This is a genomic window from Bacillus sp. MZGC1 (assembly GCF_002998605.1).
Lineage (GTDB): Bacteria > Bacillota > Bacilli > Bacillales > Bacillaceae > Bacillus.
In genome coordinates this window covers 57,672-115,342 of record NZ_PVRE01000004.1, presented here as the reverse complement: position 1 = coordinate 115,342, position 57,671 = coordinate 57,672, and the positions used below count along the sequence as shown (strand labels likewise).

The window sequence follows — 57,671 nt, the reverse complement described above, 5'->3', positions numbered from 1 at the left end:
CAAGACCGATCATCACTTTCGTCAGCCCTGGGTTGGTTTTTGTTAAATCGACACGTTGTCCTTTTGAAAGCTGAATCGCCATATTCGTACCTCTCCTGTCTTTGAAAATATGAAACTAGCCGTTACCCGATATCTAAACCGAAGTCCGTTGCAATGCGGGCAAGTCCGCCTTGATAGCCCGATCCGACAGCTGAGAATTTCCATTCCCCGCCATGACGGTATAATTCACCTACAATAATCGCTGTCTCGATGGAGAAGTCCTCTGCCAAATCGTAGCGAATGAGTTCTTCATTTGATGCCGCATTTAAAATACGCACATATGCGTTCGTTACTTGTCCGAAATTTTGACTGCGCGCTTCCGCATCATGAATCGTAATGACAAATGAAATCTTCTCAATACTCGCTGGTACAGCTGATAAGTCGATATTGACTTGCTCGTCATCTCCGTCTCCTTCACCAGTGCGGTTATCGCCTGTATGTACGACACTGCCGCCACCGCCAGTTGTTTGATTGTAAAAGACAAAATCCGATGGAGAGCTTGCCTTACCTGCTGCATCTAAAAGAAATACACTTGCGTCTAGATCAAAGTCATGTCCGCCGTCATACTTATTGACGTCCCAGCCAAGACCGACGACCACTTTTGTTAAACCTGGATTCGTTTTTGTTAAATCAATTTTTTGACCTTTCGCTAAAGAAATTCCCACTAGGAATCTCTCCCTTCTGATTAAATATAGTTTCTCGTAATATCGGCAAGCTTCGCATCATTTGTACCGTTTCCAACAGCCGCAAACTTCCAATCATTCTCATGACGATAAAGCTCTCCAACGATTAACGATGTTTTCCCTGCATACTCATCTTTTAAATTATATTTCACTAATTCTTGATTGTTTGAACGATCCACGATGCGAATGTACGCATTTTGAATCATACCAAAATGTTGATTTCTTCTTAGTGCATCATAGATGTTCACAACAAACACCAATTTATTCACATTGCCTGGCACCTTGCTCAAGTTGACGAGGACTTGTTCATCATCTCCGTCTCCTTCACCAGTTAGGTTGTCACCTGTATGCTCGACACTGCCGCATTTGCTTTTCAAGTTGCCAAAATAAATCAAATCTTTATTTTCCGTAAACTTATCATTTTTCAGCATGAGAACTGAAGCATCACAATCAACATCAGCGCCGCCTCCGCCGCCAAACAGCTTTCCTAAAAATCCGCCGCCTTGTGATACAGGGTCCCAGCCAAGTCCAACAAGAATATTCGTTAGCCCTGCTTTGCCTTTTGTTAAATCAATACGTTGACCTTTTTCTAATGTAATCGCCAAATCAATCACTCCTCCAGCATAATAAAAATCTATTTATTAAGCGATGGACCCTATTAAAATTATCATACATGAAAATTCGACAAAATTCATGATATGACATTGGAGCCTCTTACTCTTTTTTCTATTTACTAGTATATACGATCTATGTTCAAGATAGGTTTCAAACAGATGATATTTTTTTAACGAAAGATCCATGTTGAAAATGGTTCATGTCGTAAATGAAGTGTTTCATGTGAAACATTGTCGAATGTTCCCGGTAAGCAGCTCTAGCTGAATGAACGAAGTGTAGGCATCATTTCACGTTGGTTTTATATGTTGATATAGAAAATATAAAAGCTTGCGATCGAGAGATAAACCCTTTCGTTTCCTTCTATTCATGGATTTCTTTATACTTGAGATGAAGAACATTGACCGTGTCGATGAAAGGATGTTGATGATGCCATCACTTCACATATTAGATCAAGTCGCTATTCCTAAAGGTCAGACAGCCCAAGAGACATTGATTCACACAACGCAGCTGGCTCAGCTTGCGGAAACTCTTGGGTATGAGCGTTATTGGTTTGCTGAACACCACAGCACAAGAGGGCTCGCTAGTACAGCACCTGAAATATTAATGGCTCATATTGCCGCTCATACATCAACCTTACGTACCGGGTCTGGCGGCATTTTACTTCCGCAGTACAGCCCTTTTAAAGTAGCAGAGGTCACGCGGCAGCTTGAGGCCCTTTATCCTGGACGAATTGAAATCGGTGTCGGCAAATCTCCGGGCGGGATTGAAAGGACGAGACTGGCTTTGACGGACGGCGTGCATAAAGACCTGTCTCAGTTTGACCGCCAGCTGAAGGATCTTCTATTTTACTTATCAGACAGCCTGCCTTCTGGGCACCCGCATGCAGGAGTCAAAGCTTCTCCGCTTGTTGATGCTCATCCGCCGGTTTGGCTGCTTGGGCTAGGAGAAAATAGTGCCATGCAGGCGGCGGAGCTTGGGATCAACTATATTTTTGGTCATTTTATCCACCCTGCACGCGGCAAGCAAGCATTTGAGACGTACCGGTCTCACTTTTCTCCATCTGTCTTTTCCGGGCAGCCGCACGCTATGTTTGCTGTTTTTGTCATCTGTGGTGAAACAGATGAAGAGGCCGACCAGATCGCCAGCAGTACAGATTTATGGCTGCTGCGTGTTGAAAAAGGACTGGACAGCCGCGTACCTTCTATAGAAGAAGCCAGTTCCTATCACTACACCACGCAGGAAAAGAAAAAAGTGTTACAAAACCGCCAGCGGATGATTGTTGGCTCAAAGGCAACGGTGAAAGACCAATTACTTAGCTTGATGGACCGCTATCAAACGGATGACATCATGATTCTAAACAATTCCTTTGATCCGATCGAAAAACAGCGCTCCTTCAAACGAATCGCAGAATTATTTTGAAGCCAATCCCCTTGGCTTCTTTTTATCATTGTCATAGAAAATGGGAAATGTAACATCAAGATGTCAAAATCCTTCCGTCTGTCATCTGATCGCAAATGTGTCTTCTAATCGTTAGCGAACTGTAAACGCATAAGGGGTGTACCTTTTATATAGTAGAGGTACATATTCAAAGAATCGTTTACGACGCTAGAAGGAAGGAGATGACAGGCCATGAAAAAGAGACTCGATTGGGTCGATGCGGCTAAAGGAATCGGCATTCTGCTCGTGGTCATGGCGCATGTGCCCATTCCAGATTCTTTAAAGCAATTCATTTACTCTTTTCATATGCCGCTTTTCTTTTTACTATCAGGCATGATGTTTCGATCATCCTCACACCCTGCTCTGTCATTTATTCAGAAGAAAACCAAGAGCTTACTCTTACCCTATCTCTATTTCTCCATCATTACGTATGTTTTCTGGTTCTCCGTTACTCGTTTTTTTGCCTTTAAGGGACAAACGGATATTGACCCTTTCGTTCCGTTTACAGGTATTTTTATATCCAATGCAGATGAAGCTAGACTCACGCATAACCCAGCCATCTGGTTTTTAACGACGCTCTTTTTAGTGGAAATTATATTTTTCTTTATGCACCGTCTGACAAAAGGGAAACCTGCTGTCCTGATCTTACTGACCGTTTTTTGCGGAGGTGCTGGATATGTCTCTACATTGCTTTTAGACCAAAGTCTTCCTTGGAATGCCAATGTCGCCTTGACGGCTGTTGTGTTTTATTCAATTGGATTTTTGGCAAAGCAATGGTTTGTGGAATTAAAAACAGATCCAACCCTTCTTCTATGTACAGGTCTGCTTGTACTGACGGCTTACATGCAAAGCTTGAATTCACGGATCGATATGCGCGTTAACGACTATGGCGATCTCTTTCTTTTCTATGCATGTGCACTGCTCGGTTCAGCTGCCGTGATTTATTTAAGCTTTAAATTCAAAACGTCCCCAATTTTGACGTATCTCGGACGAAATTCTATTGTTATTCTTGTCTTGCAGTTTGCCGGCATCGATATCATGAAAGCATTTGTTTATTATGGACTTGGTATCAATATTGCGGATACAGCGCAGCTCTCTTGGACACTCTTTTATACAATCGGGACTTTGCTGCTTATGGTGCCGTGTATCTCCTTCCTGAGCAAGTATCCGATGCTGCTCGGCAAACCAGCCAAAACAGCACACCGCTACGAACAAAAAACATCCGCCGGCTGATCGGGCGGATGCTTTTTGTATTAATCATTGATTTGAGAAGGATAAAGCGTCATTCCTCCATCCACAAATAAGGTGGTGCCTGTGATATACGAAGCTTCCTTAGATACGAGGAATGCAGCGGCGGACCCAATCTCCTTCGGTTCGCCAAAGGCTCTCATCGGAATCTTTTCAAGCTGCTTTTGTTTTTTCTGTTCATCCTGCAAATCATCATTCGATTCGGTTCCCATTGTACCTGGTGCAATCGCATTGATCCGAATCCCTGCTTCCGCATAATCAAGAGCCAGCGTCTTCGTCATCATATTCATTCCACCTTTGGAAGTGGAATAGTGAACATTGAACGGGCGCGGTATTTCCTGATGGACACTGGATATATTTAAAATGGACCCTTTGATGTCATGCTCCATCATATAGGCGATCGCAGCCTTTGCTCCTAAAAAGGCGCCTGTGATATTGACATCAATGACTTTTTGCCATTGTTCAAGCGTCATCTCATGCGGCATCGCTTCTTCGCCATTAAAGCCTGAATTATTAACGAACACATCTACTGTACCGAAATGCTCCAGTGCTGTATCCATGATGGCTTGAATTCCTTCCTCTTTGGAGACATCTGCGTGTACTTTCACCGCTTGACCTCCGCGCTGCTGAATAGCTTGTACCGTTTCTTCAGCACCCTCTTCATCGCCTTTATAGTTCACAACCACATTCATTTGCTCTAGTCCAAATCGTAATGCGATGGCTTGTCCGATTCCTTTTGAAGAACCTGTGACAATGGCTGTTTTTCCTTTTAAATCTTGATACATCTTCATTTCCCCCAATCACGTGCTTCATCTTGTTGATACACAATGGTTACCCATTTTGAAAAAAAGAAAAACACAACCCTCTGCAATCGTTGACTAAGAGGATTGTGCTGTTCATCAAGCTAAAAGGTGTTATAGACATTTTCACATGTTTCACCGGTTGGCTGATAAAAGCAATGCGACTTATACCTTGCCACAAACGGCTGATTGTACCAAGTCGGTGGACAATTTCCAGGCGGTTTAAAATACCAAAGGCTGAATTTTGCCGGCCAAAATCGTTCTCCGTTAATATTCCTCCGCGCTAGTGCTTTTTCCGTTTCTCGTGCTCGCTGATAAAAATAACCATGCGTGACCGCTTCAAATGCATGCTCCTGATAAATCATTTGTGGAATCGTACGCAGCCCTTTAAAGTCAGAGCAGTTGGCACGCAACCGGTTGATGCCTACATTTCCTACGAGCAGCATCCCTTGCTTCCCTTCACCTTCTGCCTCCGCTCTCAGCAGTCTGGCCATTAGATCAATATCAGAGCTTGTCGCTCTTACCACTGCCATACATCCACCTCCATTTCGTTTCTCTTTTATTTTATGTGGTCTTTCTGTCTAGATGACTGCCATTTTGACGGGAAAAGACACATTCAGTGTCGAGAGCCTGTCTAAACACCTCAACATTTTGCTGGACATGTGTCTCTCTGCCAACAACACACAAACCAAGTGATCATACACATAACAGGAAAAAATATTCATTACTATAGACTCATTTACAAGTGATAAAAATCCTTCTAATTGCTACACCTTCGTCAAAAACAGTCATTTGAACCTATTCAATAATCCGACTCAAAACCTTAAAATATAAAATGTTGAGTTTTTACAGGAGATATCAAATAATAAATTACAAGTTTCTCCTCTCAACTTAGTGTCATTTTTACTACTTGAAGCTGTGCGACCTTTGAAACGCACTGAAGTATTGACAGTACTTTCGCTTCATTCTACAGTAAAAAACATACAGTATTTTTCTTTTTGTGCAAAAAGAACGATATGAACTAAAGCTTTCCAATGAAATTCATCATAAACCCGAGGAGGAAAACACGTCATGTTTAAAAAGAAATTATCCCTGTTTCTTCTGATCTTGTGTGTCACTGTTGTCGCTGCTGCTTGTAGTGGTGGAAAAGAAAAGTCAGCTGCAAAGGAAAAAGATACAAAATCCCTTGATGCAGCAGAGGTAAAGGTAGAAAGTGCTGAATACACATTACCACCTCAATACGATACATCTGTACAGGATGATCAGTATGTATTAAAAGTGAACGTATCTGTAAAAAATATCAGCAAAGAGCCTCTCAATGTTGATAAAAGCAACTTTACGCTTTACCAAGATGACGCACAGGTGTCTACGATTTCTCCAGATGACTACAACGAAGTATTATCTTCAAGCTCTCTAAATGCAGACAAAGTATCAAAAGGCGGTCTTTTCTTTGTTGTTGATAAAGACAAAGACTATCAGCTTGTATACACAGAGCCAGGCACTGGTTCTAAAAAAGATGACAAAACACTAGAGTTTGATATTAAAGGGAAAGACTTAATGAAAAAAGCAGATACACTTCAAGCATCTGCAAAAGCCCTTTCTTCTTATATTGATGTGATGATTTTTGGTAAGAATAACGACGAGTTCGAAAAACTAACAGGTGATAACAAATCAACCGTTGTCAACGAATTTAATAAATCATTCAAACAAGGCTACATCACGTCATCAGGTATTTCTTCTAGTTCAGCGAAAGATGAAAACCTTGATAAGCTGCTAAAAGCTGTGAAAGAAACATTAGCTGAAAAATCAAAAGTTTCAACAAAAACAAAATCAATCAGCGGTGATAAAGCCGTCGTGACTGTGACTCTCACACCAATTGACGCAAGCCCGCTTGTTGATCGTTTAAAAGAAAAAGCGACTGAGTTCTACAGCAAAAACCGCACAGCCTCTTATGATGAAGCACAAAAATATTTACTCTCAATCTACCCAGAAGAGTTCAAAAAATTAGGACCTTCATCTTCTGAAGAAACAGTAGAAGTCAACATGAAGAAAAATGACATCGACCAATGGAAACTTGATTTGAACGATTACAAAACAAGCTCATTAGTTGAAAAGTTCATCAAGAACTAATGAAAAACCCCCGATGCCGGGGGTTTTTTGTTTGATCCCTATATTTAGTTCCGAATTGCAGCCAAGAAAGTAAGATACGGTCTATTATGAAGGATTTTCTTTTACAGCTTCATACTCTTTTATCACCTCAACCGGATCAACCGCATCCTCCTCTTGTGCGTATTCCTCTACATAAGGGTCCATTAATTTCTCAAACTTTTGCTCATCATCTACTAAAGCAACATACGTTTCATATCCTTCAAAATCAGATGGATATAAATGTGCAACGGAACTACCCGTTTCTAATGCCTCATCTATCGCTTTTCTTAATTCCAATAACCCTTTCCTGTTTCCCAAAATAAACGCTTCAAAATGGTGTGTTTGTTGAGCATATATATTACATAACTCTAGCACATCATCATCATCTGTTTGATAAGACATACACCAATCACCTCTTTAATTAAATTAGGATCATAATGTCATTTCGCCTTCTATTATGCCATTTCTTTTGTCCGATCGTGAACCTCTTTTATATGAATCTCTGGATATAAAAAAACTTGCAGAAAAAATCTACAAGTTTTTAGCTTTTTTATTTCGCAAGCATTCACTTTTCTTTCATAAACAAACTTCTCACGCTGCCAAACATCAATTACTTACATAGTACGTGAATATTAAGAATGGGATAGCAAAGTAATACGTATCTAGCTGCGTAGCTCCTGCTCTCATGGTATTATTATCACTGGCATCCCTATAAAAGAACTCCAAAAGCTCATTCATTCTACGGAGGTCCTGTTAAATAATTAATAGAGGTGAATCATGTATAATTACGAAAAGCTATATAAACAGTATTTATATAAAAAAGATCAATTGATTTTTACTAAAGAACGAGTTGCTGAGATGATAACGTCTAAATTTAAAGCTAGAGAATTTTCAAAAACAAAAATTTTAGATTTAGTAAATGATGATCACTTTGAGTATAATAAGATATATAAATGTTTTGTCATAGATGATCCAAGTATATTGATTCAATTGTTTTCAAATGAGGAAAAAAAGAATCATCGTGAAGAAATACTTGATAATCGTGAACATCCCTTAAACCCCAAGAGAGTCAAAGAATGGGAGTATAATCACTTATTGCTTGATGAACAAGAAGGTAGAAGAATTGATATCATTTTAGAAAGTAAAGATGGATTATATATTTCAGAATCTCAAGTAAGAGCTAGCTGCGAAAAGCTTGATAGGTATTTAAATGCTTTAATTGTAGGTGCAATTATTGAAAATGAGTTAGAAGAATATCCAGTTGATATTCATAACGAGTATTTTCAATTTTATTTAGAGAACTTGGATCAATTCGGTTTCTTAAACTAAAACATACGGTGATCGGCATTCACTTGAAAACGCCCTCTATCATAGAGGGCGTTTCTTTATTTTGCAAGCATCCACTTTTCTTTCATAAACAAGCTTCTCACGATGACAAACAAGATGACGACTGCGAGGGCTGAGGAGCCGAGTGTCAGAGTGATGGACATCGGATCGATGATGCCAAACATCAATTGCTTACACAATGCATGAATATTAAGGAATGGGACAGCAAAGTAGTACGTATCTAGCTGCGTAGCACCTGCTCTCATGGTAAAGAACATTGGGATCACACCTAATGTAATGATCATGGACATGTACGATTGCGCTTCTTTCACTGAGCTTGAAACGACACTGAGCAGCAGTTCAATCATCGATACCATGAATGAGAAGATGATAAGCGCCGCAAACATGACGGCGATAATGCTCCACATTTGATCACCAAAGTTCAGTGCTTGTTTTAGCTTTTCTGTAAAGAGCAGCGTGGATAAAAGCAGCATGCCGATCGCCACAATTCCACTTAAAATCCCGAACATGGAGACAGCAAGCCATTTTCCTATGAGAATATGAAGTCTGCTGGCAGGTGTCAGGAACAACGCTTCAATGGATTTCCGGTCTTTTTCACCCGCTACAATATCAAGCGCAGCTGGCAAAGCTCCTGAGATAACGGAGGTCACCAAAATCATCGGAAGGAGAATCGACAAAAGCATAGCGGTCATTCCATTTTCCCCTTCATCGCCTTCTTCTACATCAACGGCCTGCACCTGAAATGGATGAATAACAGATGTATTGATTTGATCAGCGGCTAAACGCTTTTCTACGATTTGGTTTTGATACTGCTCCAGTAAGGATTGCAGCATTTGAACCGCGATGACCGAATCATCATCTGTTGTGTACCCATGAATTTTAATCGCAAATGATTTTTGATGCTGAAGCATGTCGTCAGCCTCTTTCGGCATTTCCAGGTAAGCATTCGCCTTCCCTTCTTTGACAGCTTGCTGCGGGTCATCAAATGTTTCAAGCGTGAGGTTTTTGACCTCTTTGATCATTTGATTCATTTCAGTTGGAAGCTTTTCATTGATTGCGACCGTATAGGTTTCATCCCCTGGATCTGCAATCATGCTTTCATAAAAGAACACCAGTCCAAGCATCGTCAAAAGAGGAATCAGCACTGTTAAGAGTAAGGTTTTTCTGTCCCTTAGCGCATCTGTCATTTCTTTTAAAAATACGGTTTTCCACATTATGAAATCCCCCTAGCGAGCTTCGACATAAAGATATAGTTCAAGTCATCACTTTGTTCCTGTGTATATAATTCTGGAAGTGTCCCTTTGTACACAAGCTCTCCTTGATGAATCATCATGACACTGTCACAAAGCTGGCTGACTTCTTCCATGATGTGGCTTGAAAAAAGGATGGTTTTATTTTGCTGCTTGAGCTGATGAATAAAGTCTCTGAAAATATTACTTGATGTGATATCCAAGCCTGTTGTCGGCTCATCAAATAAGATAATGTCAGGATCATGAATCAAGGTTCTGGCAATTGCCACCTTTTGTTTCATTCCTCTTGAGAATCCTTTCACCTTGCGATCCATATATTGTCTCATCCCAAAACGCTTTGCCAGATCCTCTATTCTTGCTTTGATTTCATGCTGGTCTAAGCCATATAATTTGCCAAAGTATTCAAGATTTTCTCGTGCCGTCAAACGATCGTAAAGCCCCGTCTCACCGCCAAACAAAACACCAATTCGCTTTTTCACTTCAGTTGCTTCTTTCACCGTATCAAAGCCTGCGACAGTGACTGTTCCGTGCGTAGGCTCTAATAATGTGGCTACGGCGCGCAATAATGTGGTTTTTCCTGCACCATTTTCTCCTAAGATGCCAACGACTTCCCCTTCCTTCACGGAGAACGTCATGTGTTTCATTGCTTTCACGACTTTTTTCTTATCTTTAAACCAGCAGCTGCAATCGCTGAGAGTAATCATTTGGTTCGCCCCTTTCAACTTTCTAAGTCTATGATAGAAAAAATAACGCTTCCCTGACATAAAAATGTCGCGAAACGTCCTTTTTCTGTCTTGAAATGATCTATTTTAAAAAAACAAATGGTAAAATAGACAAATAATAAGAAGAGTCACAGGTGATTTTTATGATAAAAGTAGGTCTCGTTGATGATTACCGAGTAGATTTAGAAAAGCTGCATGCCATTGTGGGCAGAATGGAGGCTGTGGACATTGTCTTTGTCACGCAGTCAGCAGAGGATGCATACGAGAAGGTCAAACAGGGAGACATTGACCTGTTGTTCGCAGACATTGAAATGCCCGGAATGTCCGGTTATGAATTAGCGGATCTCATTCACTCTCACGCACTGAATGTCGATGTTGTATTTGTGACAGGAAACAGCGGATATGCGGTCCATGCGTTTGATTTAAATGTTCATGATTATATTATGAAGCCCTATCAAGCCGATCGAATTGCCAAATCCTTAGATCGCTATCTGTCCACCAAGCAGGAGAAAAGCATTCATGGACGGCTTCTCATTAAGCAGCAGTCAGATATTCATGTGCTGCAAAAGAAGGATGTCATTTTTGTTGAGCGAACAGGACGGTCAACCACCATTGTCACAACAACAGGAGATATCCAGACATATCAGACATTAAACGAGTTAAAAGGCGATCTGGCTGAAAGAGATTTTATCCGCTCCCACCGATCGTTTATCATCAATATTCATTACATTAAGAACTTCTCGGCGTATGCCAAAAATTCGTTTATCGTGTCTTTTGAAGGTACGGATAAAAAAGCCATGATGACCAAGCAGCAATTAGAATACTTTAAGAAATACTATTTTTAAGGAGAACGAACGTGAACGCTTTCTATCTTGGATTCCGCATGTATGCTCTCATATGGCTAGGTCTTGCATTTCATGCAGCTGTTGAAGCTTTTCTGCCGCTATCATCTGGGGTGCTGTGGCTCCTCACCTTTTGTGTGATTTGTCTTTATACATTCTTCATGTACAAAAGGTTTTTGCCTCATGTGAGTGGTTATGTGATGCTGGGCGCTTTTGTGCTCTTCACCTGTGCAGGTCTTTCCCTTTTTCTGACGCAAGGAAATGGGCTGAGCTCTCTTTTGGCTTTTATAATCATCATGACAGCAGATATCCTTTCATTGAAGATGATGCAGACGGAGAGACGGTTAAATGGACGGCTTCAAGAGCTGATCAACGCAGAATCAAGAACCAATGAATTGCTGCTTGAGCTGCGCAGTAAACATCATGAAACAGCTAGACATTTAAATGCCTTTTCCGCGTCTAACGACGAACATGAGATCAAGGATTTGATTCAGCAATACGTGAAACATTTCCCATGGATTAAAGGAGAAAATGCTTATTTGGCCTCAACCCTGCACTCCTTTTTTGAGCGGGCTGAAAAAGAGGACATTGCCCTTTCACTAGACCTTCAAGCACCTTTTTCATCGCTTCCGTTTTCTAAGGCGGATCAGGTTAGTTTTACTGGCAACCTGCTTGATAATGCCCTAGATGCGGCGATTGAAGCGAAGCAAGCCGGGAACGAGGGAAGCATCTCAATCACGACCTCTATTCGGAGCGGGCTCTTTTTAATCCATTGTGAGAACAGCACAAAAGGAATGGAAAAACACGTGTTAGACCATTTGTTCAAAACCTATGGGCGCTCGACAAAAGGCGGCGATCATCAAGGAATGGGGACGTATATCATTCATCAGCTTGTTGAAAAGGCAGACGGTAAACTTGATTTCACTTACCGTTCTCCAAATTTGCGGCTCGTCATCAAAATTCCCCTTACGATGTCATAAAAAAAAGGTGCAGCTGAGCACCTTTTTTATGTTAAGAGAAAATGTGGTCAATTTGATTGATTTCCTCTTTTGTTAATTGAACATCGTTTGTTTTTAGGTTTTGCAGAACTTGCTCAGCTCGTTTTGCACCTGGAATGATGGCGTCGATGCCGTCCTGCGCTAAAAGCCAAGCCAGTGCGACGTGTGCCGTTTCAGCGTTCTTTGATTGTGCAATTTCCTTCAGCTTGTCTACTTTTTCGAGGTTTTGCAGGAACGCCTCGCCTTGGAAAAGCGGGTCTTTTGCTCGAATATCATCAAATGTCGCATCCTTCGTAAATTTCCCAGTCAACAGGCCTGACGCCAACGGGAAATAAGGAATAAAGGAAATACGATGCTCGACACAGTATGGGAGAAGATCCTGCTCTGCCTCACGTTTCAGCAGAGAATACTCCGACTGAAGCACGTCTAAGTAGCCATCTCGATTAAAGGCTTGAAGTTGTTCAAAATCAAGGTTTGATGCACCAATTGCCCTGATTTTTCCTTCATCCTTCAATTCCTTTAATGTGCCTGCTACTTCTTCCAGCGGCGTCCGGCCGTCCGGGAAATGCATATAGTATAAATCAATATAATCTGTTTGCAGTCGTTTCAGGCTATTTTCGACCTGCTCTCTTAAAAAGTCCCGGCTGTTATCCAGTTCAATTTGTCCGTTTACTTCTTTATGAGCCCCCTTTGTCGCAAGGACAAGGTTTTCTCTGCCGCCTCTTTTGGCAATGATCTCACCGATCAATTCCTCTGAACGGCCCAGCCCATAAATAAAAGCAGAATCTAAGAAATTGACACCTTGATCAAGAGCCGTCTCCACAAGCTCTCGTCCGGCATCTTCACTCAGGTTCGGGAACAAATTATGTCCACCTACCGCATTCGTACCAAGCCCTATCGGATTCACCTGTAAATCAGTTCGTCCAAGCGTTACCTTTTTCAAAAGCTCATCTCCCTTATCTGCTTAATCATCCTTATTTTCCCATGAATCCTTTTCAACATTCAAGTATCCTGCTCTCTGAAAATTAACATAGCAGGTAGATGCTGAAAAAATGAAGGGACGTATAGTCATCTCTCTAAAAGCATTAACACCTTCACTTCAAGATTTTTACCTAAAAAACATTTAAAACCCATGATAAATCTATAAATTAATTCTTATTAACTAGTATATTAGACTTACAAAATTCCTTTTATTAAAGATGTTTGTGTAAATTTCTTTCAAAGATAGGGATTAAAACCTATTCCTCATCATGATTGAATTTCGATAGAATGAATAGTGCAAATCGTCATAAGGAGATTTTCCCCTTTAACACCCGAATATACCATTCTATCTGTTTCTTTTTTCATAGTCAGATAGCGGGAATGAAATGACGAAAGAAAAGCAAAGGAGCATCAACTGTGAATCTAAAAAAAATAAGTGCACTCCTCATGATTTCATTCGTGATGATCATCTCTGCAGCCTGCCAGAGCTCAGCCAAATCAAGCAACGCTGATCAAAAATCAACAAAAACAGCAGAGGTAAAAGTCAATAGCTACGAATATACGTTACCAGAAGACTCAACAACTACGCTAAGAGACAATGAATTGGTGCTAAAAGTCAACCTGACGATCACAAACAAAGGTGACAAAGCCCTTTCATTATATAACTCTGACTTCTCCCTTTATCAGGACGATGCCAAAGTATCTGATTTAAAATTCTACGGCAGTAAAGACCGCCTTGACCTCGGTTCATTGAACAAAGGCAAATCACAATCAGGTGCTCTTTATTTCCTAGTAGACAAAGGGAAAAAATATCAGTTCGTGTACCAAGACAGCATCAAGAAAAACAGTGATTCGATCGAAATCAACCTAGATGGAAACAAAATACTGGATACAGCGAAAAAGCTGGATAACCCTGCAAAGGCGCTATCCGCTTATACCGATATGATTGTCTTTGACAAAAAGAACGATCAATTTGCCGATTTAACAGGTGACAACCAATCGGATGTCGTCAATAAATACCACGAAATGTTTGTCAAAGACTTCAAAAGAAGTGCCGGAATGTACGGAAATGAAGTAAGTGACCGTGATATTCTGTCTATGTATAAACGCATTCAAAACACCATGAAGGATAAAGCCAAAGTAGAAACAAGTGTGAAAACCATCTCTGATGACGAGGCGAAGGTTGTCGCTCAAGTAACAGGCATTGATGCTTCTAACTTAAAAGACAAGCTAGACAAGCAAAGAGACGAGTTTTACAACGGCAAGATCCGCTCTAAAGAAGAATTGTATAAGAAAAGCTTAGACATGTACGCGTCTGAATTCGAGAAGCTTCCCCCAGTCTCCAGCCCAGCTGAATACGAAGTGAAAATGAAACGTAATGGGGATGGTCAGTGGAAAATTGACCTCAACGATTATAATACATCGCAGTACATGAGCGGTTTTATTAAAACAAGATAAGCATCAACAAAAAAGACGCTGGCCCATGAAGGTGCCGCGTCTTTTCTATTATGCTATACAGTCGCCTCTTGCTCTTCTTTCACCGCTTTTTCAATATCTTTAAAACGGCTCGATACAGTAGACGCACTAATGCCATACTTTTTCGCTATTTGCGCTTGAGAAAGCGGGGCATCGCTTGCAAGTGAATGAATGTAATATTCGATTCCCGCAGCAAATGATGCTGCTTTACGGATCACAGGTGATTTCTGATCACAATAGGCTTTCCATACAGTTAAAGCGCCATCTGTCAGGCTTTGATCACCGTGTTCCTTCATTCCGTCTTCAATCAGCTTAGCTGTTTCCAGCTGAACGTCACTTGCCCAGTCCATACGATCTGCTGATAGACCAGTATCGCCTTCTGTTTGAGCAGATGTTTCTGATTCTTCTACTTCTTGCTTCGCAAACATGCACTTCAGCACGTCAGGGAATGATTCTCTCATAAATGTACTGCGTGCCCCTCCATTTGCCTCATATGCTTCAACAAGCTGACGAACCTGAAGAAGAAGCGTATCTGTAAACTCTTTCGCAAACATCGTATATTGAATGAAAAACTCTGCTTTTTCTTCAAATTGAACAGGGAATCCAAGCACGAGACTTCCTTTTTCAGGCAAGACTGTTTGATCCGGTTTTACATCTACTTCAACCTTCTCAGCTGTCACCATATTCTCAAAGTAAAGAGACTCGTCCGTTTTTTCATTTAATAAAAGCAAAGATGGTTCCATGTTTGTCCATGATTGAACCACTTGTTTTGTTTTCGGACGGGTAATATCCTCTGCTTTCTTTGTCAGAAATTCTTGGAAGATGGTTTCTTTCTGATCCGTTAATGGACGGAAGAAAATGCCCCATACACTCAAATGGAAAACTGAAATTTGTTGCGTTTCTTTATCCATATCTGCAAGGAAAGAAAACTCATTAATGAATTGATTGATGGCTCTTTGATGCTTAGAGAAAGCATAATTCATTAAATCCATTTGAACTTGTACAGCTTCCTTAAACACAAGCTCAGACGTTTGTTCTCCGCCTGACTTTTGACCACAGCAATGTTTATATTTTTTTCCGCTTCCGCATGGGCAGAGCGCATTTCGTTTAATTTTTCCCAAAATAAAACCTCCGACATTCTAGTCTAACCTCACTATTTTAACAAACGATTGCACAGGAGAGTTTTATTTTCAAGAAAAAAGAAAAATCAGAATGATCAGTTAAATAACAAAGATACATAAAGATCACGACAGATCATAGGAATAGCGGTCTTTTTCTGTTTATTTTCTCCAATCATTCCAACAGATTTTCTTCAGCTCATTCCCTCAAATAACTGCTTTGCTTCAAAATAAAAGATTTGAACAAACTTCTTCGTATTGACTCTGCCCGTCGATCCTGCGGATGAAGAGGTCTTCTGCATCTCTTTCATTCTTTGGCTGACATCGGTAAAGTCAAAAAACTTCGACGCATAGTGCTCAAATTTAGGATTCGAAAAATCTGTTAATCCTAGTGAAGCAAAATGATTCAAGGAATGGTGAATAGCTCGTCTAATCCGCTGCTCTGCCGCTTTCACTTCCCTCATCACTTCTACATCGGTTGCTCCATGATCCAGCTTCCTCTCCGCTGTTTTGATAAAGAGCTGCTTTAGCGGCGGGAAATTGACCTCATGAGAATTGGCTGACTGTGTTTCATGTAAGTAGATCAGGATCTCTAGTAAATCCTTAGAACCGCTCTCTCCGACAATTCCTAGTTCGGATAAGAGAAATTCCCCTGCCTCTTTCATCGTCCTTTTTTTCGCCCCAGCACCCGTCGTATCATAAGAAATTACAGGCTCTAACGGCAGCACATGGCGAAGGGAAGCTTGAATATCATATATCGATTTCTCCAGCTTAATACGCTCCATGACTTTTCGAATCACACTGACGATCTCAATTCGATTGACAGGTTTATGAATATAATATTCGATCCCTAATTCATAGGCTTCTGCCATCATCTCTTTCGCCTCTACTTGGGAAATCATCATGATTTTACCTTTGAATTCAGGGTGAATATGACGAATCGTTTGAATGCCGTCTCTAGCAGGCATTAAAAGGTCAATCAGAAGGATGTCTACTTTTTTTAGGTTCAATGAATGGGCTTCTAATCCAACTCCGTCATCGGCTTCATCTACGACTTCTCCCAAATCTTCATCCTCAATGATTTGACCTAAAATCGAGCGTATTGCACGATCATCATCTGCAATGAAAAATCGCATACACTCACCCTCTCTGTATTAAATTTTGTATAGGAAGGATTAGCTGAAAAGCTGTTCCCTTTGTTTCTCTTTGTTCGATTTTAATTTGACCGCCAAGCTCTTTAACCAGCTCTTTCACATAGGATAAGCCAATCCCAGTTGATGGTGTTCCATATGCATCAAATTTAGAAGTATAGCCTGGATCAAATACTATTTCTCTCATTTTTTCAGGAATCCCCGGGCCATCATCTTCAATCCGAATCTCTATTTTATCATGACTTCCTTTCAATACGAGTGAGATCATTCCAGTATCCTTTATGGCTTCAACCGCATTTGCCATTAAATTATTAATGAGCGATAAAAAAATGAACACATGATAATCATGCAAATGAATGCCCCTTATATCAGATATAAAGGAGATGTTTTTCCCTAGAGAGAGCGCATACTTTTCTTGAATGCGGAGTACAATTTGAACGAGTTCTTCTGCCTTCATATAGTCTTGCATATTTTCCTTAGAAATTAGCTTCGAAAGCCCAGCATATATACGCTGATTATCCTTTTTCACTTCATGGATTTCTCCTGCAAGCTTCAATAGCTCCTGACTCACTTTCTTGCCTGCTTCGTGTTCATGCAAGAGACGATAAAGCCTGTATGATTCTTGCGTAATGTGCTCTGTATGTTTTAACGTTTTCTTTAAATGAACCGTTTCTTCGTATAAATTTGAAATGACCATCATCATATGCTCATTTTGTTTCATGATTTGCTTCTCTCTTGATTGTGCCTCATATAGCTTCATCATATTAAAAAAGCTGATTACGACAAAGCTGTGAGCAAACGCAATGAGAAACATATCACTCAGCTTTGATAGCGTCATCGTCGTATCAAACACTAAAAATTGTACAAAGAGCTCAACAAAATCAGCCACTAATTCAATCATGAGACCAATGATGCCAATAAAAATAGAGCGCTGTTTAAAACGTCCCGTACGGACGGCAAAAAACAGGAAAGCATATGTAAAATAGAAGAAGAAACTTGGGAATTGCTGATAAAATGATGCAGCGAGATCAGCATGATGCTGAATCAGATCTAAGCCTACTCGAAAAAGCACAATGGCTGCGCCTGTTAAAAACCCAGGCAAAAACGGTCTAGATTTCCTTAAGAGTAATAAACAAAAGAAAAACGCAGGTGCGCCAAAGCTGATCCGGAACGTCTCATTCACAGGATAAAACTTCAGTTCTCCTGCAAGCGGCACAATAACCACCATAAAAATTAAAATGAATGCGTCTTTTTTGACAAGCTGGTTTAAACTCAAATGACTGACATCCCTTCCCCTTTTTGCATAGCCACAGTATACAAGGAGACTCTTTTCTTCACAATGTGCAAAAAAATAATTTTCACAGCTCCTTCTTTCCCCAAAATCCTTTTTTATGACTATTCTCCGAGGCGGCATGGTGACCTTTCAGCTATTCAGCATTTTGGAGATTGTCTACAATAATGGGAATTGTTTAGACAATAAGCGACAAACCGATTTTTTATTTGTAAGTTTTTCTGTAGATTTTCGTCAGATTGTGTAGTTTCCAAGATAAATTGAATGAACAATTTTAGTGAAACTATATGTAAGCGTTTTCTGAATTTTCACTAAAAACCCTTTTTGTTTTTTCGCCGCCAAAGCCTTCAATTGAACATATATTTAGGTGTAAAGGAGTGGTACAAGCAGCGCATGACAAGTTCTTTGAAGATGTGTAACATGTTTTCGTGCCTATTTGATCGCATTTTTTGTCATCCGCCAATTCAATAGGGTACTTTTTGATTTTTGATTGGAGGAATCGTATGAAAACAGCAATTTCTAATAATACACAACACGCATGCCAGTCTTCTGTTGATCAATGGGCAGAAGAAATACGTCCGTATTACAAAAACGGGCAGAATGCTGGCTACATTCCAGCACTCGGAAAAGTGAATTCCTCTCAACTTGGTATCAGCGTGATAGGCCCAGATGGATCATCTGTACGATATGGTGATTGGGACGTTCCCTTTACCCTGCAAAGTATCTCAAAAGTCATCAGCTTTATAGCTGCCTGTTTAGGAAGAGGCGTTCCTTACGTCTTGGATCGGGTAGATGTAGAGCCAACTGGTGATGCATTTAATTCCATCTACCGCCTTGAGATGCATAAACCGGGGAAGCCCTTTAATCCAATGATTAATGCTGGAGCTATTACCGTATCCTCCATCCTTCCCGGAAAGACTTCTACAGAAAAGCTAGCATATATTTTCGATTTAATCGAAAACTTAATAGGAAAGCGTCCATCTGTTAATGAAGAGGTTTATCAATCAGAATGGGCAACTGCGCACCGCAACCGTGCTCTTGCTTATTACTTAAAAGAAACCAATTACTTAGAATCAGATGTCGAGGACACATTAGAAGTGTATTTAAAGCAATGTTCCATCGAGGTCACAACTGAGGACATCGCCTTGATTGGACTAATTATTTCAAGTGATGGCTACCATCCCTTTAAACAAGTCCAAGTCATCCCAAAAGATATCGCAAGACTAACAAAGGCATTGATGCTGACATGCGGCATGTATAATGCATCAGGTAATTTTGCTGCTTTCGTAGGCGTACCAGCCAAAAGTGGTGTGTCTGGAGGAATTATGGCTTGCGTTCCGCCAAGCGCAAGAAGAGAATTCCCGTTTCAGACAGGCTGTGGAATCGGTATTTATGGTCCCGCCATTGACGATTGTGGAAATAGTATTACCGGTGTCATGATGCTGAAAAAGCTCGCCAAAGAGTGGGATCTCAGTATTTTTTAAAGAAATAGGATGAATTAGAAGAGGTGATGTTATGAATGGTTTATTAACAACAACAAATGGTTTTCTATGGTCATATATTATTGTTGCACTATTAATTCTTGTCGGCCTTTATTTCACATTCAGGTCTCGTTTCCTTCAAGTGCGTATGCTTAAGGAAATGGTGATCGTTCTGAAAGAAGGAACAAATAAACAAAAATCTGGCGTATCACCATTCCAAGCCTTTGCTATTAGTATGGCGGCTCGGGTTGGAACTGGGAACATTACTGGGATTGCGATCGCAATTGCCATGGGTGGTCCTGGCGCTATTTTTTGGATGTGGATCCTAGCCATTATCGGTTCCGCGTCAAGCTTTGTTGAAAGTACGCTTGCCCAAGTGTATAAAGTAAAAGATGCATCAGGCTTTCGCGGTGGTCCCGCTTACTATATTGAAAGAGGCTTAAAGAAACGCTGGATGGGGATTTTGTTTGCTGTATTAATCACCATTTCTTTCGGTATTGTCTTTAATGCTGTACAGTCGAACACCATTACCATTGCTTTTGAAAATTCATTTGGCACAAATCGTTTGGTCGTAGGCGTCATTATGGCTATTGGATTTAGTATCATCATTTTCGGCGGGGTCAAAACGATTGCCAAGATGGCAGAATACATTGTGGTCTTCTTAGCTGTCGCATATATTGGTATTGCTCTTTTTGTCATGATTACAAACATTACTGAACTGCCTGGTGTTGTCCATACTATTATTTCACATGCATTCGGTATTGAGCAGTTTGCAGGTGGTACGATGGGTGCCGTCATTATGGAAGGAATCAAACGGGGTCTATTCTCAAACGAAGCAGGGATGGGTAGCGCACCAAACGCTGCTGCAGCTGCCGTGACGAGCCACCCTGTGAAGCAAGGACTGATTCAAGCATTTGGTGTCTTAATTGATACCCTGATTATTTGTACAAGTACTGCCTTTATCGTCCTTTTCTCAAGTGCATATAAAACGACAAAATTAACAGGTATTGAGCTCACTCAAGCATCTTTGAGTGAACACATCGGTCCTTGGGCTTCTGGTGTTCTTGCCATTATGGTTTTCTTATTTGCGTTTAGTACGCTGATCGGGAATTATTACTATGGGGAAACGAACATTGAGTTCCTTAAATCAAGCAAAGCATGGTTGATTGGATACCGTATTGCGGTAATTGTCATGGTTTTATTCGGTGCTGTAGCAAGTGTTCCTTTTGTTTGGAATCTTGCCGACCTGTTTATGGGGTTAATGGTCATCGTCAACCTCATTGCCATTACCATGCTGTCTAAAGTCGCCTTTGCAGCATTAAAGGATTATTCACGGCAGAAAAAAGAGGGGAAAGATCCAGTCTTTTATAAAAATGCCGTTCCAAACAATGAGAACATTGAATGCTGGGACGACGAACCTGCTTCGTTGAAAAAGAATCATATCGGATAAATCACAAAAGCTCTGGTCGTCTGACCAGAGCTTTTTTCTTTAGTTCAAAAATTCGAGTATGAGTTTGTTCACCACTTCTGGCTTTTCATGATTGATCCAATGAGATGCATCATCGACAAAAATCAGCTGACCATTTGGGCAAATCTTCATCGATTCCTTCGCCAGCTTTCTGCTTAAAAACTTGTCCTCCATCCCCCAGATCATGCGAACAGGTACTAAAATGCGTTTAGATATCGGCTTTTCAAAGCCGCCTTTTTTGATGGCGCGGTACCAATTCAGCATTGAGGTCATGGCACCTGGCTGCGTCCAAGCCAGCTTATATCTTGATACATCTTCTTTTGTAAATAGGTGTGGTCGTGCAGACAGCCCAATGGCTTCATCCAGCCGTTGGTAGTGATTTTCTTGAAGTGCTGCCTCTGGCACATTCGGAAGCTGAAAGAAAGCGATATAGGAGCTTTTCTTCCACTGCGGGGGATAAAACGGAAGAACCTTCATCATGACCCGCGGATGCGGCATGTTGACAATGATTAATTTCTCTACATATTGAGAACGTGTGGATGCCAAATGCCAAGCAACTGCTCCGCCCCAATCATGACCACCCACAATCGCCTTTTGATTCGGACTAAGCGTCTTAATCAGCCCTACGATATCATCTCTCAGTTGATCTAATACGTAGGATTCGATTCCTTCTGGCTTATCACTTAGATGGTAGCCCCTTTGATCAGGAACGACGACACGATAGCCTGCCTCAGCGAGGGGCATGATTTGGTTCTTCCAGCCGTACCAGAACTCAGGAAACCCGTGCAGCAGTACAAGCAGCGGGCCATTCTCAGGTCCAGCCATTGCTGTGTGAAGTGTTACACCATTTGTTTGGATCGATTGAAATTCAATTTGCTCCATCCCTTTGCCACCCTTCTCCTTGTTCTTTTATTCTTCCAACATAGCATATTTTCCATTTTTCAGAAAATAAAAACACTCCCAAAAAAACCTTCACAATAGTGAAGGTCTTAGAATTTTGACCAAGGATCCTTGAACAGCGAATTGGTGCCTTATTGCGAAAGAAACAGAGAAGATATGTATTTGTGCTAAATGACTAAATAACTAAAAAAGCAGACTCTAATCAGTCTGCTTTTTTTACGATTTTTATTTATCTAGAGAATATTTTTCTATTGCTTCTTTTGGAGATATTTCTTCATCAAATGAAAGATAACGACAATACACTTCACTTAAGTGAAGTGGTTCTTCTTCTAAATTGTCTACAAGTTCAAATATATCTAGGATTGCTACTAATTTTTTTGTTGTTTGTCCGTAATCCCCATTTCCAAATGTTTCTTCTGGAAAACTTTTTTCTATAATTTTTTTAACTTCATCTTGATCTTTTGCTTTGATTAATACGATTCTTTCTTCAAATATCTTATCAGGTCTAACTTTGGGAGACGGTATGGATTCAAACAATAATTTTGCTGAAAAGAGATCATACATAGATTTATCACCTGGATATTCAATAGATTTAAGGTAAATATAAGGGAATAGTTTTTTGAGGTTGCTGTGTCCACAATCATTTTTTATTTTTATATCATTGCATGATCTTTATTTAGCTCTTTGTCTTCATCTATTTCATATAATTCAGCACCCAGATCAACCCATTTTTGCGGTCCTGTACTTGTCCGTGAAGTGCGCCAAAGAACGTATCCTGTAATTCGACCAGTACATCTCCATCAGCTTCTAGCGCTTCATATACTGCCTTTAGTTCTTCTTCATTGTCAAACTGCATAATCAATCTGAGATGTTCGGGCTTTGGTGTGCGGCCAAACGTATCTGAAAAGTGAAGCAATGATTCTCCAAGGTGAAGTTCCGCATGCAGCACACGGTCTTGATGTTCATTTAAAATATGAATATCTCCGCCAAAAATTCCTTGATAATATTGAAGAGATTCCTTCACATCGTCTACCACAATATAAGGACTAACGCTAATCATACCCTTCATCCTCCTCTTGTCCGTCCATCTTCTCTTTTATAGCTTATCCCAAATCGTATGAAAAAAGGCACAAATCGTCAACGGATTTGCACCTTTTTCTCATGAAGCTTTCGCTAATTCACTATGTTTGTTTGAATACGCTGCGTACATGACGACACCGATTAACAGCCAAACACCAAAGTAAAGCCACGTCCGGCCTGGTAAGTTGAGCATAAGGAACAAGCAGCAGCCCATTGAGATAATCGGCAAGACCGGCACAAATGGAACCCGGAATCCCCTCTCAAGCTGCTGATGTGTCTTTCTCAAAATGAGCACAGATAAACTCACCATTGCAAACGTCAATAAAGCACCGATATTCGCTAAATTCGACAAGTCCTTTAAATCAATAAACCCTGAAATAACAGCTGTCATGCCGCCAATCATCCATATGCTTGCAACAGGCGTATCGCTTTTGTTTGTTTTCGAAAACACTTTAGGCAAAAGACCGTCTCGGCCCATCGCATAGGCAATTCGAGTTGCTGCATAATTATTGGCGAAAATCACAGCCATCAATCCAATGACCGCACCGACAGAAATAATACCGGCTACGCTATTTTGATGTACACTTTGCAGCACATAGGACATAGCCTCTGTGACATTCAGTTTTGTATAGTGCACCATACCTGTCATGATCAAACAAACGACAATGTAAATGATCGTGCAAATGAGTAATGAGCCAATAATGCCAATTGGCAGATTCCGCTGCGGATTTTTCACCTCTTCCGCAGAAGCAGAAATCGCATCAAATCCTAAAAAGGCAAAAAATACAGCAGCAGCACCGGCAATGACGCCTTCTGCACCAAATGGCATGAACGGCTGCCAATTGGATGGCTGTACATAAAACCCGCCTACTACAATGAAAAGAACAATAATACCGAGTTTCACAAACACCATGATATTATTGAATTTTTTACTTTCCTTCGTTCCTCTAGATAAGATCCACGCAATCAGTAAGGCAATGATAATGGCTGGCAGATTCATATATCCGCCTTGTTCTGGCCCCGCTAAAAATTGATGGGGAATCGAAATGCCAAACCCCTCAAGCAAGCTGTTGAAATAACTCGACCAGCCACTGGCGACAGCTGAAGCAGTCAGCATATAAACGGACAATAAAGTCCATCCCATTAGATGCCCGACAAGCTCACCCATCGTTGTATATGAATAAATGTATGCACTGCCGAATACAGGCAGCGCTGAAGCCATTTCTGCATAGCAAAGTGCTGCCAAACTGCACACAATCGCTGCAATGGCAAAGGAGAAAATGACAGCCGGTCCTGCATCCTTAGCCGCTGTAATTCCGGTTAACACCATGACCCCCGTGCCGATCACTGCCCCTATACCAAGGAGCGTGAGATCGAGCCCGCCCAGCGTTCTCTTTACCTTTTGCTGCCTGCTCTGTTCTAACAAATCGTGAATGTGTTTCTTACGAAGAATATGTCGCAAACCCTTTCCCTCCAAAACGTTAGAAAAACAAAAAATCATTCAAATTTCATTATAGCAGAATAGGTACTACGCATTCACAACCAATTCACGTAAATCTTTCTTCATGATTTTACCAAGCTTGTTTTTTGGCAGCTCCTGTGTGAAATGAATGGAGGGCACTTTGTAATCTGCCAAACGTTCCTGGCAATAGTTCACCACATCTTCTTCGGAGAAATCGGAGGATTCGTCTTTTACGATATACGCACTTGGCACTTCCCCATATAATTCGTCCGGTACCCCGATGACAGCTGACTCAATCACACCTGGAATTTGTTCAATAATCTCTTCTACTTGGTCAGGATAGATATTATCCCCGCCGTACAGAATCACATCTTTGTATCTGCCTGTGATGAAAAGAAAACCGTCTTTATCTAGATAGCCTGCATCCCCCATATGGAACCAGCCATCTTTCAGCACCTTCTCAGTAGCGTCAGGCTGATGATAGTAGCCTAGGAAATAAAATGGACTTCTCATGACGACTTCGCCAATTTCTCCTGCTGGCAATGTCTCCTCTGTCTCAGGATGCACGATTTTCACATCTACATCCGCATCCACTTTACCGGCAGAGCCCATTTTATCCTCACCCATCGCTGGATGCCACGCACTGACAATCCATGCTTCCGTACTTCCATAGCCATGCATCATCTGAATGCCTGCTTCTTTGTAATCTTTAATTAAGCGTACCGGCACCTTCGTACCGCCAGAAATCGCAATTTCAAAAGATGAGAGATCGTACGAACCGCGTTTCATTTCTTCTAGCATGTACGTGTAAGCTGATGGGAAAGCCATCATGAACGTAATTCTTTCTTTCTCAATCGTTTCTAAAATGCGTTTCGGTGTTGCATCATGTAAGAAGACAAGCGTATACCCTTCAATCGCAGCTGCGATCAGATGATTAATTGAACTCATATGATACAGCGGATGACTCGCCAAGTACCGTTTTCCTTTCAGATCAAATCCTCGATTCCCATGTCTTGTTAAAAATTGATAAATTCGTCCATGCCCGACCATACAGCCCTTTGGATTGCCCGTTGTTCCAGAAGTGAATAAAATCATCGCTAAATCCTCTTCTGATACCTCATCAGCAAGATGACTTCCATCATTTGAAGCCAAAATGTCTTCAAACAGCTGGGTTGTTTTCGCATTGGCACCGGATTCCACCATCAGACAATCTTCTAAAGACACATTCACTGCCGCAATGATGTCACGGAATTCACGGTCAAAAAATAAAGCCTTTGGCTCTGCTTTTTTCAAAATACCTTCCAGCTCAAAAGAAGTAAGCTGCCAGCTAAGCGGAACTGCGACTGCACCTGCTTTGATGGCTGCCAGCATAATCGTTGAAAAGTGATGATGGTTTTGACAAATAAAGCAAACGCGGTCTCCTTTTCGAATCCCCTTTTGATATAAGTAATGAGCGAGCTGGTCAATGCGTTTTGCATATTCTTCAAATGTATAAGACACACCCCCGCCAGTTACCGCTTCAATTTGTGAAGAGCGTTCCATTCTGTCGTTAAGTAATGCCTGTAAAGTATTCAATATCTTCATCTCCAAACGTTTGATTTACAATAGCCAATTTCCAGTGAATGGGGTTGGCAGATTTTATCTCATTCACATTCTAAAATAAAACCAGCTGAAAGTAAAATCATTTCATTTTGGAATTGTTCTTTATATTAATTGATAATATAGGTAATTTTATAGCCGTCTTCCATTTTGGTTTAAATGATGATAACTATTATGATAAGATAGACCTAGTAATTGATCGGAAAATGCGAACGCAATAGGAAAAGAGGTATGGAGAATGCAACATTTCGAGCTAGAGGCAAGTTTATTAGACCATGCGCTGACAAAGTATTTAAAGGCGACGAAGCAAATAGATGAAGAGAACATCCCGAAAAACGTCACGAATGTGAAAGGGTTTATTTTACGCATCATTTATCGCCATCAATCATGTACTGTGAAAAATATTCTGCAGGAAGTTTCATTATCTCCCTCTGCAACAACAACCGCTCTCAATCACTTAGAAGATGAAGGGCTGATTATCCGCTCTCGAAATAATAATGACCGCCGTACTGTATGGATTACACTCTCTGAATCAGGTGAACAAATCGCAAAACAAATGATTGATAACCGCCAGCTGCTTGTCAATCAGCTGTTCAACCATCTTTCAGAAGAAGATAAAAAAACATTTTTTGAATTAATCGAAAAAATGATGGACGAGCACACATTAAAGGCTTAGGAATACTCCTAAGCCTTTAGATTTTTTGACAAAGGGCTAAAATGCCCTTTGTCTTCTTTTCAGCGTGATAGAAAACCTTTGCAGCCCTAGGAAGGACGAGTACCGGAGCGGAGCGAATTTACATTCGTAAGCACCGGCACGCAGGACTGACACCCAATGCGAGGGTTTGTCTACATGCTGAGGGCCTTCTTTTTATGGCTTTAAGATGACCTTTATACAATCATCCTGTTTTTCGTTAAATATGTGATACGCATGAGCGGCATCATCTAATGGCAATTGATGTGTGATGATCGCTCTAGGATCAATTTCACCAGTTGTCACTTTTTGATAGAGCTTTGACATGTAGCCTCTCGCCGGAGCCTGTCCCATTTTCAGGGTGACGTTTCTTGCGAAAAAGGCACCTAATGGGAACATATTGTATAGTCCGCCGTACACACCCGTCATCTGCACCGTTCCACATTTGCGGACGGCTTTTGTGGCAATTTGAATGGGTCCGATCGTTCCGCCTTGCAGCTTGAGTTTCTGCTCAATTTTTTCAAGCGGTGACTTCTTCCCGTCCATTCCCACACAATCGATCACAACATCGGCTCCACCCTTGGTGAGCTCCTTTAACGTTTCTCCCATGTCGGGATCTTCTGTAAAATCAAATACTTCTACGCCGCTCATCCGTTTTGCATGTCGCAGACGGTAATCAATGTAATCGACCGCAATCACACGTTCTGCCCCTTTTTGCCATGCAAATTGCTGCGCCATTAACCCAACAGGTCCACAGCCTAACACAATGACCGTATCACCTTTTTTCACACCTGCGTGCTCCACGCTCCAATAGGCAGTTGGAAGAACATCCGATAAGAACAGCAATTGTTCATCCTCCAGCTCACAATCATCTGGGATCTTAAACGGGGTGTAATTTCCAAAAGGCACGCGTAAATACTCTGCCTGTCCTCCAGGATAATTCCCATATTTCTCACTATATCCAAAAAGCCCACCCGAATCGTAGTGCGGGTTTGAGTTGTCGCATTGACTTTCTAAATGATGATGACAATATTGGCATTGACCACATGCAACGGTAAATGGAATAACGACACGATCTCCCTTTTTTACTACCGTGACATCCGGTCCAACTTCCTCCACAATCCCCATTGGCTCATGCCCAATCACATAGCCGATTGGAAGCGGGAAGTTCCCCTGATACAAATGTAAATCAGATCCACAAATTGCTGTTGATGTAATTCGTATGATCACATCTTCCCGATCTTGAATAGATGGCGCATCTACTTTCTTCACTGCAATACTATTTTTTCCTTGATAAGTAACAGCTCTCACATGCATTTCCTCCTTTAGCGAAAATCATCTGTACATAGCTTCACCTGGAATGGATGGTTCATGCATCAGATCAGGAATATTTGAAAAACAAAAAAGCCCGTCGATGGGTTCGACAGGCGCTTATTCAATCATGTGTAACGCGTTACATATTTATCCTTTTTCGACAAAAACCAAATCATATTGAGAGGAAGTCTCTCGATCGATCATCAAGTTCCCTTCTTGAATAAAATAAGGACATATACTCGGGCTTTGTGATTCTTCAAACTGCTCATACAACTGCTCAATCTTTCCAGGGAGCAGTAAAAGCAAAAATTTATTAGAATGGGAAACGAATTCATAAGAATGAATCGTATCCGGCGGTATATAGGCAAAATCACCCGGCATCAGGCAAATATCCTCTCCGTTCAATTGAAGGTTCATTTTTCCTTCAACGCAATAGAGTGCTTCTGTATGTACTTGATGATAATGCGGAGGAAAATACTTTCCCTTCGCGCCTTCAATCACAAAATGGCTGAACCCGCCTCCAGTTGTTTCTGTTGTTGCGATCAGCTCATGAAGCTGACCATCCACGATATATTGCTTCCCTTCACCAGCCTCTAATACATAGGGCTGCACCGCCTGAGGGAGCTGACTATGAAATAAAACGGAGGGCTTGGTTGTATTTGATAGCTGCCGGATACCATGCATCAATATGAGATCGCTTTCTTTTTCAGCTTGTTCAAAGCTGGCTGCATCGAAAGCATGATCAGTCATCAGCCATTCGTTCTGCTGAAGCCTCTTCCCAATTTGCTGATAGACATCTGTCATTTGTCCGCCCAACGTATATGAAATAAACCTTGTTTTGTGACTATGCATTCTGTAGCCATGAATCGTTTTAGGCGGGATATGAATATAATCGAAGGCTGTGACCATATATTTTTTACCGTCCAGTATCACTTCAAGCTTTCCTTCCAGCATGAAAATGGTTTCAAATAAGTGCTCATGACAATGAAGTGGAAAATAAGCTCCTTTCCCACCTGTGATTAAGACAAGCTCAAACAGCTGATTCGTTTGATTTGCTTCTGCCAGTACATGAACAAGCTGATTTTCCAGCCCATACAGCTTCCCTGATCCAGACACGGTATAAAAATAGGTATCCTCGGATTGCTTAATCGATTGCGGTTGCTCCGACATCCCATCACTCCTCATGACTAATTGACTATCTTTATTATATAGACCAATTGATATAATAGATAGACAATATGCGAGAGATTTTACTCTTCTCGCATAAATAAGTGTCTAAGGTAACACTTTACGTGTTCTAACGGGGTCGTTTGTTTGAGTGCTGTGGTCATCGATAGACCCCCAATCACCATTGAATGAAGGAGAGAAGCCAGCTCATCAGCTTTGTTTTCTTCATATCCGCTGTTCATTAGCTTTTCTTTCACAAGCTCTTGCCAGCGGATCATTTCTTGTTTGCATGCAGCATGAAGCTGCGTATGTTCTGGCTTGGATTCTGCCGCCAGCAAGACAATCGGAATCCCTCTTTCACTTTCTTGCTCCATAAATCCCCGAATGATGTTTGTCATAAAACGGTCGATGGCGATATAAGGGTCATCCGAATAGGCAAAACTTTCTTCAATTCGATCGATGACCTTTTGACTAATATATTCAACGGCTGCTATGGCTAGCTCTTCTTTTCCGTTTGGAAAGTAATAATAAAGAGATCCTTTAGGCGTGCCGCTCTCTCTAATAATTTGATTCAATCCTGTCGCATGATACCCCTGTTTTCGTAAAAGAAGTGCAGCCGTTTGAATGATTCTGTCCTTCGTACTCACGTGTGACACTCCTTTCCCTCCATAGACAAATGTCGTTTCAACGTATGATTTGATTTGTTCCTTTCCAAATCGAGGATGTCTCCATTTCTGCTGCAAGCCGAAGCAGCCAGTCCTCTTTTCCCTTTGGTGCTGTCACCTGTACCCCTAAAGGCATGCCCGCTTCAGTGAGATGAACAGGAACACTCATAGAAGGCTGACCCGTTAAGTTGGCAAGCTGTGTAAATGGTGTGTAGGTCAGACTCTTTAAGAACATGTCATAAATGAGATCCTGCTGCGCTTGCATTGAGAGGGATGACACACGTAAAAGTTCAGTGATTTCCTCTTTCGAATGCATCAGCTCACCAATCTTTGGAGCTGAATAGGCAGTAGCTGGTGTCACAAAAAGATCGTACGTTTGATGAAATGATGCCATTTGTGCAGCCGCCATATCCCACGCATCAAGACTTTCTGTATAAGCAGCAGCGGTCACATTCTTGCCAGCCTCCGCCAGCACCCATGCGACGATGTCCGTTTCCTCCGGATTGACTGGACGTCCTAATGAACGAGCCAAGGACGTGAATAATGCAGACATTTCTCCGCTATTCATGACGTAGTATTGCTGCATCAGATGGATCCCGTCAATTGCCGGCTTCGCTTCTTCTACTTGGTGCCCTTGGTCACTCAGCCATTTCACTGTTTGCTGAACCGCCTGCTTCGCTTCCTCACTAACCTTCGTACCTACTGGAGATTCTATACTGTAAGCAATTCGCATAGAAGATGTACGTTTCACTAGATCTTCTTGATAGCTGCCGTCGTATAACGGCGTTTGGAAAGCCGCTTCAGGCTGAATGACTTGAAGCAGATCAAGAAGGGCTGCACTGTCCCGCACTGTTTTTGTGAGTGTAAAATCAATGGAAGCCCCTTGCCACTGCCTTCCTGCGCCTGGTCCTACCGGCGTTCTTCCTCTCGTTGGCTTGAGACCGAACAAACCTGTAAAGGATGCTGGAATCCGAATGGACCCACCGCCATCACTTGCTCCACCAGCCGGTACGATGCCGCTTGCAACAGCTGCTGCCGTCCCGCCGCTTGAACCGCCAGGGGAATAGTCAGGATGCCAAGGGTTCCTCGTTGGACCATGTAAAGAAGGTTCTGTTACATTCCTTAAACCGAATTCTGGTGTGTTTGTATGCCCCATCATGAGAAATCCAGCCTGCTTCAATCGATGGACAAAGTGGGAGTCCGTTTTTGCCTTTACATCCTTTAACAATGCAGCACCTGCTGTCAGCGGTTCATTTTCCATCCCTTGCGATATATTTTTCAGTACAAATGGAACGCCCGCAAACGGCTGATTCGTATGTAATGTCTTGATTTCTTTTAATACTTGATCTTGTCTTGTCTGAATCACCGCATTTAGTTCAGGATTGACCTCATTCAATCTAGCAAATGCAGCCTGTACAAGCTCGTCTGGCGTTACCTGCTTATTCCGTACAAGTGCTGCCAAGCCAGTCGCATCATACGTCATATACTCTTTTACGTTCATCAGCATGTCCTACTTTCTCTTATTATGATCTCTCTATTGTCTACTAGATTTGTATGAATTTCAATTTCAGGTTACTTATAAAAAAACTTTCTGACAAACAATATGATTCTTCTAACCATCCTTCTCATTTCTCCGATATAATAGAGAAAAAAAGACGGAGGTCATCGTATGCAAGGGGCTATCGCCTTGAAAAAGAAAATCGTCGTAGTCATCGCGTTTCTTCTTGCGTTGACAACTGCCTTGCCTTACCATTCGCAGGCAGCTGCACCGCCAAAAGAAACAGATGTCATCATCGTCTATAAAAACCAAAAAGGAAAGCAAACGGCTATTGAAGAAAGTGAAAAAGTGAACGCTCAGTACATACATCTTCCCGCTGTCGCTGTGACAGCAGATGAACAAGCGGTCACCTCACTCAAAAAAGATCCAAACATCGCTTATGTCTCAAAAAACATAAAGGTTAAACTCGCTTCTTCTACTATGAAAAAAACCGCTGCCGCTACGGGTCAGAATTTTTTGGTTCAACAATCTTACAACTTGCAAAAGCTGAATGTAAAGCAAGCGATAAAAGAAGGCGTCACGGGGAAAAATGTGAAGGTAGCTGTTTTAGATACTGGTATTTCTCCACATGAGGATTTAAAGATATCCGGCGGGAAATCATTTGTGAAGTACACAACTTCCTATAAAGATGATCAAGGGCATGGCACACATGTCGCAGGCACGATTGGTGCGCTCAATAACGATTATGGCACAGTCGGCGTCGCTTCTGGTGCGAAGCTGTATGCTGTAAAAGTGTTAGATAAAAAGGGAGAAGGCGACTTGTACAGCCTGCTTCGAGGAATCGATTGGGCCATTAACAACAAGATGGATATTATGAATTTAAGCCTAAGTTTTGAAGACAATATCCCCATCTTGCATTCAGCAGTGGATGCGGCATACAAAAAAGGACTGCTTGTGGTCGCTGCAAGCGGGAATGATGGGAAGAAGAATTATATTAGCTACCCTGCCGCGTACAATAGCGTCATTGCCGTTTCTGCAACGACGGACAAAGACAAACTCGCGTCTCTCTCAAATACAGGGAAAGGCATTGAATTTTCTGCCCCTGGCCAGAACGTCATTAGCACTTATTTAAAGAATGAATATTGGTATGCAACAGGTACATCACAAGCTGCACCGCATGTCACAGGCATGCTGGCACTGTTGAAACAGCTTCATCCGAAGAAAACAAATGTACAGCTTCGCACCTTATTGCGCAGCTATACAGTGGATCTTGGCGCAAAAGGAAGGGATCCACAATTCGGCTATGGCCGCATGCAATATATACCACAATCAAGCTTTTTGAAGGCTGCGACCAGCGCTGTCAAAACAGCCGAAACATCTAAAAAGCAGGCAGATGTCAATCAAGCCAAAACGAGAATTGGCAGACTCACTGCAAGTAAACAAAAAACAGCACTCACCGAACGGGTGAAAAAGGTACAAGGAACCATTGATATCCGTTCCGCACGTGCAAAGGTTCAAACAGCCGAAAAAAGCAAAACACAAGGGGCCATTAAAAGCGCCCAAATGGCTATCAAAAAGCTAAACAAAGGCAAAGAAAAAACAAGCCTGCAAAACCGGCTCGACAAAGTCAAAAAACAGGTCGCCTATCAAAAGAAAGTGACAGACGCCAAACAAAAGGTCAAAAAAGCGGAAGCCAAACGAACAAAGAAAACAAAAGCAGCGGCTCAAACCGCTGTCAAACAGCTAAAAGCTTCCAAAACGAAAACCAACTTACAGAAACGATTAAACCGTATCAAGGTTTGACAGAAAAAAACGATTCCTCGCCTGAAAGGAATCGTTTTTTCTATTTCAACATCGGCTCAAACAAGCTGTGATGATATTTTCCTTCGGCATCTGCCCTCACTTGATCGAGTATGCTTTCTAACGAAGCCATCACACCCTCTAATGCCTGGCGCACTGAACCTTGTTCAAAAGCCGCTAAACTCTCCGGCAATTCATCTTCATCCAACACAAAGAAATGACCATTCGGCAGAACGAGAAGATCAATAATGAGGTCTTCAAATATGACCAGCTGGCCGTTGAACCATGTATTCCCCACAATATTAAAATAAGACCCAAGTTCCTTCCCTTGATCATCCCTCCAGAAGTAAATATTGTAAGGTCGATCCTTCCAATAATAAGCGGTCGTATAGCTCCCTTTTGGAATGGTCAGAGCACCATCACCTGCCCTCATCGTAAACGTGTCTTCGATCTTGTGAAACAGCACAGCCTGCTGCTCCTGTGCGTCTAACAGCTGACAAGTATATTCCACGACCTTCTGATCGTATTTGATTTTCCTCTCGATTACTTCATCCCAACGATCCGCATGTAGCGAAAACAACATGTCACAACTCCCTCTGCATCTAGTTTCTCTCTTTCCAGTATACACCGATTTTTTTTGAAGAAATAAAGGGTTGCTGCATTTACTTATGGAAGACCTATGATGAGGTGAAATAAATGAACGGAATCACGATTCTTGAAAACCTTACACAGCTTGGACAAATCATCCTCATTTTTTGCGGCTATGCCCTTTATTGGCGGCTGGTGAAAACGAAGAGAGAACGAAAGCTTTCTCCTTATGAGCGCATGTTAAAATTCTTTGTTATGTTCGGTTTAATCTCGTGGTTGGTATCATATTGGGCGCTTGTACTGTGGGCATAAATTGAAAAAAGGAAGAGCTGTCCCTGAAGGACTTGCTCTTCCTTTTATTACGAGTGATGTGATGAACCTGCCGGCTGTTCTTTCTGGATAACATATTGATAGCTCTTGACATGCGTCCCATTTTGATTCACAAATTCTTTATCTAGTGCACGCTCAAAGCCCATTCTTTCATATAGACGAATGGCAGCCTGCATTTTATCAGATGTATGAAGATACAGGACATTTTCGCCCCATGATTGCGTAAGTTCAATACTTTTACGTAACAATGACTCTGCAATTCCTTTTCCCCTAACATCGGGATCTACTCCTAAAAACCGGACGATGGCTGATGTAATGCCCATTTCGGGTTTGTCATACGCTTGCTCTGATGACCGAAACATTTGAAGCGTCCCCACGACCTTGCCTTCAAGCTCCGCCACAAGCATCAGCTCCATGTTCGGATTATCTACAGCTGCTGCAAGCGCAGCAGAATAATTTTGCCAGCCTTCCTCTGTAAATTGAGGCTCATACTGTGAATAGGATTTGATTAGTACATGCCTGATCGCTTCATGATCTTCTTTGACTGCTTGACGAATGATCAGCTCTTGCTGCTTCATGTCAGCACCTCCTGTTGTTTATTGCTAGATATACGTATCATGCAAATACTGCATGTCGATGACCTTGTTCTTTTCTCTACTCATTCAATGTAAAGAGTCTCATTCGAAAGATCAATCATTTTGCACGGAATCCATCTTTGAAAATTTCTATTGAAAAGGAACGCTTGATTCATTATGCTGTTTTGAGGAAGTATACGAGGAGTGTAGTAATCATATGAGTTCTTTATCTTATCCCCAAGAATCGAAAAAAAATCGATTTCTTCTTGCTGCATTGCTTGGGTCTTTAACAGCCCTTGCACCGCTTGCAATGGATATGTATTTACCTGCTTTGCCTAATATTGCGCGTGATTTTGAAGCAAGCACGGCTTTGTCCCAATTAAGTCTTATGGCTTGTCTTATTGGACTGGCGCTTGGACAGCTGATTGCAGGTCCTATTAGTGATACGATCGGCAGAAGAAAACCGCTGATGATCGGCTTAATCATTTTTATAGCCTCATCACTTTTATGTACGGTAGTCACATCGATTTGGATGTTCATCCTCTTAAGATTGATTCAAGGGCTCGCTGGTTCAGCTGGCATTGTCATTGCACGAGCCATTGTGCGAGATCATTATGAAGGATCAGAAATGACGAAATTCTTTGCACTGCTGATGTTGGTCAACGGGGTTGCTCCGGCAGCGGCACCTATTGTGGGCGGACAGATTTTACGCTTTACAACATGGCAGGGTGTATTTGTTCTACTAGGAATTCTCGGGGCATTGATGCTGCTGAGATCCATTTTTTCACTACAAGAAAGTTTACCTGTGGAGCGCAGACAGACTGGGGGCTTTCAACAGATTGTTGGTGCCATGAAAATTTTAGCGAGTGATCGTCTCTTTGTTGGGTATGCCCTCTCGCAGGGTCTTGTATTCGCAGCGATGTTTGCCTATATTTCTGGCTCACCGTTTGTGCTCCAGGATCTTTTCCACCTTTCTCCACAAGGATTTAGTGCTGCCTTTGCAGTGAACAGTCTTGGCATCATCATGGCTGGACAAGTATTTGCCCGTGTCGCTGTAAAAATCGGCGAAGAGAAAGTTCTTCGCATTGGATTGCTGACAGCTGCCTTAGGCGGCGTCACCTTATTTTTGATGATCTCCATTGATGCAGGATTGTATGGCATTCTCATTCCATTGTTTTTTGTTGTCTCAAGCGTCGGAATTGTCGGTACGTCCGCGCCGTCTCTTGCGATGCAGCATCATGGAGCGCATGCAGGAAGTGCAGCTGCCCTCATCGGGGTGGCACAAATGCTGCTAGGCGCATGCATGACACCTCTTGTCGGACTAGCGGGAAGCCAAACAGCCTTTCCAATGGGCCTGATCATTATGCTTTGTGAACTAGGTGCATTTTGCTGTTATTTCTTCTTTGTGGTTCGAGCGAAAAAAAGACCCGCATAAGCGGGTCTTTCATTTATGGCTTGTTCCAATTGATAGTGCGGAACACATTGTTCTGGTCATTGTTGTGATATGCATCTAGGTCAAAGCCTGATAGTCCAAAACCAATTGCCATGATCATTCCTCCGACAACGGTGAAGATGATCCCCCATTTGATGCATTGCTTTTTTAAATCATTCACATTCATATTCTCACGACCTTCTTTTTAAACATTCCCATGAATGCCTTAGTGGTTTGAACAGTCATTTGAACAAATAGCTTTGTCAAATACACCGTGGCTATGCCGCATAATAATCCGACACCTAATAGAAGAATACCCACTCCAACCTGCGTCACCACCACATGCAAACCGTCCTGAAAAATAAATGGAGAACCAATGATGCTCCAAAAACCTCCGAGCAGACCAGTGAGCGTCAATGCACCTGTGACGAGCGGAACGCACCAAACCACCATATAGACAGAAAGAATCAGCAGAAAGACCGTTGCTAAAATACTTCCCCATAACGGAAAGCCCAAAATGAGAATGGAAAGCCTTGTAGCTTTTTCTCCGAACGTCGGCACCTGAGCAGTTTTGATTCCTTGTTCCTTCATAATCCCCTCAGCGATGATTGAAGGCTGACCCACTTGATGAACAGCTTCCTGTTCGCTGTAGCCATCTTCCTGATAATCCTCGATCATTTCATCGTAATATTCGATGAACCGATCACTTTCTTTTTCGCCTAGACGATGCAGGTGCTTCTCTAAGCTGGCTAAAAATTCTTTTTTATTCATTGCCCTGTCCTCCAGAAATAAAGTCGTAAATCGCCATTACTTGATCCCATTCCGCTAAAAACTGCGCCATATGCTCACGGCCGCTATTTGTCATTCGGTAGTACTTTCTTAATCGACTGTTATGTTCCTGGGAATAGGTCTCCACATAGTTGTTTTGCTCTAACCGCTTTAATATCGGATATAATGTCGATTCTGAAATCTCAATACAATGGGACATATCTTTAATAATTTGATAACCATAGGAATCGCCTTTCTTTAATACCGCCAGTACACAGAATTCCAGCAAACCTTTTTTTAATTGTGCATTCATGATTACAACTCCTAACCATTTATACTATACAATACATAGTATGATGTGACAAGAGGTATAGAGCATAAAAAAAGACCCGGTTAAGGTCTTTTCAGGTTTATATATTCACAAATCCTTCTCCGAACACATCACGCACGTCATGGACAACAACGAATGCGTCTCGATCAATTTTCTTGATGATTTTCTTTAGGCGCATGAGCTCTTGCTTTTGAATGACTGCGTAGAGAATCTCCTTCGATTCCTTTGAATAATGACCGCGTCCGTTTAAAATCGTCACGCCTCGATCCAAAGTGTGATTGATTTCTTCAGCAATATCATCTTTGCATGAAGAAATAATCGTTACTGCCTTTTTCGTGTTAAGCCCTTCTATCACGAAGTCCATCACCTTTGTTGCCACGTACAGCATCACAATGGTGAACATTAATTTTTCCGCACCAATAATAAAGTAGGAAGCAAATACGACGATCAGATCAAAGAACAAGATGGCATAGCTCACGTTCCAGTCTAAATACTTGTTGGCAATTCTTCCGAGTATGGCAGAACCCGCCGTTGTACCGCCTGCTCTTAGCACAAGACCAATTCCAATACCGATGATAATTCCTGCGAAAATCGCTCCAATGATCAATTCATGTACATTCACGACCCATGTTGTGGTCAGGTGTAAAAATAGGGAGTTACTTGCGACGGCAACCACAGTATAAATCGTCGTCTTCTTGTCCAAATATTTATACCCCACAAGCAGCAGGATGGAATTAAACACCAGGTTCGTCAGCCATGGTGCAATTTCAAACAAATAATAGAAAATGATGGACAGCCCCGTTACACCGCCTTCACCAAATTCAAGTGGAATGACAAACATGTTCACTGCTGCAGCAAATAAAAAAGAACCAATCAGAATCATAGCCAAATCTTTTACACATTTTTTCAATTTCTTCTTTCCTCCTTTTCTAAGCATATAAAAAACCCTCTTTCTGCACGAAAGAAGACAGTCGTTGGACAAAATAAAAATCAAAAGACAGCGCCTTTTGATGAAGCTTTCTGAAATGAACCTTTCCATAATATATATCTCTTTTTAGAGGCTGTCAATGACTTGGTTTTCTATTATTTTGACTGCATGTTTATGCACCGGAACCCGCATGTTTTCAAGGTTTTTCCGCGATATCATGCTTTTTCCTCTCCTTGACAAAAACACTTTAGTCATTTAAACTACTGCCTCATATCATATCCATCATTTCCAACTAAAAAGGAGGGTGTTCGATTCCGATGAATCCTATTCAAAGCCGTTTACAGCCTCACGCACCTTTGGTTTTAGACGGTGCACTTGCAACGGAGCTTGAACGAAAGGGCTGCGATTTAAACGATCGTTTATGGTCAGCCAAAATACTCATTGAACAGCCAGAATTGATTCAGCAAGTACACTTGGATTACTTCCAAGCCGGAGCTGACTGTGCCACAACAGCGAGCTACCAAACAACGATTGATGGCTTCGCTGAAAAAGGCTATACAAAAGAAGAAGCCATTGAACTAATGAAACGATCTGTCACTTTAGCAAAAGAGGCACGCGATCTTTTTTGGCAGGATGAAGCGCGTCGTAAAGGGCGGACAAAACCATTTGTCGCAGGATCTGTGGGGCCATTCGGCGCTTATTTGTCTGATGGTTCAGAATATAAGGGAAATTACGGACTCACGGAGCAGGCACTTATTGATTTTCACAGACCAAGAATTCAGGCATTAGTAGAAGCTGGTGCAGACATTCTTGCATGTGAAACGATCCCTTGTCTGATTGAAGCAACGGCTATCGCAAAGCTGCTGCAAGATGAATTCAGTGGTGTATGTGCTTGGATTACTTTCAGCGCGAAGGATGACCTTCATATTAGTGAAGGTGATTTGCTCAGAGAATGTGTACAAGTACTGGAACCATATGAACAGATCGCTGCTGTTGGTGTAAACTGTACGCCGCCGCAATTTATCTCTTCTCTCATTCAAGAGATGAAAAAGGGGACGAGCAAGCCGATTGTCGTGTATCCAAACTCAGGAGAATTATATGATCCTGAAGAAAAGGTATGGAGCGGGGATACATCTCAGCATACATTTGGTGAATGTGCGCATCAATGGTACAAAGACGGCGCGCATATCATCGGCGGCTGCTGCCGGACGACCCCAGAAGATATCACGGACATCTTAAAACAAACCACATCATAGCACCACGAATCATCACACATACTTCTAAGCAAAAGGGCGGGAAGACATGGAACAAGCAAAAGATCAGTCACAACAATATCAACGAAAAATGACGAGCCGCCACCTGTTCATGCTTTCTCTAGGCGGCGTTATTGGAACAGGGCTCTTTTTAAGCTCTGGGTATACCATCAATCAGGCAGGACCCGCAGGAACGATTCTTGCCTATCTTGTCGGGGCATTAATTGTGTACCTCGTGATGCTCTGTTTAGGCGAGCTATCTGTCGCAATGCCGGTTACAGGGGCCTTTCATACGTATGCAACAAAATACATTGGACCCGGCACAGGCTATACAGTCGCTTGGCTCTACTGGCTGACATGGACAGTGGCACTCGGTTCGGAATTTACAGCGGCAGGCCTTTTAATGCAGCGCTGGTTCCCAGACACATCGGTTTGGATGTGGAGCGGCGTTTTTGCTCTTCTCATCTTTTTACTCAATGCTTTTACAGTTAAGTTCTTTGCAGAATCGGAATTTTGGTTTTCCAGCATTAAAGTAATGGCTATTATTCTCTTTATTATCCTTGGCGGAGCTGCGATGTTTGGCTTGATTCCATTAAAGGGCGGTGAGGCCGCTCCGTTCTTTTCTAACTTCACTGGAGAAGGCGGACTTTTCCCAAACGGCTTTTTACCAATTTTAATGACGATGCTGGCCGTCAATTTCGCTTTTTCAGGTACGGAGTTAATTGGAATTGCTGCGGGTGAAAGCGTCAATCCTGACGAGACCATTCCAAGAGCGATTCGCACAACCGTACTGCGTCTTGTCCTGTTTTTCGTTGGAACGATCGTGGTCTTAGCCGGCTTGATCCCAGTGGAAGAAGCCGGGGTGATCAAAAGTCCATTTGTTGTGGTGTTTGATCGAATCGGGATTCCGTATGCCGCAGATTTCATGAATTTTGTCATTTTGACAGCGATCTTATCTGCTGCAAACTCTGGACTATACGCGTCATCCCGTATGCTCTGGTCACTTTCTGAGGAACGGACACTGCCTAAGAAACTTGCAAAGCTGACATCAAAAGGAATTCCTTTGAATGCACTGATTTTAAGTATGATCGGCGGTATTCTTTCTTTGTTATCAAGTGTCATCGCACCCGAAACGGTATACCTTGTCCTTGTTTCGATCTCTGGACTGGCCGTTGTAATCGTGTGGATGGGGATTGCTGCCTCACAGTTGATGTTTCGGAAACGTTTTTTACAGGAAGGCGGACAGCTCCATGATCTTTCCTTTCGAACCCCGCTCTATCCAGTGGTTCCAATTGCTGCCTTCCTCCTGTGTTTTGCATCTGTCATCGGTATTGCCTTTGATCCAAATCAGCGGATTGCCCTCATCTGCGGCATTCCTTTCATCGCGCTCTGCTATGCTGCCTATTATGTGACAGCTTGGATTCAGAAAAAACGAGAAGAACCTGGTGTATAGCACCAGGTTTTTTAAAGTATAAACAACTTGACAAAAAAGGATATCGCTAGCAAAAGAAACACACATTGGTATATGATAGGAATCTATGATTTTCAGGATGAACCAAGGGAGTTGTCACTAATATGGAAATGACCATTACAAGAGCATTAAGTGAACTGAAAATGTTAGATAAGAGAATCAACCGAACCGTTGATGAAGCCGTACTTGGTGGATTGATGATCGGGAAACATATACAGCACGGGTTTCAAAATCAAGAAGAAATCGAAAAAAAGGCGAAGGCTGATGACCAATCGATTCAAGCATTAATCAAACGCCGGAATGCCATCAAATCAGCCATTGTTGTGTCGAATGCGACCACAACAATTGATGTAGCGGGTGTCAGCATGACGGTGGCAGAAGCGATTGAACGGAAGACGTCCATTGAATACGATATTCGTTATTTACGGAAATTAAAAAAGGTGTACACAGAACTAGTAGACAAAGCAGAACAAACCAATGAAGATGTGAAAAAGAGACTCGACCAGCATTTAGAAACCTTGTTTGGAAAAGACGGAAAAACACAAGCGGCTGCCAACCAAGAGATCGTCAAGTCGTTCCTAGCTGAAAATGAGGCAACGATCATCGATCCGCTTCGTCTTCGAGTGAAGATTGAAAAGCTTTCGAACGAAATTGAGGATTTTCAAATGGAAGTTGATTTTTCCTTGTCTGAAAGCAATACACTGACGAAAATACAGATCGATTAATTGATTTTGTTAGTGAGCCGAAAATCGATAGAACTAAACACCTCCGAGGGAAAGGTCATTCCCTCCTCATCTGATCATCTCTGGATGATCCTTGATAAAAGCTCAAAGCTGAAGGTTCAAGGATCAACGTTCAAGTGTGAAAGTTCTTATCCATCAAAGCTCAGAATTAAAAGGTAAACGCTCGATCAAATCTGGGAGTCACGGCTCATGAGTGTTTGTTTATCGACTCTTTCGGTTGCCGCCCAGCAGGTTTGCTAACAAAAAGAAAAGGATGTCAAATGATGACATCCTTTTTTCTATGAAAAAAACGACAGGGCTTTCACCAAGTCGCCTCTTCCAGCAGATTAGTAACGTGATGTATATGCCAAATGGTATACACTTGTGACATTTGAAGATAGCTTGATGTCGTTTGAAGTGAACGTCACTGGAACGATATCGTAGTAATGTGTAGACCAGCCTGCATTATTGTATGTTTGGTAGCCTGCACCTGCAGGAACTTGAAACGTCAGTGAAAATTGTCCATTTACGTCTGTTGTGCCTGTCGCTGTTTGAGCATATGATTTGATTGCTGCTTCAAAATAAAGCTGGATCGGCTGATTGGGCATGAGATTTCCACTTGCATCTTTTAGTGTTCCTTTAAACGTAGCTGGATAATAAGAACCCACGCGATATTTACTGCCAGAACCGTAATTAACCATACCTCCGTCTGCTGCTGTAACACTAGTTACTTGTACAGATGCTGGTACTGCTCCTGTTTCCTCTGCATGTGCAAAGGTTGGGAATACGAGAAGCAATGATAGAAAGAAAGCAAACATCATTTTTTTCATCGATAAATCCTCCTTTTTTTCCTACTATATTACTATCGACATTAATTGGTATTTTTCCAGTAACAAACAAAAGAACTTCCCTTTTTTAGAAAGGGAAGTTCTTCTCTTACTTTTTCACAACAACAACCTTCACCGCTTTGCTTTCTCTTTTTCTCACATCAGAAGCGGTCACATACAAGACTGTTTTGGCTTTTTGCGGTTTTATTTGGGCAGTAAATGCGCCCTTGTTATTCGTTTTCACCGTTTTGATGACTTTCTTTGATTTGTTTTTCACTTTAATGGTCAATCCTGCACCCGCAGTCCCTTTGACCGTTTTACTTTTGACCGTTACTTTGCCCACTTTCGGCTTAGCTGGTGCTTTGCCTTTTTTGACGACTGTTTTGAGCGTTGTAGCGGCCTTTCCTTTTGAAATCTTAATGTGAAGGACTTTGTTTTTGTTCTGATGCTTGATCTTCACACTAAAAGTTCCATTTTTGCCTGCTGTGCCTTTTCCAAGCAGGGTTTTGCCTCTATACACAGAAATAGCAGCGCCGGCCTTTGCTTTACCTGTCACCTTTTGATGCTGATCCTCCACTTTGCTCACAGATGCATTCAGTTCGACAGCACTTAAAGCAGCAAATGCATTCAGTCTGCCATGACCTGTCATCCAATCAATACCTGGAATTTTCGGATCGACAATTGGCTCATCGTTTTCATCATAGAAAACGTCATCTTTTCCATCAACAGATGTAAAGGAGATCTTATCTGCTGTGCTTTGCAAGATATTCCTTACTTGATTTGGCTTCAAGGATGGATTTTTAGAAAGCAGTAATCCTGCTGCCGCTGCCACATATGGTGTCGCCATTGATGTCCCGCTCAGATATGAGACATTCCCATCTGGCATTAAGCTTGGAATATCAGATCCTGGTGCAGACATGCTCAGTCCTTTACCGTAGCTTGAGAATTCAGCGGCAATATCCATACGGTTGCTTGCGCCAATGGCCATTGCGTACTTTGATGTCGCAGGATAGCCCATTTCTGGAACGCCATCATTTCCACTCGCCACGACCACTAGTACATTTCTTTGAGCCGCGTAGTTCATTGCGTATTCAATCACCCTGCTGTAGTAGCCGCCAAGGCTCATGTTGATGACCTTTGCACCTTTATCCACTGCATGCTTGATTCCAAGTGCAATATGCTCTGTATCTCCAAAGCCATAGGCATCCAGCACCTTCACCGGAATGATGCCCGTATGTTGATTGAGACCTGCCATGGAGTAATGATTATCGGCTTTTGCGGCAATGATGCCGGCAACATGCGTACCGTGTCCATTGTCATCAATCGCATCTTTGTTTCGTCCAATGAGATTCGCACCTAAGTCCGTACGAACAGTCCCGCTTAAATCAGTCAAACGACTGTCTACACCTGTATCCACAACTGCAATCAATGTTTGCTTCATCTTGCTTGTGCCAATCAGTGTATTCATTTGTTCAAACTTCACATCAGCGCCTTTTTTCCCGCTGTTTTGCGCACTGTTTTTCAGTGGCCACTGGTAACCATACTGCACGTCATTGCTCAGTGCACGATAAGTTTGAACAGGCTCCGCAAATTCAACATTCGGCATACTGGACAGCTTTCTTGCAGTGCTTTTGATCACAGCTTTGCCTGCTTTTAGTGTCTTCCCAGCTGATTCTTGCCCTGCTGGTACATCATAGACATACATTCCTTTAAACAAAGGACTTACTGACTGCGATGTCACGCGGTTTTCTTGGATTCCATAGCTTTTCATCTTCTTTTTCGCAGATTGAAGCGTTTGGCCATCCTTTAATTTAAAAATGATCTTATTCGTCTTCACTTTCTCTTCTTTTACAAGCTTTTGCTTCTCTAATACATAACCGATCGATTTTCCTTCAAGCTGATCGATTCCAATATTTTGACTCACTGCTTCTAATTCCTTCTTTAAATAGGCAGGACTTGCTCCTTTGAGCATATCAAAAAGGGAACGGATCGCCTGTTGTTCTTTCTCTGTCACGATATGACCGCTAAATGCACCATTTTTCTCTACGTCATTTAGCAGTGACTTTAATGTCAGCAGATGATTGTATACCTTTTGCTGCTCATTTTTTTGTTTGATGAGCTTCGATTTGAGAAATGGCTTTGTCTTTTGGAGCAGGCGACTCAGCTTCTGACCATTTGGTGTTTCATTAAAACGTTTATCTTCAATTGTACGCATCGATTGGAGAATTTCGCGCCCGTACTTTTTCTCAATAATAATGATGTCAGGCTCATCGTCTTCAGGGAAAACGGGTTCGGAAGGCGGAAGGTTAGCTCCTTTATACCCAATTGTATAGGCCGCATCCTCTTCCTCATCACGGCTGTCTCCCTCCGACCCTAAATAGAGCACTTTGACAAAATAAGGACCTGACCATGCATGCGGGAAGTCGATCTCTGTCTCTCCACTTGCAGTGTCCACACGATATCTGGAATAAGTGTCATCCTTCATCGCTCTGTCCTTGCTTGGATAGACCGATACGGACAACACTTGTTTACTTTTTACAGAAATTTTCATATGCGTATGTTTTGCCACCTCTTGTGCAGATGGCGTGATTTGGTACCATGACTCTTCCTTTTCATTCTGTAATGTACCTGAAATCACTTCACCATTTTTTAACCCAATGGCTTCATTGACAGTTGTTCCTTTACTGGCAGCTGCTGCCTCATATCCAGGTAATGCCGCCATACAGAGAATGATGGCCATGAGTACGATCACACAGGATTTGACCTGCTTTTTGAACATGAAAAGACCCCCTTATCTTTTGTAATACCTTGGAAGAATATCACAGAAATGCATTTAGTAGAATCTGTTTTTTACATAATTAAACTCGTTTTAAGCTAGGATTTGAGATATCCAGAAAGTATGACAGATAGCTTCATAAACTTTTTGCCATTTCAAACGGAAAATGATGCTATTTAACCATGCCGAAAAGTACATTACAATCAACTTGTAAGCGCTTAACAAACAAGAGAGAAGGGATCAGCTTGTTCCAAAAAGATCATGTTTTCACACAAGTAAACGGACGATCAAAGAATGAGATTTTACAATACATTGCCGAGAAAGCTGAAGACCTTCAGATTACAAACGATCAGGCGGGGTTATTATCCGATTTGTTGACACGCGAAGACGAAGTCTCAACAGGACTTCAGCAAGGCTTCGCCATTCCTCATACAAAAAGCTCCGCTGTACAAACGGCTTCACTTCTATTTTTAGAGTTAGAACAACCGATTGAATGGGGAAGCTTCGACGATTTGCCCACAAGCTATTTATTTACACTGCTCGTTCCATTAGAAGAAGCAAATGTCACACACTTGAAATTACTGTCAGGGATTGCGACAAGCCTCATGGAACCGGCTTTCATCGAAAAGATACAACCAGGTCAAACCGCTGACTATTATTACGAAGTCATTGAACAACAATTGAAAGAGGGGATTACACAATGAAAATTGTCGGTGTCACTTCATGTCCAGCAGGGTTAGCTCATACACCAATGGCAGCAAAGGCATTAGAGAATGCGGGTAAACAGCTCGGTCACGAGATCAAAATCGAGCAGCAAGGGATTATGGGACAAGTGAATGGCATTACAGCTGAGGAAGCAAAGCAGGCAGACCTTTGTATCATTGCCTCAAATCAGCATATCAACGATGCGGAACGTTTCTCAGGCATTCCCACAGTACGTGTCGAGATTGGACGCGCCTTAAAAAATGCCGAGCAAATCATCACAAAAGCCGTAGCACTTGTTGAAAAGAAAAAATCTGAATCTCAATAAACGTGAGCAATGCCATATAGAAAGGAGCAAAGCAAAATGAAAGCAAAATTAAAAGTCATTGAAGGCCATCTCATGACCGGTATTTCTTATATTCTTCCTGTGATCATCGGCGCCTCCCTTATCGTTGGTTTAGCAAAACTAGTCGGATTAGGATTTGGTGTTTCAGATTTAAACGCCTATAAGGATGCTGGCGGCATTTTACACGGCGCCTATTTAATGGAGCAGGTTGGCTGGACAGGCATTGGCTTAATGAACGTCCTGCTCGCTGGATTTATCGCCTATTCGATTGCGGATAAATCAGGTCTTGCGGCCGGCTTCATCGGTGGTGCCCTTGCCAGCTCAACGAATGCTGGATTTATCGGTGCCGTCATTGCAGGCTTCTTCGCAGGATATGTCGCTCTTTTTGTAAAACGAAAAATTCAAATTCAAGGCTCCGCGGCCGGACTCGTTCCTCTGCTCATCTTACCGCTTATTACCGTTGGCTTAACCGGACTTCTCATGTCCGTTCTGCTTGGCGGGCCATTAGGCGCTTTGAACACGGCATTAATTGAATGGATTAAAGGTATGGTCGCTGACGGCACAAGCACACTTGCACTCGCTCTGATTCTAGGTGCGATGATTGGCTTCGACCTTGGCGGACCGGTGAATAAATCCGCTTGGATGGCAGGTAATGCACTCTTCCTATCAGGCGTCTACCTCCCTGCCATCCTCGTCAATATTGCGATTGTCATTCCGCCGCTTGGATACGGGCTTGCGACATTGATTCGAAAACGCAACTTCTCTCCAACCTTTAGAGAAGCCGGACGAGGCGGGCTTGTGATGGGCATTATCGGTATTACGGAAGGGGCGATTCCTTTTACCCTTGTCAATCCTTTGAAATTAATTCCGCTCAATGTTGTCGCGTGTGCTGCTGGAAGCGGGGTCGCTGCATTATTAGGTGTTCATGACATCATGCCGCCAATTGGCGGGCTATACGGCTTCTTCTCAGTCGGAAACTGGTGGGCCTATTTAATCGGAGCCCTCACTGGCGCACTCGTCATCGGTATTGGCGCCAACCTGCTTGTGAATTTCTCTGAGAAAAAAGAGCCAAAAACGCCTGAACATGACCAGAAGCAGAAAGAAGAAGACGATTTTGACCTTGTGCTAGAAGGATAATTTGAACATAGAAAGGTGTCGTTGATCAATGACTGTCAATGTACATGTGATTCCACATACTCACTGGGACCGGGAATGGTATTTCACCACCTCCCGATCCCGTATCTACTTAATGAAAAGCGTAATGGACATTTTAGACACCCTTGAAACAGATGAAAGGTTCCATTACTTCATGCTCGATGCACAGGCATCCTTATTGGATGATTACTTGAAATGGCGCCCTGAGGATGAGAATAGAATCAAAAAGCTCGTCACAGCCAAACGTCTCATCATCGGCCCATGGTATACCCAAACCGACCAGCTCGTCATTTCAGGTGAATCGATTGTACGGAACCTGCAATATGGGATTGAACGCTGTCAGCAGTTCGGTCATGTGATGAAAGTCGGCTATGTCCCTGATTCCTTCGGTCAATCCGCGCAAATGCCTCAAATTTACCGTGGATTCGGCATTGTGGATACAGCTTTTTGGCGCGGTGTTTCAGACCATATGACGAATCACACTGAATTCAATTGGCAAGGTGCTGACGGCAGTGAAGTCTTTGCTGTGAACCTGCCATTTGGCTACTACTACGGTGGAAATATTCCTGAAAAGGATGAGGACTTACAAGCCTTTTTATCTGAAAAAATTGGAGCGCTGCAAGCAAAAGCAACCACAAAGAATGTCTATTTCCCAAATGGCTTTGACCAGGCACCGATCCGCAAAAACCTGCCTGACTTATTGGAAAAAGCCAATGAACTTAACGAGCACCACTATCAAATCAGCAGTTTAGAAGATTACATTGCAGCAGTGAAAAAAGAGCGGACGTCTTTTGAAACATTAGAAGGAGAGCTCATTCATGCGAAGCATATGCGGATTCACAAATCTATTTTTTCAACACGAGCTGATTTAAAAATCTTAAACAATCAAATTGAAAACTATCTCGTCAATGTGATGGAGCCTATCCTAACGATCAGCTATTCACTCGGACACGACTATCCGCATGATACGGTTCGTGATATTTGGTACCTCATGTTTGAAAATGCAGCGCATGACAGCATTGGCGGCTGCAATAGCGACACGACGAATCAAGATGTCTTCTTCCGCTACAAGCAGGCAAAGGAAATCGCCGAGAATCTTGTGGACTTACACATGCGTCTCATTGCTATTCGACTGCAAACTGAGCAAGAAATCACATTCACGTTATTTAATACACTGCCTTCAAAGCGTTCTGAAGTCATTGAGGTCGAAACTTTTATCACGGAACGTCCATTTACACTAAAGGATGCAAACGGAAGAACGCTTCACTACACAGTGAAAAGCAAAACCGATGTCACAGATTATGTGCTGGCACAGCAAATTTCTCTTAACCCAAGTAAAGATGTGTACATGCCAAAACAAGTATGGAAAGCCATTCTGCTGATTGAAGCCGCCAGCTTACCGTCCGTTGGTTATACACAAGTCAGCATGGTTTTCGATGAATCAAGCGAATCTGCATGGGAACAAACAGAAGGACGCGCGATTGAAAATACGTATTACCGCATAGCGGCAAATGACAACGGATCGCTGGATATCACAGATAAACAAACAGGCCGGACATTCTCTGAGCAAATGACCTTTGAAGACAATGGAGACGATGGAGATTCTTACAACTATTCCCCGCCGCGCGAAGATCTGTATGTGTCATCCAAGGATCTTTCTTCAGCAGACCTCACAGTTTCTAAAAGCGGACTGCAGGAAGAGCTCACCATCCAGCTTACTCTCACTGTCCCATATGACTTAGAAGAGCGCTCTCAGCAATCGGTCACGACTTCACTCCCGATCACAGCGAAGGTGGCATTAAACAAAGATGAGCCTGTCATCCGTTTTCATGTCGATGTCGACAATCATGCGTTAGACCATCGTCTGCGTGTCCTCTTTGATACAGGCATCGCATCAAAGGTATCACTGAGCGATCAGCAGTTTGGAACCATCGAACGCCCAACAGAGCTCACGCAAGAGCTTGAATGGTGGAGCAATGAGCATTGGGAAGAAAAACCGATCACCATTGAACCGATGCAATCCTTTACTGCACTTCGTGATGAAGCATATGGTGTCGCTCTATTGACCGACTGTGTGAGAGAATACCAGATCACAGGAGAAGGCTACACAACGATTGCGTATACGCTCTTCCGCTGTTTCGGAAAAATGGGGAAAGAAAATCTTCTTTACCGTCCAGGCCGCGCATCTGGGGAAAAAATTGTTGAGACACCTGACGCTCAGCTGCAAGGTGCACTGTCGTTCTCATTTGGCATGCACTATAGCAAGGACGCTGTCAGCGAGGGGCACTTAGCGCAGCTTGCTAAGCGGTATACCACCCCAGTTCAATGCTACGAACGGGCAGACTTTTTAAACGGTCGTTTAATTTTCTCTTTCCGAGATGAAAAAGAAGACTTACAATCTACTTATAGCCTGCTTGACATTGAGACAGACGGAGCCATTCTAAGCGCTCTAAAAAAAGAAGAGCATGGAACAGGCATTGTCATCCGTCTCTTCAATCCATATTTAACGCGTCAAACAGCCGCTTCAATCAATAGTTCATCTCTACAACACGGAGAAACAGCGAATTTAGGCGAAACACCTGAAGGACATATACTCAAAGCACAACATGGATCATTACACATTGAACCGCTCACACCTTGTCAGGTACAAACCTACATTGTAAAGAAAAAATGAACATGTAGGGGCGGGGTCCATTTGGATTCCGCCCCTCTTTAATGGAGGGCATTGATCATGCGAATTGGAGGCATTGAAGCAGGCGGAACAAAATTTGTCTGCGGCTACGGAACAACAGACGGAACGATTGAACACATGACTTCCTTTGCAACAGGAAACCCAATTGAAACATGCCGGCAAGTGATCGATTACTTTACAAAGCATCCTGTCGATGCCATTGGCATTGGGGCATTCGGGCCTGTCGATGTAAAAGAACAAAGCCCAAGCTATGGGACGATTTTAGATACACCAAAAACAGCCTGGCGCCAATTCCCTTTCCTCTTAACCTTAAAACAAGCCCTTGGGCTCCCGATGAAGCTTGATACCGATGTGAACTGTGCAGCACTCGGAGAAGCCCGCTTTTCGGTCGAAGCACAAAAGCCTGCTTCTTTGGTTTACATCACAGTTGGAACAGGAATAGGCGGCGGTGCCTATATTGAACACCGCCTCATTCACGGATTGTTGCATCCAGAAATGGGTCATATCACCGTTCAGCGGCATCCTCATGATTCCTACGGAGGCTGCTGCCCAATACATCACGACTGTTTAGAGGGACTGGCATCTGGACCTGCCATAGAAGGACGCTATCATACACTGGCGCAAATGCTGCCAGAGGAGCATCCTGCCTGGTCACTTCATGCCTACTATCTCGGGCAGATGACCGCCAATTTATTACTCACTCTTTCACCTGAACGCATCATTCTCGGCGGAGGTGTGATGAAACAGCCCGCTATGCTGCCGCTCATTCTTGATGAAACAGAAAAGCGGCTTCACGGGTATTTGCAGCTGCCAAAGCCTTTAAATGAAATTATCACCAAGCCATCCTTTGATGGATTATCGGGTTTAATGGGCGCAATCGCTCTTGGTACTGATGCCTTACAGGCGCAAGGAGCCGCGCAATGATGATGACGGCAGATCCTCGAACCTATCAGCTGATTCAGCGGCTATTTGAAACGAAGGGGTTCGTGAAGCTGGAGGAGCTCACTGCCTCTTTTCGCTTATCTGACCGCTCCATCCGCAATTTAATCAAAGAAGCAAATGAGCAATTAAAGGAAGCTGGAGCCAAGATTAAAACGATCCGCGGAAAGGGATACACTCTATTAACAAGTGACCAAGACGCCTTCCTGCTTTGGCTTCATCAACAGAAGCTTCCTGCCCGCTCTCTCGTCCCCGTCATGCCAGAAGAGCGTGTACGATTTATGATGAGAAAGCTATTGCTTCAACCGGATTACTTAAAAATTGACCAGCTGGCTGAAGAACTGTTTATCAGCCGCATGACGGTCAGCAGTGATTTAAAAAAAGGACGAGAGCTGTTAGCCCGTTACGGCATGACCCTTGTGTCAAAGCCTGGTTTTGGCTTAAAGATTGAGGGAGACGAGCTGCAAAAAAGAACATGCTATGCAGACTTACTCCTTGAGGAAGAGCCTGCACTTTCTCATATCACCGAGCGGGAGCAGCTCCATTTTCCTGATATTTCTCTTGAAACCATTCGATCTATTGTCTTGACGAACCTGCATCAAGAGTCATTGCTCATTAAAGACATTGCCTTAAAAAACTTAGTCATTCACTTAGCGATTGCGATTCAGCAGACACGAAAAAACCAGCGGATATCCGCCAGTACCACTCGTACACAAAGATCGCAAGTCTTAATGAGAATTGCCCAAAAGATCATACAGCAGGTAAGTGACACCTTTCACGTCATCTTATCAGAGGATGAAACAGATTACTTAGTGATGCATCTATTGGCGAATCAAACGTGGAAAGAAGCCGCCCAGCATCAGACGACAGTGGAAGTTCAGCAGGCGGTTGCGGTCTTTCTACAGCACATTGAGAAAACAAGCGGCCACCGCTTTGCAGATGACAACATCCTGCAGCAAGACTTGATGCTTCATATGAAGCCATTATTAAATCGAATCCAATATGGCGTATCCTTACAAAATCCACTTTTGCATGAGATCAAAGCGTCCTATCCTTACCCGTTTGATTTGGCTGTCAGCGGACTGAATGCCTTACAGCTGATACGGACGCCAAATGAAGACGAGGCGGCATATGTTGCTCTGCATATCGCTGCTTCATTTGAAAGAAGTCAGCTCGATACCTCGCAAAAAAAGAAAGCCATTATCGTGTGCGGGTCTGGACTAGGGACGGCAAGACTGCTTGAAATTAAATTGAAGGCAGCCTTTCAGCACGAACTGGAAATCGTCGAGCTGTATTCCTATCAGGATTATCTAATGAGCACCACCCTGCCCTGTGATGTCATCATTACAACCGTCCCACTCGCATCAAAGGGAAAACCCGTGATTCAGGTCAGCGCTTTTTTTGAACATCATGATGTACAGCGGGTAAATGAGGTCATTCATTTATTAAATGGACATGGGACTCCCTCTAAAGAGCTGATGGCATTTTTTCAAGAACGATTGACCTTATTGAATGCTGACCTATCCAGCAAGGAGGAGGTATTAGACACACTATGCAGCCGTTTAGAGAAGCATCAGCTAGTATCGCCTTCTTTTCGGTCCTCGGTGCTTGAGCGGGAGCAAATGTCGTCTACCTATCTTGGCAGAGGAATGGCTATGCCTCACCCGCTCATCACAAATGAAGGCACATCCTGCGTAGCCATCGCACACTTAAAACAGCCAATTGACTGGCAGGGAGACCAAGTATCACTTGTCTTTTTATTAGCCATTCATAAGGATGACGCAGTCTGTATGAATCAATTCTTTGAACAGGCCGTCGATTTACTGGACAATCCAGACCGCATTCACTTCCTGAAGCAAGCAAAAACATTTGATGAGTTGATGGATGCATTGTTTCAATAAAATAGAACAAAGGCCGCCCAGTTGTTGATGAGGCGGCCTTCGTGTTATTTAGAATATGGATCATCAATCGTATATGACATTTTTCCCTTCTTCGCTTAATTTCTTCAAAGAGCTCAGCATATGTTCAATTTCTTCATCAGAATGTCTTTCCCATGAACCTAATTCTGCGACAATTTTCAAAGGGGATTTCGATCGATAAGAACGTGTTGGATTGCCGGGAAATTTTTTGTCAGTCAAATTCGGATCATTTTCAAATTCGCCTAACGGTTCTACAAGATATATTCTCTCTTTCGCATCAGACCTTGCTAACTCAGCACCCCATTTGGCCGCATTTAATGTTCCAGTGAAATAGATATGGTTTGATTTTTTATCCTGAAAATTGGATAAATACAGCGGTTCAAGCAGATCTCCAATCTTCAATTCTGCTTTCGTCCCATGAAAAAATGGGCCAGGATCTAAAACCTGCTCATTGTCATTCATACAGCCGCACCCCTTATCGTTTTTGACTTGCGTATAACAGTATACGACCTGATTTGGGCGGAAAACAGTCTGTAAATGAGATTGTATTCGCGGTATAATAATAGTAGAGAGCAAGATGTGATTGGATCTAAAAAAATGGAAACTTCTCATTAACACCAACAAGTACAAAAACAAGAATACCTTCCACAGCTGATAGAGTCACAATCACACCATGGTTCATTGGGTATTCCTTCGCAATTAATTTCTGACCTATATAATTCAAAGCATAAAAAATGAAAAACAATAAGAAAAACAGAAAAAGAATCGTCATCATATAAACAGACCCTCTCTTATAATGGATATTAAACCAAATTTTACAATATATAATTAGACTATCATTTTAGAACAACTCGAACAATATGATCTTGCTAATTAGAGTGAATGAAGAAAAAAAGCCAGCCACCCGCATAAGGTGATTGGCTTTTTTATTTGTTACCCCCCGATGTTCTCTCCATTTTGCTGAATCAAGGTTTCGTACCAATAAGAGCTCTTTTTACGAATTCGTTTGAGGTCTTTTAGGTCAAATTCGTCGCGGTTGACGTAGATGAATCCGTAGCGCTTGGAGCATCCTTGGTGTGTGCTGATTAGATCGATTGCAGACCATGGGCAGTATCCGAAAACCTCGACGCCGTCTGTGATTGCCCATTTGATTTGTTCGATATGCTTTTCTAAATAGTCAATTCGATAATCATCTTGAATCGATCCATCTTCTTCTAATTTGTCGAAAGCACCCAATCCGTTTTCCGTGATAATAAGGGGCAGCTGATAACGGTCATAAATCTCGCGCATCGTTGAACGGAAGCCGACAGGGTCAATCTCCCAGCCAAACGCATTTTTACTTAAGAACGGGTTGTTGCCGCCTTTGTATACGCCATCTTCACCAGATTTTAAATGCTGATCTCCGCCGCGTGCAAATTCATCGTTGCCATCTCCTTTACTCGCTTCAACCGTTTGAGATGTGTAGTAGTTAAAGGCAATGAAGTCTGGCTTCGCACTTTTCAAAATATCCATATCTCCCTCTTCAATAACAGGAAGAATGTCTTTTTCTTTCATGTATGCCCAAGCAAGGTTGTTATAACGGCCGAAGACTGCCATATCAAGATACAGCCAGTTGCGGATCGCATTGTAATTCGCCGCAGCAAGCACATCCTCAGGCTTTGGAGATGCCGGATAAATGAGCGCAATATTTGGTGCTGGTCCAATTTTCGCTTCAGGCAGCAAACGATGACAAAGCGTCATGGCTTTCGCCTGAGCTACGAGCATATGGTGGTTCTGCTGATACAGTTCTTTTTTTGGATTTTCTAAATTTGGATCAAGTGTACCGAGCGCCGATCCATGTAAGATCATCATGTTTTGTTCATTAATGGTCAGCCAATAGTTTACCTTCTGGCCATATTCCTTAAAGAGAACCTCTGCATAACGTTCAAACGCATCTACTGTCGCACGATTTGACCAACCGCCTTTTACTTGAAGCGCATGAGGCAGATCAAAATGATACATTGTCACGATTGGTTCAATGTCATAGCGGCGCAATTCATCGATGAGAGAATGATAGAATTCAATCCCCTTTTGATTGATCTCCCCATCTCCATCTGGAATGATCCGTGTCCATGCAATAGAGAAGCGATAAGCCTTTAAACCCATTTCTGCAAACATCTTCACATCCTCTTTATAGCGGTGATAGTGATCGCTTGCGACTTTAAAATCCGTTGTCCCTTCAGGGTAACTTGCTCTCATATCAATGACAGAAGGCCCCTTGCCATCCTCGTTCCACGCACCTTCTACTTGATAGGCGGAAGTAGATCCGCCCCAGAAAAAGTCCTTTGGAAATGGTGCTAGTGTTGAATATCTCATAATTTCTTCCTCCTCTTGATTAAACGAGATGTAAAAATGATTGTCCTGGTGTAATTTGTTTTACTTCTGTTTCAATAATATCGCTAAACTCACCGGAATTGGTAATAATCACTGGTGTTGTGACGGAAAGGCCGGAAGCTTGGATGGCTTCAATATCAAATTCTGCAAGCAGTTCACCTTCTGTGATGGTTTGCCCCTGTACGACCTTCGGGGCAAAATGCTGACCGCCTAATTGGACGGTATCCAGTCCAATGTGAATGAGCACTTCTGCTCCGCTTTCAGAGGTGAGGCCGTACGCATGGCCTGTTGGGAACACCGTTGTCACGACTCCTGATACTGGTGCAAACAGCTTGCCTTCTGATGGAATGATGGCTGCACCCTTTCCTAGTGCACCAGATGAGAATGCCTTATCCTGCACTTCCTCCAGCTTGATCACCTCGCCTTTTAAAGGACTCTTCACATGAGCTGCTTTGACCCCATGTTCGTTTTCCATTGTTGGTGCGGAAATCGGTGCTGGCGTGTCATCTTCATCTACTGGATCCTTAAATCCAATCAAATAAGTCAAGACGATGGATAGAACAAACGAGACCGAGATTCCGATGATAAACCCTGTAAAGCCTTGTCCGTAGAAAATCGGAAGTGTCAGTAAACTTGGAAGCCCTGACGCAATCGCAATACTTTGTGAATAACCGATGATCGCACCGCCGACACCGGCAGAGAGAACGGCTGCAATAAATGGTTTTTTCAAACGAAGCGTGACCCCGTATACAGCTGGCTCTGTAATCCCAAACACGGCAGAAACCGCTGTCGATCCAGCCAATGATTTCAGTTTTTTATTCTTTGTTTTCAGCATAACACCGATTGAGGCACCGGCTTGTGAGAATACAGCTGGCGCAGTAGCCGGCTTGATATGATCTTTTCCATGGACGGCGATATTATTTAAAATCACTGGCACTAGACCCCAGTGGATACCGAAGATCACGAGAACCTGCCATGCCATCGCAATTAAAGCACCTGCAAGTGTAGGACTAAAGGAGAATATTTTCAGCAAGACAGCTGCAATGCCGTTCCCTGCATACACACCAAATGGGCCGAATACAATGAGTGTCAGCGGAACAACCGTGACAAGTAAAATCAGTGGTGTAATAAAGTTTTTGACACTTTCATGAATGACTTTGTTAAAGAAACGTTCGATATACCCCATGACAAACACTGCCAAAATGATTGGAATAACCGTTGATGTATACGACATTAAGACGACCGGAATACCGAAGAAGGTCACATCTCCGCCGCCTTTTGACAATTCTTGAATGGTTGGGTAAATGAGTGCACCAGCAATCGTCACAGCGACAAACGGATTCGCTTTAAACTTCCTCGCCGAAGTGAATGCGAGCAGTAATGGCAGGAAGTAGAACAGACTGTCCGACGCAGCAAATAAAATTTGATACGACGTATCTTCAGGTGATAACCATTTCGCATTGATACAGATGCCTAATAGACCTTTTAAAATACCAGCACCCGCCATGACACCGAGAAGTGGTGTGAAAATACCAGAGACAATGTCGACGAATTTTCCGAAAAGACTTGTACTCTCTCCACCTGATTTTGCAGATGAAGAAGTGGAATCCTCTAATAGATTCGTAAACTCCCCAATTTCTCGATAAACCTCTGGTACGGTATTGCCAATGACTACTTGAAATTGGCCGCCGCTTTCCATGACGGTTACAACACCATTTAATTTTTCAATGGCTGCTTTGTCTGCTTTTGATCGGTCATGTAATGTGAAGCGAAGTCTTGTAGCGCAATGGACCAGTGAATGAACGTTTTTCTCTGTGCCAATGTGTTTGATAATGTCTTCTGCTAATTGACGATAACTCATACAAAAACCCCCTTTTTTTCAAAAAAATACGTTTTTGGGCAAAATAAAAACCTAAACGGGCACCAAAAATAGTCGCAACTTGCCATTGCGCTTTTTCAGTGAACGTTTAGGTTTTGCCTGCCGAACAGTCACAATCCTCTAAGACGATCATTGTGAAACCGTATTCTTTTATGTTTATGAGCAAATAGTACCACTCAGCTTTTCTCATGTCAACGCTTTCTTTTAAAATCTACCTTTATTTTTCTCGTTTGATCAATCGATTCAAATGAATGGATAGATACAGCATCTCCTCTGATGTGAGATCTCGGTGATAGGTTTGATAGACATATTCTGCGATTTTCTTTGCACATTCGTATGCCTTCGGATATTTCACCTTGATCAGCTGATACAAGTCCTGATCTTCGCTGACAAG

55 protein-coding genes (2 of these 55 cut by a window edge) are annotated in these 57,671 nt (G+C 42.4%); 22 read left to right on the top strand and 33 right to left on the bottom strand.

All coding sequences use genetic code 11. The annotated features are described in order from the left end of the window. The 3 genes in view from C6Y06_RS13885 to C6Y06_RS13875 are tightly spaced (at most 40 nt apart) and all read right to left on the bottom strand, a layout consistent with a single transcriptional unit that may run on beyond the window. Positions 1-82, bottom strand: partial view of a TerD family protein gene (locus C6Y06_RS13885; protein WP_034664245.1) — the start only. The gene continues 497 nt to the left of window position 1, outside the view; the window shows 82 of its 579 coding nt (coding positions 1-82); its start codon is at positions 80-82; its stop codon lies beyond the left edge, outside the window. Positions 83-122: 40 nt separating this feature from the next. Beyond that, positions 123-704, bottom strand: coding sequence for a TerD family protein (locus C6Y06_RS13880; protein WP_034664247.1), 582 nt, complete (start codon positions 702-704; stop codon positions 123-125). Positions 705-724: 20 nt separating this feature from the next. After that, entirely contained in the window at positions 725-1,327 is a 603-nt protein-coding gene (locus C6Y06_RS13875; protein WP_034664249.1) for a TerD family protein, read from the bottom strand. 436 nt (positions 1,328-1,763) lie between these two features. On the opposite strand from C6Y06_RS13875, the gene C6Y06_RS13870 reads away from it, so the two are divergent. Then, the gene (locus C6Y06_RS13870) at positions 1,764-2,756 is read left to right on the top strand and encodes an LLM class flavin-dependent oxidoreductase (RefSeq protein WP_106037064.1); all 993 of its coding nucleotides are present in this window, start codon (positions 1,764-1,766) and stop codon (positions 2,754-2,756) included. Between the two features lie 210 nt (positions 2,757-2,966). Further along, positions 2,967-4,007: an acyltransferase family protein gene (locus C6Y06_RS13865; protein WP_106037063.1), complete on the top strand. Its 1,041-nt coding sequence runs from the start codon at positions 2,967-2,969 to the stop codon at positions 4,005-4,007. A gap of 20 nt (positions 4,008-4,027) precedes the next feature. Here the strand turns inward: C6Y06_RS13865 and C6Y06_RS13860 are convergent, their stop codons facing one another. Together C6Y06_RS13860 and C6Y06_RS13855 are read right to left on the bottom strand one after the other, a co-directional pair. After that, positions 4,028-4,807: a glucose 1-dehydrogenase gene (locus C6Y06_RS13860; protein ID WP_106037062.1), complete on the bottom strand. Its 780-nt coding sequence runs from the start codon at positions 4,805-4,807 to the stop codon at positions 4,028-4,030. Between the two features lie 119 nt (positions 4,808-4,926). Then, positions 4,927-5,355 (bottom strand): cell wall hydrolase, encoded by a 429-nt coding sequence (locus C6Y06_RS13855; protein WP_034664257.1) that lies wholly within the window; start codon positions 5,353-5,355, stop codon positions 4,927-4,929. 538 nt (positions 5,356-5,893) lie between these two features. On the opposite strand from C6Y06_RS13855, the gene C6Y06_RS13850 reads away from it, so the two are divergent. Then, entirely contained in the window at positions 5,894-6,952 is a 1,059-nt protein-coding gene (locus C6Y06_RS13850; protein WP_060595473.1) for a DUF4352 domain-containing protein, read from the top strand. 84 nt (positions 6,953-7,036) lie between these two features. Here the strand turns inward: C6Y06_RS13850 and C6Y06_RS13845 are convergent, their stop codons facing one another. Further along, positions 7,037-7,372 carry a hypothetical protein gene (locus C6Y06_RS13845; protein ID WP_060595472.1) on the bottom strand — a complete coding sequence of 112 codons (336 nt, stop codon included), beginning with the start codon at positions 7,370-7,372 and terminating at the stop codon, positions 7,037-7,039. Between the two features lie 375 nt (positions 7,373-7,747). Here C6Y06_RS13845 and C6Y06_RS13840 point away from each other — a divergent pair, with 375 nt between their 5' ends. Beyond that, positions 7,748-8,299 (top strand): hypothetical protein, encoded by a 552-nt coding sequence (locus C6Y06_RS13840; RefSeq protein ID WP_106037061.1) that lies wholly within the window; start codon positions 7,748-7,750, stop codon positions 8,297-8,299. A gap of 56 nt (positions 8,300-8,355) precedes the next feature. On the opposite strand, the gene C6Y06_RS13835 is transcribed toward C6Y06_RS13840, so the two are convergent. Further along, complete coding sequence (locus C6Y06_RS13835) at positions 8,356-9,531, bottom strand: ABC transporter permease (protein ID WP_060595471.1); 1,176 nt, start codon at positions 9,529-9,531, stop codon at positions 8,356-8,358. Next, positions 9,531-10,271, bottom strand: a complete 741-nt coding sequence (locus C6Y06_RS13830) for an ATP-binding cassette domain-containing protein (protein ID WP_024427223.1) — start codon at positions 10,269-10,271, stop codon at positions 9,531-9,533. The genes C6Y06_RS13835 and C6Y06_RS13830 overlap by 1 nt, the downstream gene beginning before the upstream one ends. 161 nt (positions 10,272-10,432) lie before the next feature. Between C6Y06_RS13830 and C6Y06_RS13825 the strand changes: the two genes are divergently transcribed. Next, on the top strand, positions 10,433-11,134 hold the full coding sequence (locus C6Y06_RS13825; protein ID WP_060595470.1) for a LytR/AlgR family response regulator transcription factor: 702 nt from the start codon (positions 10,433-10,435) through the stop codon (positions 11,132-11,134). Positions 11,135-11,145: 11 nt separating this feature from the next. Beyond that, positions 11,146-12,111, top strand: a complete 966-nt coding sequence (locus C6Y06_RS13820) for a sensor histidine kinase (protein WP_066031373.1) — start codon at positions 11,146-11,148, stop codon at positions 12,109-12,111. Positions 12,112-12,142: 31 nt separating this feature from the next. Here the strand turns inward: C6Y06_RS13820 and C6Y06_RS13815 are convergent, their stop codons facing one another. Further along, the gene (locus tag C6Y06_RS13815) at positions 12,143-13,072 is read right to left on the bottom strand and encodes an aldo/keto reductase (protein ID WP_106037060.1); all 930 of its coding nucleotides are present in this window, start codon (positions 13,070-13,072) and stop codon (positions 12,143-12,145) included. A 455-nt stretch (positions 13,073-13,527) separates the two neighbouring features. Between C6Y06_RS13815 and C6Y06_RS13810 the strand changes: the two genes are divergently transcribed. After that, positions 13,528-14,568, top strand: coding sequence for a DUF4352 domain-containing protein (locus C6Y06_RS13810; RefSeq protein ID WP_066031374.1), 1,041 nt, complete (start codon positions 13,528-13,530; stop codon positions 14,566-14,568). Between the two features lie 53 nt (positions 14,569-14,621). On the opposite strand, the gene C6Y06_RS13805 is transcribed toward C6Y06_RS13810, so the two are convergent. From C6Y06_RS13805 to C6Y06_RS13795, 3 genes are all read right to left on the bottom strand, one after another. After that, positions 14,622-15,707, bottom strand: coding sequence for an SEC-C metal-binding domain-containing protein (locus tag C6Y06_RS13805; protein ID WP_106037059.1), 1,086 nt, complete (start codon positions 15,705-15,707; stop codon positions 14,622-14,624). A gap of 191 nt (positions 15,708-15,898) precedes the next feature. After that, positions 15,899-16,840, bottom strand: a complete 942-nt coding sequence (locus tag C6Y06_RS13800) for a response regulator (RefSeq protein ID WP_106037058.1) — start codon at positions 16,838-16,840, stop codon at positions 15,899-15,901. A gap of 4 nt (positions 16,841-16,844) precedes the next feature. Continuing rightward, a complete protein-coding gene (locus C6Y06_RS13795; RefSeq protein WP_106037057.1) occupies positions 16,845-18,131 on the bottom strand; it encodes an ATP-binding protein in 1,287 nt (428 codons plus the stop codon). A gap of 518 nt (positions 18,132-18,649) precedes the next feature. On the opposite strand from C6Y06_RS13795, the gene C6Y06_RS13790 reads away from it, so the two are divergent. Together C6Y06_RS13790 and C6Y06_RS13785 are read left to right on the top strand one after the other, a co-directional pair. After that, positions 18,650-19,630 carry a glutaminase gene (locus C6Y06_RS13790; RefSeq protein ID WP_008342152.1) on the top strand — a complete coding sequence of 327 codons (981 nt, stop codon included), beginning with the start codon at positions 18,650-18,652 and terminating at the stop codon, positions 19,628-19,630. Between the two features lie 31 nt (positions 19,631-19,661). After that, positions 19,662-21,077, top strand: a complete 1,416-nt coding sequence (locus C6Y06_RS13785; RefSeq protein ID WP_060595463.1) for an alanine/glycine:cation symporter family protein — start codon at positions 19,662-19,664, stop codon at positions 21,075-21,077. Between the two features lie 39 nt (positions 21,078-21,116). On the opposite strand, the gene C6Y06_RS13780 is transcribed toward C6Y06_RS13785, so the two are convergent. The 5 genes from C6Y06_RS13780 to C6Y06_RS13760 all read right to left on the bottom strand — a co-directional run bounded on the left by C6Y06_RS13780 (position 21,117) and on the right by C6Y06_RS13760 (position 26,112). After that, positions 21,117-21,977 (bottom strand): alpha/beta fold hydrolase, encoded by an 861-nt coding sequence (locus tag C6Y06_RS13780; protein WP_060595462.1) that lies wholly within the window; start codon positions 21,975-21,977, stop codon positions 21,117-21,119. A gap of 243 nt (positions 21,978-22,220) precedes the next feature. Beyond that, a complete protein-coding gene (locus C6Y06_RS13775; RefSeq protein WP_034664284.1) occupies positions 22,221-22,559 on the bottom strand; it encodes a DUF4288 domain-containing protein in 339 nt (112 codons plus the stop codon). A gap of 130 nt (positions 22,560-22,689) precedes the next feature. Next, a complete protein-coding gene (locus C6Y06_RS13770; RefSeq protein ID WP_058015219.1) occupies positions 22,690-23,055 on the bottom strand; it encodes a VOC family protein in 366 nt (121 codons plus the stop codon). A 99-nt stretch (positions 23,056-23,154) separates the two neighbouring features. Beyond that, positions 23,155-24,537, bottom strand: a complete 1,383-nt coding sequence (locus C6Y06_RS13765) for an amino acid permease (protein ID WP_060595461.1) — start codon at positions 24,535-24,537, stop codon at positions 23,155-23,157. Positions 24,538-24,603: 66 nt separating this feature from the next. Beyond that, complete coding sequence (locus C6Y06_RS13760; RefSeq protein ID WP_060595460.1) at positions 24,604-26,112, bottom strand: class I adenylate-forming enzyme family protein; 1,509 nt, start codon at positions 26,110-26,112, stop codon at positions 24,604-24,606. Between the two features lie 262 nt (positions 26,113-26,374). Here C6Y06_RS13760 and C6Y06_RS13755 point away from each other — a divergent pair, with 262 nt between their 5' ends. Next, the gene (locus tag C6Y06_RS13755) at positions 26,375-26,812 is read left to right on the top strand and encodes a MarR family winged helix-turn-helix transcriptional regulator (RefSeq protein ID WP_060595459.1); all 438 of its coding nucleotides are present in this window, start codon (positions 26,375-26,377) and stop codon (positions 26,810-26,812) included. A gap of 192 nt (positions 26,813-27,004) precedes the next feature. Here C6Y06_RS13755 and C6Y06_RS13750 read toward each other — a convergent pair whose 3' ends face one another. The 4 genes from C6Y06_RS13750 to C6Y06_RS13735 all read right to left on the bottom strand — a co-directional run bounded on the left by C6Y06_RS13750 (position 27,005) and on the right by C6Y06_RS13735 (position 31,474). Next, positions 27,005-28,138 carry a zinc-dependent alcohol dehydrogenase gene (locus tag C6Y06_RS13750; protein WP_106037056.1) on the bottom strand — a complete coding sequence of 378 codons (1,134 nt, stop codon included), beginning with the start codon at positions 28,136-28,138 and terminating at the stop codon, positions 27,005-27,007. 150 nt (positions 28,139-28,288) lie between these two features. Beyond that, positions 28,289-29,311 carry a quercetin 2,3-dioxygenase gene (locus C6Y06_RS13745; RefSeq protein ID WP_060595457.1) on the bottom strand — a complete coding sequence of 341 codons (1,023 nt, stop codon included), beginning with the start codon at positions 29,309-29,311 and terminating at the stop codon, positions 28,289-28,291. A gap of 80 nt (positions 29,312-29,391) precedes the next feature. Further along, on the bottom strand, positions 29,392-29,955 hold the full coding sequence (locus tag C6Y06_RS13740; protein ID WP_034664477.1) for a TetR/AcrR family transcriptional regulator: 564 nt from the start codon (positions 29,953-29,955) through the stop codon (positions 29,392-29,394). Positions 29,956-29,992: 37 nt separating this feature from the next. Then, complete coding sequence (locus C6Y06_RS13735; RefSeq protein WP_181185466.1) at positions 29,993-31,474, bottom strand: amidase; 1,482 nt, start codon at positions 31,472-31,474, stop codon at positions 29,993-29,995. A gap of 168 nt (positions 31,475-31,642) precedes the next feature. On the opposite strand from C6Y06_RS13735, the gene C6Y06_RS13730 reads away from it, so the two are divergent. Continuing rightward, on the top strand, positions 31,643-33,274 hold the full coding sequence (locus C6Y06_RS13730; RefSeq protein ID WP_106037054.1) for a S8 family peptidase: 1,632 nt from the start codon (positions 31,643-31,645) through the stop codon (positions 33,272-33,274). A 40-nt stretch (positions 33,275-33,314) separates the two neighbouring features. Here the strand turns inward: C6Y06_RS13730 and C6Y06_RS13725 are convergent, their stop codons facing one another. Further along, a complete protein-coding gene (locus C6Y06_RS13725) occupies positions 33,315-33,854 on the bottom strand; it encodes a ribonuclease FAU-1 family protein (RefSeq protein ID WP_106037053.1) in 540 nt (179 codons plus the stop codon). A 113-nt stretch (positions 33,855-33,967) separates the two neighbouring features. On the opposite strand from C6Y06_RS13725, the gene C6Y06_RS13720 reads away from it, so the two are divergent. Then, entirely contained in the window at positions 33,968-34,171 is a 204-nt protein-coding gene (locus C6Y06_RS13720) for a hypothetical protein (protein WP_060595455.1), read from the top strand. A gap of 47 nt (positions 34,172-34,218) precedes the next feature. On the opposite strand, the gene C6Y06_RS13715 is transcribed toward C6Y06_RS13720, so the two are convergent. Then, positions 34,219-34,767, bottom strand: coding sequence for a GNAT family N-acetyltransferase (locus tag C6Y06_RS13715; RefSeq protein ID WP_066031383.1), 549 nt, complete (start codon positions 34,765-34,767; stop codon positions 34,219-34,221). 214 nt (positions 34,768-34,981) lie between these two features. Between C6Y06_RS13715 and C6Y06_RS13710 the strand changes: the two genes are divergently transcribed. Continuing rightward, the gene (locus C6Y06_RS13710; protein WP_106037052.1) at positions 34,982-36,199 is read left to right on the top strand and encodes a multidrug effflux MFS transporter; all 1,218 of its coding nucleotides are present in this window, start codon (positions 34,982-34,984) and stop codon (positions 36,197-36,199) included. A 13-nt stretch (positions 36,200-36,212) separates the two neighbouring features. On the opposite strand, the gene C6Y06_RS20105 is transcribed toward C6Y06_RS13710, so the two are convergent. From C6Y06_RS20105 to C6Y06_RS13695, 4 genes are all read right to left on the bottom strand, one after another. Beyond that, a complete protein-coding gene (locus C6Y06_RS20105; RefSeq protein ID WP_181185465.1) occupies positions 36,213-36,383 on the bottom strand; it encodes a hypothetical protein in 171 nt (56 codons plus the stop codon). Further along, positions 36,380-36,967 (bottom strand): DUF1700 domain-containing protein, encoded by a 588-nt coding sequence (locus tag C6Y06_RS13705; protein ID WP_106037051.1) that lies wholly within the window; start codon positions 36,965-36,967, stop codon positions 36,380-36,382. The genes C6Y06_RS20105 and C6Y06_RS13705 overlap by 4 nt, the downstream gene beginning before the upstream one ends. Further along, entirely contained in the window at positions 36,960-37,277 is a 318-nt protein-coding gene (locus C6Y06_RS13700) for a PadR family transcriptional regulator (protein ID WP_034664309.1), read from the bottom strand. Before C6Y06_RS13700 ends, C6Y06_RS13705 begins: the two co-directional genes overlap by 8 nt. A gap of 97 nt (positions 37,278-37,374) precedes the next feature. After that, positions 37,375-38,205 (bottom strand): YitT family protein, encoded by an 831-nt coding sequence (locus C6Y06_RS13695; protein ID WP_066031792.1) that lies wholly within the window; start codon positions 38,203-38,205, stop codon positions 37,375-37,377. Positions 38,206-38,540: 335 nt separating this feature from the next. Here C6Y06_RS13695 and mmuM point away from each other — a divergent pair, with 335 nt between their 5' ends. The 3 genes from mmuM to C6Y06_RS13680 all read left to right on the top strand — a co-directional run bounded on the left by mmuM (position 38,541) and on the right by C6Y06_RS13680 (position 41,672). Further along, a complete protein-coding gene (mmuM, locus tag C6Y06_RS13690) occupies positions 38,541-39,479 on the top strand; it encodes a homocysteine S-methyltransferase (RefSeq protein ID WP_106037050.1) in 939 nt (312 codons plus the stop codon). Positions 39,480-39,525: 46 nt separating this feature from the next. Continuing rightward, complete coding sequence (gene mmuP / locus C6Y06_RS13685; RefSeq protein ID WP_060595450.1) at positions 39,526-40,929, top strand: S-methylmethionine permease; 1,404 nt, start codon at positions 39,526-39,528, stop codon at positions 40,927-40,929. 122 nt (positions 40,930-41,051) lie between these two features. Continuing rightward, positions 41,052-41,672 carry a hypothetical protein gene (locus C6Y06_RS13680; RefSeq protein WP_034664315.1) on the top strand — a complete coding sequence of 207 codons (621 nt, stop codon included), beginning with the start codon at positions 41,052-41,054 and terminating at the stop codon, positions 41,670-41,672. A gap of 344 nt (positions 41,673-42,016) precedes the next feature. Here the strand turns inward: C6Y06_RS13680 and C6Y06_RS13675 are convergent, their stop codons facing one another. Together C6Y06_RS13675 and C6Y06_RS13670 are read right to left on the bottom strand one after the other, a co-directional pair. Then, positions 42,017-42,499 carry an Ig-like domain-containing protein gene (locus C6Y06_RS13675; protein WP_106037049.1) on the bottom strand — a complete coding sequence of 161 codons (483 nt, stop codon included), beginning with the start codon at positions 42,497-42,499 and terminating at the stop codon, positions 42,017-42,019. A 106-nt stretch (positions 42,500-42,605) separates the two neighbouring features. Beyond that, positions 42,606-45,275 (bottom strand): S8 family peptidase, encoded by a 2,670-nt coding sequence (locus C6Y06_RS13670; protein ID WP_106037048.1) that lies wholly within the window; start codon positions 45,273-45,275, stop codon positions 42,606-42,608. 179 nt (positions 45,276-45,454) lie between these two features. Here C6Y06_RS13670 and C6Y06_RS13665 point away from each other — a divergent pair, with 179 nt between their 5' ends. The 6 genes from C6Y06_RS13665 to C6Y06_RS13640 are packed head-to-tail and all read left to right on the top strand — an operon-like array spanning position 45,455 to position 53,007. Continuing rightward, positions 45,455-45,976 carry a PTS sugar transporter subunit IIA gene (locus tag C6Y06_RS13665; RefSeq protein ID WP_223250468.1) on the top strand — a complete coding sequence of 174 codons (522 nt, stop codon included), beginning with the start codon at positions 45,455-45,457 and terminating at the stop codon, positions 45,974-45,976. Beyond that, on the top strand, positions 45,973-46,302 hold the full coding sequence (locus C6Y06_RS13660; RefSeq protein WP_007498438.1) for a PTS fructose transporter subunit IIB: 330 nt from the start codon (positions 45,973-45,975) through the stop codon (positions 46,300-46,302). Before C6Y06_RS13665 ends, C6Y06_RS13660 begins: the two co-directional genes overlap by 4 nt. Before the next feature lie 36 nt (positions 46,303-46,338). Further along, on the top strand, positions 46,339-47,457 hold the full coding sequence (locus C6Y06_RS13655) for a PTS fructose transporter subunit IIC (RefSeq protein WP_034664325.1): 1,119 nt from the start codon (positions 46,339-46,341) through the stop codon (positions 47,455-47,457). Positions 47,458-47,485: 28 nt separating this feature from the next. Next, a complete protein-coding gene (gene mngB, locus C6Y06_RS13650) occupies positions 47,486-50,149 on the top strand; it encodes a mannosylglycerate hydrolase (RefSeq protein WP_106037047.1) in 2,664 nt (887 codons plus the stop codon). A gap of 57 nt (positions 50,150-50,206) precedes the next feature. After that, the gene (locus tag C6Y06_RS13645) at positions 50,207-51,091 is read left to right on the top strand and encodes an ROK family protein (RefSeq protein WP_060595445.1); all 885 of its coding nucleotides are present in this window, start codon (positions 50,207-50,209) and stop codon (positions 51,089-51,091) included. Next, positions 51,088-53,007, top strand: coding sequence for a BglG family transcription antiterminator (locus C6Y06_RS13640; protein ID WP_106037046.1), 1,920 nt, complete (start codon positions 51,088-51,090; stop codon positions 53,005-53,007). Before C6Y06_RS13645 ends, C6Y06_RS13640 begins: the two co-directional genes overlap by 4 nt. A gap of 63 nt (positions 53,008-53,070) precedes the next feature. Here C6Y06_RS13640 and arr read toward each other — a convergent pair whose 3' ends face one another. The 4 genes from arr to licT form a co-directional block, all read right to left on the bottom strand. Beyond that, positions 53,071-53,487: an NAD(+)--rifampin ADP-ribosyltransferase gene (arr, locus tag C6Y06_RS13635; RefSeq protein ID WP_034664337.1), complete on the bottom strand. Its 417-nt coding sequence runs from the start codon at positions 53,485-53,487 to the stop codon at positions 53,071-53,073. A gap of 471 nt (positions 53,488-53,958) precedes the next feature. Then, the gene (locus C6Y06_RS13625; protein WP_106031956.1) at positions 53,959-55,380 is read right to left on the bottom strand and encodes a glycoside hydrolase family 1 protein; all 1,422 of its coding nucleotides are present in this window, start codon (positions 55,378-55,380) and stop codon (positions 53,959-53,961) included. Positions 55,381-55,399: 19 nt separating this feature from the next. Then, a complete protein-coding gene (locus C6Y06_RS13620; protein ID WP_106037045.1) occupies positions 55,400-57,259 on the bottom strand; it encodes a beta-glucoside-specific PTS transporter subunit IIABC in 1,860 nt (619 codons plus the stop codon). A gap of 235 nt (positions 57,260-57,494) precedes the next feature. Further along, a protein-coding gene (gene licT / locus C6Y06_RS13615; RefSeq protein WP_106037044.1) for a BglG family transcription antiterminator LicT crosses the window boundary here: on the bottom strand, positions 57,495-57,671 show its final stretch. The gene runs 660 nt beyond the window's last position; 177 of the gene's 837 nt are visible here — the last part of the coding sequence; the start codon falls outside the window, past its right edge; its stop codon occupies positions 57,495-57,497.

What these genes read in the sequence shown, in the direction of transcription:
- C6Y06_RS13870 (WP_106037064.1), top strand. Translation starts at nt 1,764, where the DNA reads ATGCCATCACTTCACATATTAGATCAAGTCGCTATTCCTAAAGGTCAG.
- C6Y06_RS13865 (WP_106037063.1), top strand. Translation starts at nt 2,967, where the DNA reads ATGAAAAAGAGACTCGATTGGGTCGATGCGGCTAAAGGAATCGGCATT.
- C6Y06_RS13860 (WP_106037062.1), bottom strand. Translation starts at nt 4,807, where the DNA reads ATGTATCAAGATTTAAAAGGAAAAACAGCCATTGTCACAGGTTCTTCA.
- C6Y06_RS13855 (WP_034664257.1), bottom strand. Translation starts at nt 5,355, where the DNA reads ATGGCAGTGGTAAGAGCGACAAGCTCTGATATTGATCTAATGGCCAGA.
- C6Y06_RS13850 (WP_060595473.1), top strand. Translation starts at nt 5,894, where the DNA reads ATGTTTAAAAAGAAATTATCCCTGTTTCTTCTGATCTTGTGTGTCACT.
- C6Y06_RS13845 (WP_060595472.1), bottom strand. Translation starts at nt 7,372, where the DNA reads ATGTCTTATCAAACAGATGATGATGATGTGCTAGAGTTATGTAATATA.
- C6Y06_RS13840 (WP_106037061.1), top strand. Translation starts at nt 7,748, where the DNA reads ATGTATAATTACGAAAAGCTATATAAACAGTATTTATATAAAAAAGAT.
- C6Y06_RS13835 (WP_060595471.1), bottom strand. Translation starts at nt 9,531, where the DNA reads ATGTGGAAAACCGTATTTTTAAAAGAAATGACAGATGCGCTAAGGGAC.
- C6Y06_RS13830 (WP_024427223.1), bottom strand. Translation starts at nt 10,271, where the DNA reads ATGATTACTCTCAGCGATTGCAGCTGCTGGTTTAAAGATAAGAAAAAA.
- C6Y06_RS13825 (WP_060595470.1), top strand. Translation starts at nt 10,433, where the DNA reads ATGATAAAAGTAGGTCTCGTTGATGATTACCGAGTAGATTTAGAAAAG.
- C6Y06_RS13800 (WP_106037058.1), bottom strand. Translation starts at nt 16,840, where the DNA reads ATGCGATTTTTCATTGCAGATGATGATCGTGCAATACGCTCGATTTTA.
- C6Y06_RS13790 (WP_008342152.1), top strand. Translation starts at nt 18,650, where the DNA reads ATGAAAACAGCAATTTCTAATAATACACAACACGCATGCCAGTCTTCT.
- C6Y06_RS13785 (WP_060595463.1), top strand. Translation starts at nt 19,662, where the DNA reads ATGAATGGTTTATTAACAACAACAAATGGTTTTCTATGGTCATATATT.
- C6Y06_RS13780 (WP_060595462.1), bottom strand. Translation starts at nt 21,977, where the DNA reads ATGGAGCAAATTGAATTTCAATCGATCCAAACAAATGGTGTAACACTT.
- C6Y06_RS13775 (WP_034664284.1), bottom strand. Translation starts at nt 22,559, where the DNA reads ATGTATGATCTCTTTTCAGCAAAATTATTGTTTGAATCCATACCGTCT.
- C6Y06_RS13770 (WP_058015219.1), bottom strand. Translation starts at nt 23,055, where the DNA reads ATGATTAGCGTTAGTCCTTATATTGTGGTAGACGATGTGAAGGAATCT.
- C6Y06_RS13755 (WP_060595459.1), top strand. Translation starts at nt 26,375, where the DNA reads ATGCAACATTTCGAGCTAGAGGCAAGTTTATTAGACCATGCGCTGACA.
- C6Y06_RS13745 (WP_060595457.1), bottom strand. Translation starts at nt 29,311, where the DNA reads ATGTCGGAGCAACCGCAATCGATTAAGCAATCCGAGGATACCTATTTT.
- C6Y06_RS13735 (WP_181185466.1), bottom strand. Translation starts at nt 31,474, where the DNA reads ATGAACGTAAAAGAGTATATGACGTATGATGCGACTGGCTTGGCAGCA.
- C6Y06_RS13730 (WP_106037054.1), top strand. Translation starts at nt 31,643, where the DNA reads ATGCAAGGGGCTATCGCCTTGAAAAAGAAAATCGTCGTAGTCATCGCG.
- C6Y06_RS13725 (WP_106037053.1), bottom strand. Translation starts at nt 33,854, where the DNA reads ATGTTGTTTTCGCTACATGCGGATCGTTGGGATGAAGTAATCGAGAGG.
- C6Y06_RS13720 (WP_060595455.1), top strand. Translation starts at nt 33,968, where the DNA reads ATGAACGGAATCACGATTCTTGAAAACCTTACACAGCTTGGACAAATC.
- C6Y06_RS13715 (WP_066031383.1), bottom strand. Translation starts at nt 34,767, where the DNA reads ATGAAGCAGCAAGAGCTGATCATTCGTCAAGCAGTCAAAGAAGATCAT.
- C6Y06_RS13710 (WP_106037052.1), top strand. Translation starts at nt 34,982, where the DNA reads ATGAGTTCTTTATCTTATCCCCAAGAATCGAAAAAAAATCGATTTCTT.
- C6Y06_RS20105 (WP_181185465.1), bottom strand. Translation starts at nt 36,383, where the DNA reads ATGAATGTGAATGATTTAAAAAAGCAATGCATCAAATGGGGGATCATC.
- C6Y06_RS13705 (WP_106037051.1), bottom strand. Translation starts at nt 36,967, where the DNA reads ATGAATAAAAAAGAATTTTTAGCCAGCTTAGAGAAGCACCTGCATCGT.
- C6Y06_RS13700 (WP_034664309.1), bottom strand. Translation starts at nt 37,277, where the DNA reads ATGAATGCACAATTAAAAAAAGGTTTGCTGGAATTCTGTGTACTGGCG.
- mmuM (WP_106037050.1), top strand. Translation starts at nt 38,541, where the DNA reads ATGAATCCTATTCAAAGCCGTTTACAGCCTCACGCACCTTTGGTTTTA.
- mmuP (WP_060595450.1), top strand. Translation starts at nt 39,526, where the DNA reads ATGGAACAAGCAAAAGATCAGTCACAACAATATCAACGAAAAATGACG.
- C6Y06_RS13680 (WP_034664315.1), top strand. Translation starts at nt 41,052, where the DNA reads ATGGAAATGACCATTACAAGAGCATTAAGTGAACTGAAAATGTTAGAT.
- C6Y06_RS13675 (WP_106037049.1), bottom strand. Translation starts at nt 42,499, where the DNA reads ATGAAAAAAATGATGTTTGCTTTCTTTCTATCATTGCTTCTCGTATTC.
- C6Y06_RS13670 (WP_106037048.1), bottom strand. Translation starts at nt 45,275, where the DNA reads ATGTTCAAAAAGCAGGTCAAATCCTGTGTGATCGTACTCATGGCCATC.
- C6Y06_RS13665 (WP_223250468.1), top strand. Translation starts at nt 45,455, where the DNA reads ATGCCGAAAAGTACATTACAATCAACTTGTAAGCGCTTAACAAACAAG.
- C6Y06_RS13660 (WP_007498438.1), top strand. Translation starts at nt 45,973, where the DNA reads ATGAAAATTGTCGGTGTCACTTCATGTCCAGCAGGGTTAGCTCATACA.
- C6Y06_RS13655 (WP_034664325.1), top strand. Translation starts at nt 46,339, where the DNA reads ATGAAAGCAAAATTAAAAGTCATTGAAGGCCATCTCATGACCGGTATT.
- mngB (WP_106037047.1), top strand. Translation starts at nt 47,486, where the DNA reads ATGACTGTCAATGTACATGTGATTCCACATACTCACTGGGACCGGGAA.
- C6Y06_RS13645 (WP_060595445.1), top strand. Translation starts at nt 50,207, where the DNA reads ATGCGAATTGGAGGCATTGAAGCAGGCGGAACAAAATTTGTCTGCGGC.
- C6Y06_RS13640 (WP_106037046.1), top strand. Translation starts at nt 51,088, where the DNA reads ATGATGATGACGGCAGATCCTCGAACCTATCAGCTGATTCAGCGGCTA.
- arr (WP_034664337.1), bottom strand. Translation starts at nt 53,487, where the DNA reads ATGAATGACAATGAGCAGGTTTTAGATCCTGGCCCATTTTTTCATGGG.
- C6Y06_RS13625 (WP_106031956.1), bottom strand. Translation starts at nt 55,380, where the DNA reads ATGAGATATTCAACACTAGCACCATTTCCAAAGGACTTTTTCTGGGGC.
- C6Y06_RS13620 (WP_106037045.1), bottom strand. Translation starts at nt 57,259, where the DNA reads ATGAGTTATCGTCAATTAGCAGAAGACATTATCAAACACATTGGCACA.